The organism is Pantoea sp. MT58, from assembly GCF_014495885.1.
GTDB classification, from domain to species: Bacteria; Pseudomonadota; Gammaproteobacteria; order Enterobacterales; family Enterobacteriaceae; genus Pantoea; species Pantoea eucalypti.
This window is the reverse complement of record NZ_CP061083.1, coordinates 3952551-4010221: the sequence shown is the minus strand read 5'-3', so window position 1 is coordinate 4010221 and position 57671 is coordinate 3952551. Positions and strand designations below refer to the sequence as shown.

General features: G+C 55.2%; 45 protein-coding genes, 1 tRNA gene, 1 other RNA gene and 3 pseudogenes (2 of these 50 cut by a window edge). 35 read left to right on the top strand and 15 right to left on the bottom strand.

What is annotated here, in order from left to right:
* On the bottom strand, window positions 1–491 hold the 5' portion of the coding sequence (locus IAI47_RS18810) for an NCS2 family permease (RefSeq protein ID WP_008926398.1). Its footprint begins 823 nt before the window's first position; the window shows 491 of its 1314 coding nt (coding positions 1–491); it begins with the start codon at window positions 489–491; its stop codon lies beyond the left edge, outside the window.
* A gap of 151 nt (window positions 492–642) precedes the next feature.
* Here IAI47_RS18810 and yieH point away from each other — a divergent pair, with 151 nt between their 5' ends.
* A complete protein-coding gene (gene yieH, locus IAI47_RS18805) occupies window positions 643–1302 on the top strand; it encodes a 6-phosphogluconate phosphatase (protein ID WP_008926399.1) in 660 nt (219 codons plus the stop codon).
* A gap of 13 nt (window positions 1303–1315) precedes the next feature.
* On the top strand, window positions 1316–2248 hold the full coding sequence (locus IAI47_RS18800) for a GlxA family transcriptional regulator (RefSeq protein WP_008926400.1): 933 nt from the start codon (window positions 1316–1318) through the stop codon (window positions 2246–2248).
* Here the strand turns inward: IAI47_RS18800 and IAI47_RS18795 are convergent.
* Window positions 2233–3228, bottom strand: coding sequence for an acyltransferase (locus tag IAI47_RS18795; protein ID WP_003849679.1), 996 nt, complete (start codon window positions 3226–3228; stop codon window positions 2233–2235). The genes IAI47_RS18800 and IAI47_RS18795 overlap by 16 nt on opposite strands.
* 220 nt (window positions 3229–3448) lie before the next feature.
* On the opposite strand from IAI47_RS18795, the gene glyQ reads away from it, so the two are divergent.
* The 5 genes and pseudogenes from glyQ to IAI47_RS22215 all read left to right on the top strand — a co-directional run.
* Window positions 3449–4360, top strand: a complete 912-nt coding sequence (gene glyQ, locus IAI47_RS18790) for a glycine--tRNA ligase subunit alpha (RefSeq protein WP_003849680.1) — start codon at window positions 3449–3451, stop codon at window positions 4358–4360.
* A gap of 9 nt (window positions 4361–4369) precedes the next feature.
* Window positions 4370–6439: a glycine--tRNA ligase subunit beta gene (gene glyS / locus IAI47_RS18785; RefSeq protein ID WP_008926401.1), complete on the top strand. Its 2070-nt coding sequence runs from the start codon at window positions 4370–4372 to the stop codon at window positions 6437–6439.
* Between the two features lie 100 nt (window positions 6440–6539).
* Window positions 6540–7247, top strand: a pseudogene (locus IAI47_RS18780) (polymorphic toxin type 25 domain-containing protein); the annotation flags it as partial.
* Window positions 7234–7695 (top strand): hypothetical protein, encoded by a 462-nt coding sequence (locus tag IAI47_RS18775; RefSeq protein WP_033743348.1) that lies wholly within the window; start codon window positions 7234–7236, stop codon window positions 7693–7695. The pseudogene IAI47_RS18780 and the gene IAI47_RS18775, both read left to right, overlap by 14 nt.
* A 37-nt stretch (window positions 7696–7732) precedes the next feature.
* A pseudogene (locus tag IAI47_RS22215) lies at window positions 7733–7854 on the top strand (hemagglutinin); the annotation flags it as partial.
* 585 nt (window positions 7855–8439) lie between these two features.
* Here IAI47_RS22215 and IAI47_RS18770 read toward each other — a convergent pair.
* Window positions 8440–8709 (bottom strand): SymE family type I addiction module toxin, encoded by a 270-nt coding sequence (locus IAI47_RS18770; protein ID WP_008926403.1) that lies wholly within the window; start codon window positions 8707–8709, stop codon window positions 8440–8442.
* Window positions 8710–9093: 384 nt separating this feature from the next.
* Here IAI47_RS18770 and IAI47_RS18765 point away from each other — a divergent pair, with 384 nt between their 5' ends.
* A complete protein-coding gene (locus tag IAI47_RS18765) occupies window positions 9094–9378 on the top strand; it encodes a damage-inducible protein J (RefSeq protein WP_033743358.1) in 285 nt (94 codons plus the stop codon).
* Window positions 9375–9674, top strand: a complete 300-nt coding sequence (locus IAI47_RS18760) for a type II toxin-antitoxin system RelE/ParE family toxin (protein ID WP_008926405.1) — start codon at window positions 9375–9377, stop codon at window positions 9672–9674. The genes IAI47_RS18765 and IAI47_RS18760 overlap by 4 nt, the downstream gene beginning before the upstream one ends.
* 136 nt (window positions 9675–9810) lie before the next feature.
* On the opposite strand, the gene IAI47_RS18755 is transcribed toward IAI47_RS18760, so the two are convergent.
* From IAI47_RS18755 to IAI47_RS18745, 3 genes and pseudogenes are all read right to left on the bottom strand, one after another.
* Window positions 9811–10422, bottom strand: a complete 612-nt coding sequence (locus IAI47_RS18755; RefSeq protein WP_003849694.1) for a glutathione S-transferase — start codon at window positions 10420–10422, stop codon at window positions 9811–9813.
* Window positions 10423–10443: 21 nt separating this feature from the next.
* On the bottom strand, window positions 10444–11367 hold the full coding sequence (gene fdhE, locus IAI47_RS18750; protein ID WP_003849696.1) for a formate dehydrogenase accessory protein FdhE: 924 nt from the start codon (window positions 11365–11367) through the stop codon (window positions 10444–10446).
* Window positions 11367–11744: pseudogene (locus IAI47_RS18745) on the bottom strand (formate dehydrogenase cytochrome b556 subunit); the annotation flags it as partial. The pseudogene IAI47_RS18745 and the gene fdhE, both read right to left, overlap by 1 nt.
* 286 nt (window positions 11745–12030) lie before the next feature.
* Between IAI47_RS18745 and fdhD the strand changes: the two are divergent.
* Window positions 12031–12855, top strand: a complete 825-nt coding sequence (fdhD, locus tag IAI47_RS18740; protein ID WP_003849700.1) for a formate dehydrogenase accessory sulfurtransferase FdhD — start codon at window positions 12031–12033, stop codon at window positions 12853–12855.
* Here the strand turns inward: fdhD and IAI47_RS18735 are convergent.
* Window positions 12852–13628, bottom strand: a complete 777-nt coding sequence (locus tag IAI47_RS18735) for a DeoR/GlpR family DNA-binding transcription regulator (RefSeq protein ID WP_003849703.1) — start codon at window positions 13626–13628, stop codon at window positions 12852–12854. The genes fdhD and IAI47_RS18735 overlap by 4 nt on opposite strands.
* A 207-nt stretch (window positions 13629–13835) precedes the next feature.
* Between IAI47_RS18735 and IAI47_RS18730 the strand changes: the two genes are divergently transcribed.
* The 3 genes from IAI47_RS18730 (at window position 13836) to IAI47_RS18720 (ending at window position 17246) form a co-directional block, all read left to right on the top strand.
* On the top strand, window positions 13836–15176 hold the full coding sequence (locus IAI47_RS18730; RefSeq protein ID WP_003849706.1) for an aspartate aminotransferase family protein: 1341 nt from the start codon (window positions 13836–13838) through the stop codon (window positions 15174–15176).
* A 282-nt stretch (window positions 15177–15458) separates the two neighbouring features.
* The gene (gene sodA / locus IAI47_RS18725; RefSeq protein ID WP_008926407.1) at window positions 15459–16076 is read left to right on the top strand and encodes a superoxide dismutase [Mn]; all 618 of its coding nucleotides are present in this window, start codon (window positions 15459–15461) and stop codon (window positions 16074–16076) included.
* A gap of 201 nt (window positions 16077–16277) precedes the next feature.
* Window positions 16278–17246, top strand: a complete 969-nt coding sequence (locus IAI47_RS18720) for a VirK/YbjX family protein (RefSeq protein WP_008926408.1) — start codon at window positions 16278–16280, stop codon at window positions 17244–17246.
* A 9-nt stretch (window positions 17247–17255) separates the two neighbouring features.
* On the opposite strand, the gene IAI47_RS18715 is transcribed toward IAI47_RS18720, so the two are convergent.
* The 6 genes from IAI47_RS18715 to IAI47_RS18690 all read right to left on the bottom strand — a co-directional run bounded on the left by IAI47_RS18715 (window position 17256) and on the right by IAI47_RS18690 (window position 24484).
* Window positions 17256–17618: a YibL family ribosome-associated protein gene (locus tag IAI47_RS18715; RefSeq protein ID WP_008926409.1), complete on the bottom strand. Its 363-nt coding sequence runs from the start codon at window positions 17616–17618 to the stop codon at window positions 17256–17258.
* 103 nt (window positions 17619–17721) lie between these two features.
* Window positions 17722–18267, bottom strand: a complete 546-nt coding sequence (gene mtlR, locus IAI47_RS18710) for a mannitol operon repressor MtlR (RefSeq protein WP_181162247.1) — start codon at window positions 18265–18267, stop codon at window positions 17722–17724.
* 64 nt (window positions 18268–18331) lie between these two features.
* Complete coding sequence (gene mtlD, locus IAI47_RS18705; protein ID WP_003848038.1) at window positions 18332–19480, bottom strand: mannitol-1-phosphate 5-dehydrogenase; 1149 nt, start codon at window positions 19478–19480, stop codon at window positions 18332–18334.
* A 95-nt stretch (window positions 19481–19575) separates the two neighbouring features.
* A complete protein-coding gene (locus tag IAI47_RS18700; RefSeq protein ID WP_003848039.1) occupies window positions 19576–21510 on the bottom strand; it encodes a PTS mannitol transporter subunit IICBA in 1935 nt (644 codons plus the stop codon).
* A 432-nt stretch (window positions 21511–21942) separates the two neighbouring features.
* Window positions 21943–22659, bottom strand: a complete 717-nt coding sequence (locus IAI47_RS18695; protein WP_008926411.1) for a DUF3053 domain-containing protein — start codon at window positions 22657–22659, stop codon at window positions 21943–21945.
* A gap of 226 nt (window positions 22660–22885) precedes the next feature.
* Window positions 22886–24484, bottom strand: coding sequence for a gamma-glutamyltransferase family protein (locus IAI47_RS18690; protein ID WP_003848043.1), 1599 nt, complete (start codon window positions 24482–24484; stop codon window positions 22886–22888).
* Between the two features lie 736 nt (window positions 24485–25220).
* On the opposite strand from IAI47_RS18690, the gene IAI47_RS18685 reads away from it, so the two are divergent.
* Window positions 25221–25517, top strand: a complete 297-nt coding sequence (locus IAI47_RS18685) for an HTH-type transcriptional regulator (RefSeq protein WP_003848045.1) — start codon at window positions 25221–25223, stop codon at window positions 25515–25517.
* Window positions 25518–25555: 38 nt separating this feature from the next.
* Here the strand turns inward: IAI47_RS18685 and IAI47_RS18680 are convergent, their stop codons facing one another.
* The gene (locus IAI47_RS18680; RefSeq protein WP_008926412.1) at window positions 25556–26152 is read right to left on the bottom strand and encodes an HD domain-containing protein; all 597 of its coding nucleotides are present in this window, start codon (window positions 26150–26152) and stop codon (window positions 25556–25558) included.
* Window positions 26153–26214: 62 nt separating this feature from the next.
* On the opposite strand from IAI47_RS18680, the gene IAI47_RS18675 reads away from it, so the two are divergent.
* The 20 genes from IAI47_RS18675 to IAI47_RS18580 all read left to right on the top strand — a co-directional run bounded on the left by IAI47_RS18675 (window position 26215) and on the right by IAI47_RS18580 (window position 54651).
* Window positions 26215–26679 carry a MarR family winged helix-turn-helix transcriptional regulator gene (locus tag IAI47_RS18675; RefSeq protein ID WP_003848049.1) on the top strand — a complete coding sequence of 155 codons (465 nt, stop codon included), beginning with the start codon at window positions 26215–26217 and terminating at the stop codon, window positions 26677–26679.
* Window positions 26680–26774: 95 nt separating this feature from the next.
* Window positions 26775–27203: an organic hydroperoxide resistance protein gene (locus tag IAI47_RS18670; RefSeq protein WP_003848051.1), complete on the top strand. Its 429-nt coding sequence runs from the start codon at window positions 26775–26777 to the stop codon at window positions 27201–27203.
* 318 nt (window positions 27204–27521) lie between these two features.
* The gene (eptB, locus tag IAI47_RS18665) at window positions 27522–29213 is read left to right on the top strand and encodes a kdo(2)-lipid A phosphoethanolamine 7''-transferase (protein ID WP_008926413.1); all 1692 of its coding nucleotides are present in this window, start codon (window positions 27522–27524) and stop codon (window positions 29211–29213) included.
* A gap of 125 nt (window positions 29214–29338) precedes the next feature.
* Window positions 29339–29415: transfer RNA gene (locus tag IAI47_RS18660), tRNA-Pro, on the top strand.
* A 35-nt stretch (window positions 29416–29450) separates the two neighbouring features.
* Window positions 29451–29580, top strand: a non-coding RNA gene (locus IAI47_RS18655) — RtT sRNA.
* A gap of 1624 nt (window positions 29581–31204) precedes the next feature.
* The gene (gene dppA / locus IAI47_RS18650) at window positions 31205–32815 is read left to right on the top strand and encodes a dipeptide ABC transporter periplasmic-binding protein DppA (protein ID WP_003852001.1); all 1611 of its coding nucleotides are present in this window, start codon (window positions 31205–31207) and stop codon (window positions 32813–32815) included.
* A gap of 171 nt (window positions 32816–32986) precedes the next feature.
* Window positions 32987–34006 (top strand): dipeptide ABC transporter permease DppB, encoded by a 1020-nt coding sequence (gene dppB / locus IAI47_RS18645; protein WP_003852000.1) that lies wholly within the window; start codon window positions 32987–32989, stop codon window positions 34004–34006.
* Between the two features lie 9 nt (window positions 34007–34015).
* Window positions 34016–34918, top strand: coding sequence for a dipeptide ABC transporter permease DppC (dppC, locus tag IAI47_RS18640; protein WP_003851999.1), 903 nt, complete (start codon window positions 34016–34018; stop codon window positions 34916–34918).
* A gap of 12 nt (window positions 34919–34930) precedes the next feature.
* Window positions 34931–35917 (top strand): dipeptide ABC transporter ATP-binding protein, encoded by a 987-nt coding sequence (dppD, locus tag IAI47_RS18635; RefSeq protein WP_003851998.1) that lies wholly within the window; start codon window positions 34931–34933, stop codon window positions 35915–35917.
* A complete protein-coding gene (gene dppF / locus IAI47_RS18630; protein WP_008926414.1) occupies window positions 35907–36929 on the top strand; it encodes a dipeptide ABC transporter ATP-binding subunit DppF in 1023 nt (340 codons plus the stop codon). Before dppD ends, dppF begins: the two co-directional genes overlap by 11 nt.
* Before the next feature lie 519 nt (window positions 36930–37448).
* Window positions 37449–38030, top strand: coding sequence for a cellulose biosynthesis protein BcsO (gene bcsO, locus IAI47_RS18625; protein WP_008926416.1), 582 nt, complete (start codon window positions 37449–37451; stop codon window positions 38028–38030).
* Window positions 38021–38824 (top strand): cellulose biosynthesis protein BcsQ, encoded by an 804-nt coding sequence (gene bcsQ, locus IAI47_RS18620; RefSeq protein ID WP_008926417.1) that lies wholly within the window; start codon window positions 38021–38023, stop codon window positions 38822–38824. The genes bcsO and bcsQ overlap by 10 nt, the downstream gene beginning before the upstream one ends.
* Before the next feature lie 48 nt (window positions 38825–38872).
* A complete protein-coding gene (gene bcsA, locus IAI47_RS18615; RefSeq protein WP_003851993.1) occupies window positions 38873–40984 on the top strand; it encodes a UDP-forming cellulose synthase catalytic subunit in 2112 nt (703 codons plus the stop codon).
* Window positions 40981–43887 (top strand): cellulose biosynthesis cyclic di-GMP-binding regulatory protein BcsB, encoded by a 2907-nt coding sequence (gene bcsB, locus IAI47_RS18610; RefSeq protein WP_003851992.1) that lies wholly within the window; start codon window positions 40981–40983, stop codon window positions 43885–43887. The genes bcsA and bcsB overlap by 4 nt, the downstream gene beginning before the upstream one ends.
* An 11-nt stretch (window positions 43888–43898) precedes the next feature.
* Window positions 43899–47714 carry a cellulose biosynthesis protein BcsC gene (locus IAI47_RS18605; RefSeq protein WP_003851991.1) on the top strand — a complete coding sequence of 1272 codons (3816 nt, stop codon included), beginning with the start codon at window positions 43899–43901 and terminating at the stop codon, window positions 47712–47714.
* The gene (gene bcsD / locus IAI47_RS18600; protein WP_008926419.1) at window positions 47714–48157 is read left to right on the top strand and encodes a cellulose biosynthesis protein BcsD; all 444 of its coding nucleotides are present in this window, start codon (window positions 47714–47716) and stop codon (window positions 48155–48157) included. The genes IAI47_RS18605 and bcsD overlap by 1 nt, the downstream gene beginning before the upstream one ends.
* An 8-nt stretch (window positions 48158–48165) precedes the next feature.
* On the top strand, window positions 48166–49173 hold the full coding sequence (locus IAI47_RS18595) for a glycosyl hydrolase family 8 (RefSeq protein ID WP_003851988.1): 1008 nt from the start codon (window positions 48166–48168) through the stop codon (window positions 49171–49173).
* Between the two features lie 219 nt (window positions 49174–49392).
* On the top strand, window positions 49393–51399 hold the full coding sequence (hmsP, locus tag IAI47_RS18590) for a biofilm formation regulator HmsP (protein ID WP_003851984.1): 2007 nt from the start codon (window positions 49393–49395) through the stop codon (window positions 51397–51399).
* A gap of 225 nt (window positions 51400–51624) precedes the next feature.
* The gene (locus IAI47_RS18585; RefSeq protein ID WP_187961160.1) at window positions 51625–52914 is read left to right on the top strand and encodes a dicarboxylate/amino acid:cation symporter; all 1290 of its coding nucleotides are present in this window, start codon (window positions 51625–51627) and stop codon (window positions 52912–52914) included.
* 246 nt (window positions 52915–53160) lie between these two features.
* Window positions 53161–54651 (top strand): pitrilysin family protein, encoded by a 1491-nt coding sequence (locus IAI47_RS18580; protein ID WP_008926420.1) that lies wholly within the window; start codon window positions 53161–53163, stop codon window positions 54649–54651.
* A 2-nt stretch (window positions 54652–54653) separates the two neighbouring features.
* Here IAI47_RS18580 and IAI47_RS18575 read toward each other — a convergent pair whose 3' ends face one another.
* Window positions 54654–55526 (bottom strand): alpha/beta hydrolase, encoded by an 873-nt coding sequence (locus IAI47_RS18575; RefSeq protein WP_003851978.1) that lies wholly within the window; start codon window positions 55524–55526, stop codon window positions 54654–54656.
* 482 nt (window positions 55527–56008) lie between these two features.
* Between IAI47_RS18575 and msbA the strand changes: the two genes are divergently transcribed.
* A protein-coding gene (msbA, locus tag IAI47_RS18570; RefSeq protein ID WP_008926421.1) for a lipid A ABC transporter ATP-binding protein/permease MsbA crosses the window boundary here: on the top strand, window positions 56009–57671 show its 5' portion. It continues 95 nt past the right edge of the window; the window shows 1663 of its 1758 coding nt (coding positions 1–1663); the start codon lies at window positions 56009–56011; its stop codon lies off the right edge, out of view.

The following is a 57671-nucleotide window of genomic DNA, read 5'->3' as shown; positions in this document are numbered from 1 at the left end:
TCGGGATTTGGTACGATAATGCCGGCATTTTTCAGCCCCATCATCGCGATAAACAGGCCGATACCGGCGGTGATGCCAACGCGCAGGCTCAGCGGGATATTGGCAATCATCCAGTAGCGCACCCGCAGCAGCGTCAGGATCAGCAGGCCAACCGCGCCCCAGAAAATCGCGCCCATACCGACCTGCCACGAATAGCCCATCGCCCCGACCACCACAAAGGCGAAGAAGGCATTCAGCCCCATTGCGGGTGCCAGCGCCACCGGCAGATTAGCAAACAGTCCCATCAGAATGCTGCCGAAGGCGGCGATCAGACAGGTGGTCACAAACACCGCCTGGGTATCCATGCCGGCGACGCCGAGGATCTGCGGATTGACGAAGACGATATAGACCATCGTCAGAAAAGTGGTGATACCCGCGATCACTTCGGTGCGCACCGTGGTGCCATGTTCCTGCAGCCTGAAGATGCGCTGCAAAACGCCTTGCTTGCTCATGCCATCCATCCAGAAGAAAAAATCATCGGCGCGTATCCTGGCGATTTTACCGGGGCAATACAATGATTTTTCGCAACCGATTGCCAGTCTCGCAATCTGCGCTGAGTGCGGTAGAGTGTGGAATACACCCCGAATCGAAGGATAGAGTCTGATGTCAGTAGAATGCGTCTTTTTTGATTGCGATGGCACGCTGGTCGACAGTGAGTTGCTCTGTACCCAGGCCTACGTTAACACCTTTGCCCGTTACGGCCTGGCGCTGTCGCTGCAGCAGATGTTTGAAAAGTATAAAGGCGTCAAACTCTACGACATCATTCGTGACGTGGGCGATGCGCATCAGGTAACGCTGCCGATGGAAGAGGTGGAAACAGCTTATCGCGCGGAAGTGGCAAGACTGTTTGATCTGCAACTGCAGCCCATCCCAGGCGCGAAAGCGCTGGTTGAGCAGATAAAAGTGCCGATGTGCGTAGTCTCAAACGGAACCGTAAAAAAGATGCAGCACTCGCTGGGCTTAACCGGCATGCTGCCGCTTTTCGAGGAGCACCTCTACAGCGGCTATGACATTCTGCACTGGAAGCCCGATCCGGAACTGATGTACCACGCTGCAGAACAGATGCAGGTGCCGATTGAGCGCTGTATTCTGGTGGATGACTCCGAAGCGGGCGCCCGCGCCGGTATCGCCGCTGGCATTCCTGTCTACTACTACTGCGCTGACCCGCACAACCCTGAACTGGACCACCCGCTGGTGACCCGCTTCGACGATATGGCGCAGCTGCCTGCGTTGTGGCGCGCCCGTGGCTGGGATCTGGTGTAGCGCTGGCCAGAATATGACACGCACCGTCTGGTTTTTAACCCTGCCTGGCGTGATGGCGCTGGATCTGACCGGCCCGGCTGAGACGCTGCAGCTGGCGGGCGATCGCTTTTCGCTGCGCTATATTGGTCCGCAGCCGGAGGTGGTCTGCTCCACCGGCATGACCATTGGCGGCATTGAACCCTTACCGGAACAGTTGCCAGCAGGGAGCCTTCTGGTGGTGCCGGGCGTCTATGATTCGCAGATCTGTTATGCCACACCTCAGGCCGCAGAAGCACGCGACTGGCTGAGGCGCCAGAACGCCGCGCTGTGCGCGCAGACCTTTATGCTGGTCTGCGTCTGTTCGGGTGCGCTGCTGGCGGCGCAGGCGGGCATGCTCGATGACGTACTCTGCACCACTCATCATGATGTGATTACCCGCCTGAAAGCGGCGGCTCCGCGTGCACGGGTGCAGGAGAATCGGGTGTTTGTCGGGCATGAGAATATCTGGACCAGCGCGGGCATCACGGCCGGGATCGACCTGGCACTGCATCTGATCACTCAGCTTTGTGATACCCCCACCGCGCTGGCGGTGGCGCGGGAAATGGTGGTCTGGTTTCGCCGCGCCGGTGACGACCCACAGCTTTCACCCTGGCTGCGTTATCGCAACCACATGCATCCGGCCATTCACCGCGCGCAGGATCTGATGATTGCCCATCCAGAGCATGGCTGGACGCTGACTGAACTGGCCGGACGCACCCACGTCAGCAGCCGCCATCTGGCGCGTCTGTTTCGTCAGCATCTGGGGATCAGCGTGCGGGAATACCATGAGCAGCTGCGGGTTGGCGTGGCGCGCCAGCGTCAGCAGCAGGGTGAGTCTGCCGAAAAAGCGGCGCTGGCGGCGGGGTTTTCATCGGCGCGCCAGCTACGACGCGCCCGCCAGCGTGAAGCCGATCAGCTGACGAAATGACGGGTATCGACGCGTTTCAGTGCCATTCCCAGCAGCAGGCTGCCGCCCAGCGTCAGCCCAAACACCCAGGGCAGGTCGAGCCAGGGACGGGACATATCATCGTAGTGATGCGTGCGCAGATAGTGAATGAAGAGCGCGTGAAAGCCGTAGATTGGCAGTGAATAACGGGCAATCAGCGTTAAACCGGGAAGAGTGCGCTGGTTCAGGCTGTTTTTAAACACGATCAGCAGGCTGATGGCGGCGATAAACACCAGCGGTCCGCAGTAAAGATACCAGGTATCGTTAAACGCGCCGTTGACGATCAGCGCCTTTTTCGTCCCCAGCGTAATACCAATCACACAGGCGATAAACAGTCCGGTAGCCAGCGGCGTCAGGCCGCGCCGGGTCGTATCCATGGTGCCAATCGCCCGTCCCAGTAGTGCATAGAGCAGGTAGTAAATGCTGTCACCGCTGACATAGAGGTTAACCGGCAGGAAATGAAACGGGCCCAGCGACTGACTGACCGTATTGGGGTTGGCGAGCACCGCCAGCACCAGCACCAGTAGCGCCACATAACGCGCCTGCACATTTTTTACCTGAATCAGCGGCGACATCAGATAGATGCCAATTAGCGCAAAGAAGAACCACAGGTGATAGAACACCGGCTTCTGCAGCATCTTCAGGATCGACCGTCCTTCGCTGATCGGCGTCAGCCAGGTGATATAGGCCAGCGAGACCGCGCTGTAGAACAGCAGACAGAGCACCAGCCTGACCATGTGGCGCGGCTGGGCGCTGCGTTCGCCGAAAAACAGATAGCCGGAGATCATAAAGAACAGCGGAACGCAGACGCGTGATGCCGAGTTCAGCAGATTTGCCACATCCCAGGTGGTGCCCGTCACCGCCATCGGCCCGGTGATATACCAGGTGGTGGTGTGAATCACGATCACCATCAGGCAGGCAACCGCGCGTAAATTGTCTATCCAGTAAATCTTCTGCGGCATGGCGTCCTCTTGCGCATCGCTCCGTGCGCCAAAGGGTAGTCAAATGCGACCAGAGCAACAACTGCTGCCAACAGGATTCAGAGGCATCTGTATGCCAGCGCCCTGAATCACTGCGAAAACGTGCCGGTTGCGCCTGGGATTTACGGCTGCACATCGCGCGGTCAAAGGGTATACTGTCGGCCTCTTTTTTTAATCTAACCGAAGCGCGTGCACACTCAACATGCAAAAGTTTGATACCAAAACCTTTCAGGGGCTGATCCTGACCTTGCAGGATTACTGGGCGCGTCAGGGCTGCACCATTGTCCAACCGCTGGACATGGAAGTGGGCGCTGGCACTTCACACCCGATGACCTGCCTGCGCGCACTCGGCCCGGAGCCGATCGCCGCCGCCTACGTGCAGCCATCACGCCGTCCTACCGATGGTCGCTACGGTGAAAACCCGAACCGTCTGCAGCACTATTACCAGTTCCAGGTGATCATCAAACCGTCACCGGACAACATTCAGGAGCTCTATCTCGGCTCGCTGAAAGAGCTGGGTATGGATCCGACGGTGCATGACATTCGCTTCGTGGAAGATAACTGGGAAAACCCGACGCTGGGTGCCTGGGGACTCGGCTGGGAAGTGTGGCTCAACGGCATGGAAGTGACGCAGTTCACCTACTTCCAGCAGGTTGGCGGCCTGGAGTGTAAGCCGGTGACCGGCGAGATTACCTACGGCCTGGAGCGTCTGGCGATGTATATCCAGGGCGTCGACAGCGTTTACGATCTGGTCTGGAGCGACGGCCCGCTGGGCAAAACCACCTACGGCGATGTGTTCCATCAGAACGAAGTGGAGCAATCCACCTATAACTTCGAATACGCCGACGTCGATTTCCTCTTTACCTGCTTCGAGCAGTACGAGAAAGAGGCGCAGCATCTGCTGGCGCTGGAAAAACCGCTGCCACTGCCCGCCTACGAACGCATTCTGAAAGCGGCACACAGCTTCAACCTGCTGGATGCCCGCAAAGCGATCTCGGTAACAGAGCGTCAGCGCTATATTCTGCGCATTCGTACCCTGACCAAAGCCGTGGCTGAAGCTTACTACGCCTCTCGCGAGGCAATGGGCTTCCCGATGTGCAATAACAAAAAGTAAGAGGCAGCCATGACTGAACAAACCTTCCTGGTGGAGATCGGCACCGAAGAGCTGCCACCAAAAGCCCTGCGCAGCCTGGCAGAAGCCTTTGCCGCGCAGGTGACCGCTGAACTGGATGCCGCCAACCTGAGCCACGGCGAGGTCAGCTGGTTTGCTGCACCGCGTCGTCTGGCACTGAAAGTGGCAAACCTGAGCGCCTCACAACCCGATCGGGAAGTGGAGAAGCGCGGTCCGGCTGTTTCCGCAGCGTTTGATGCTGATGGCAACGCCACCAAAGCCGCCGAAGGCTGGGCGCGTGGTAACGGCATTACTGTCGATCAGGCTGAACGCCTTGCCACCGATAAAGGCGAATGGCTGGTTTACCGCGCTCAGGTCAAAGGCGAAGCCGCTCAGGCGCTGCTCCCTGCGATGATTGCGACCGCACTCAGCAAGCTGCCAGTGCCAAAACTGATGCGCTGGGGCGACAGCGATGTGCAATTCGTTCGTCCGGTTCACACTGTGACGATGCTGCTGGGCGATGAACTGATCCCTGGCACCATTCTGGGCATTAAGTCAGACCGGGTTATTCGTGGTCACCGCTTTATGGGTGAAAGCGAAATCACGCTCGACAACGCCGATCAGTACCCTGATGTGCTGGAAAAACGCGGTCAGGTCATTGCAGACTATCAGGTTCGCAAAGCGATGATTAAAGCCGATGCAGAAGCAGCCGCACGTCGCTTAGGCGGCAACGCCGATATCAGTGACAGCCTGCTGGAAGAGGTGACGTCGCTGGTGGAGTGGCCGGTGGTCCTGACCGCGACCTTTGAAGAGAAATTCCTCAAGGTGCCTGCGGAAGCGCTGGTCTACACCATGAAAGGCGATCAGAAATATTTCCCGGTGTATGACAATGACGGCAATCTGATGCCGAACTTCATTTTCGTCACCAACATCGAGTCCAGCGAACCACGCCAGATCATCTCCGGCAACGAAAAAGTGGTACGTCCACGCCTGGCCGATGCGGAGTTCTTCTTTAACACCGACCGCAAAAAGCGTCTGGAAGATCATCTGCCGCGTCTGGAGACCGTCCTGTTCCAGAAAGAGCTGGGCACACTGCGCGATAAAACCGACCGCATTCAGGCTCTGGCGAGCTGGATTGCCGGTGAAATTGGCGCCGATGTGAATCACGCCACCCGCGCAGGCCTGCTGTCGAAGTGTGACCTGATGACCAACATGGTCTTTGAGTTCACCGACACGCAGGGCGTGATGGGCATGCACTATGCGCGTCACGACGGCGAAGCAGAAGATGTGGCGGTCGCGCTGAACGAGCAGTACCAGCCGCGCTTTGCCGGTGATGATCTGCCGTCAAGCCCGGTTGCCTGTGCGCTGGCGATTGCTGACAAAATGGATACGCTGGCCGGTATTTTTGGCATCGGTCAGCATCCAAAAGGCGACAAGGATCCGTTCGCACTGCGTCGTGCGGCGCTGGGCGTGCTGCGTATCATCGTTGAGAAAAACCTGCCGCTCGATCTGCAAACCCTGACTGAAGAAGCCGTGCGTCTGTATGGCAGCAAGCTGAGCAACGCCCGCGTGGTCGATGATGTGATCGACTTTATGCTGGGTCGCTTCCGCACCTGGTATCAGGAAGAGGGTCACAGCATCGACACGCTGCAGGCTGTTCTGGCGCGTCGTCCGACCCGTCCGGCTGACTTTGATGCACGCATGAAAGCGGTGTCGCACTTCCGTACGCTGGAAGCAGCCTCAGCACTGGCGGCGGCGAACAAGCGCGTCTCTAACATTCTGGCGAAATCGACCGAAACGCTGAATGAGAGCGTGCAGGCGTCGCTGCTGAAAGAGAACGAAGAGATCCAGCTGGCGACCTTTGTCACCGCGCTGAGCAGCAAGCTGCAGCCTTACTTCGCGGAAGGTCGTTATCAGGATGCGCTGGTCGAACTGGCTCAGCTGCGTACTGCGGTAGATAACTTCTTCGATAAAGTGATGGTTAACGCCGACGATCAGGCGGTGCGGGTCAATCGCCTGACGCTGCTGTCAAAACTGCGTGAGCTGTTCCTGCAGGTCGCGGATATCTCGCTGCTGCAGTAATGTGATTAGCGGTGCGAAAAAGGGACGAGCAATCGTCCCTTTTTTTTATGGAATTTTTTGGGCCGGGATAGCCTGAGTATACGTATGCTTTTTCGTAAATCCGGGGGTTAAGCGTGACGACCTGAGCGAAGAGCAGCGGCAGACGATCAGCGCTCTGGGGACGCTGGCGGCGGGACTTGCGGGTGGAGTCGTGGGTGACAGTACGGCGGATGTTGTGGCGGGTGATCAGGCGGGGGAAAATGCGATTGAGAATAACTCGCTCAATGATGGCTGGAACAGCATGTTGTCATCAGGAACAAATGATTACGGACTGACCGTAGGCTCGTGGAATCAGTATGGCAAGGACAATAATCTGACACCAGAAAAAATTCAGGAAGGGATGAATCATATTGCTATTGGTGAAGGGCCTTCCTGGGGGACTGAATATAAGGTTAAACCTAATGGAAAAGTTGAAGTTTCAGGTGGCGTGGGACTTGCTTTGAAAAGAGGATATGAGATTAATAATGATTACTTCTCTATTTCTACAGGATACACTAAAGAATTTGGTATTAAGGCTGGAGCTTCAATCGGTATTGACTTTGGTCCATATTTCCCGGGATTGTTTGGAGACTTAAATCGTGATTATTCAACTAGCGTCGGTTTTGGTCCCGGTTCTGTAGGGAATGTCTGGCGGGAAAGATGGCATTGGTATTTCGTTTTCTACTGGACTGGGAATTGGTTTTACAGGTTCTGCTATTGATTCCTATGATAAAAAATAGATATGAACGGTGACTCCACTAAGGAAATATACCGCTATGATTTCGAATGATATTGTTTTCAATGTTTCATCCTTTATGTTGTTATTTTTTTTATTGTTATGCGGTGGTTGTTTTTTTATTTTTGTTTATAAAAATCTTGGTGGCGCTAAGGTAGGTAAGGACTCCATGCTTTATTTCAATTATATGTTTTTTAAACGGGATGCTTTATCAAACTGTGCATTGGTTTTTCTTGTTCTTGGATATATGTCTGCAGCGATAGCGGAGTATCGAAGGGGGGCGGATGAATTATTGTTAATGTCTAATTTTTCCGGAGGACTTGCATTTTTTCTTTTTGCATTGTACGGGAAGTATCTCCACCAAGGATTTACTGATGATAAAAGCCCCTTTTATTTCATAAAGGTTTTTTTGACAAAAACAGATCTATCCTTTGGCTCGATTTTTCTCTGGCTATCAAGACTGGCTTATACAGCATGGTTAATTGTAGTTCTTTGCAATTAAAAAGTAATCTTGCATTAGTTGCACTACACTATATTCCTGCCGGAAAAAGGTCGCAGAGCAGTTGCTGGAAATCGGGGTAAAAGCAGGGCCTGCCGGACTGGCCATTAAAGATGTAGCTGATAAAATGCCCTCCAATGACTGGAGCGTCTTGTCACCCTGTAGATAATGGATAACGATGAGATTATTGGGAAGTATCTGAGTTCGTTGCAGGATTAGTATGCCCATTTAAATACTGGTGGTGCTCAACTTGCAGGCACAGAAAACATTGGCAAACTGGTAAATCCAGTTCAGGATGAAAATAAAGGGACGTCGTTAGTTACGCCAGCTAGATCTGGTGAGCAAGTAGCAAGCCATACGGAGAATATTGAAGGCGCGCTGAATACGGATGGAAGTATTACGGAAACACCGATTGCGGAGCAGAATACGGCTGATCTGGCTTATTTATTTGAAGACAGTAAATATGTTCCTGGCCCTAAAGATGCTATAGGCGGCTTGAGAACACCAATGGATTTAAGTGATTCTAAAGCTCAATATTTCTTTAATAAATCAATTCAATTAGGTGAGCAGCGTTAAGTTGGAATGATTTTTTTGCATCTTTCTTTAAATCTGGATAGGTCGGTGGCCTTATCCTGGGTATCAGAATCTGTATAAAAATGTGGTTAAAGAAAAGAAAAAAGCAGAAATTCCCACCTGAATAAACACTCAATCCCGGCCTTTAAATGCCGGGATTTTTTTACCTGCCGATCACTCCTTAGCCAGCCGGATAATCAGTTGGCCCTGTTCGGCGATAATGCTGACTGGCTGACTGGCTGACTGGCTGACTGGCTGACTGGCTGACTGGCTGACTGGCTGACTGGCTGGCTGGCCTTTGACGAATCCCCACTGCTCCAGCCATCGTCCTTTGATGGTCAGTTGAGGTAATGGATTCGGTCTGCCGCCGTTGGGGCGGTAACCGACGACGCTTTTACGTGCTTGGGGTACAGCGGGTTCTGACGTAGAATCTCTTCCAGCCATAATTAACTCCGATTCAGTTAGTTGTGGTCAGCGGGCTGTTGGTGTTCCACCACCTTCAGTCCGCGCTAAAAGTCTCTCGTTACGTTCTTCCTTTACTGTTTTCTTCTGTTCACATATATATCGTCTGCTTCGTAAGTCTGCTGAACGCTAAGTAATAGATTGCGAGGCGTCTCTGGCAAACGAATTATTTTTCACTTTGCCATTTCGTTTACATCTTCTTCTCAATATTCTTTTCAGCAACTGCAATCAGCCGCTTATTCATAATAGCGTGGTGATTTTCGGCATCACTATTGTCGGCATCACTATAAGAGTGGAATGGGGATGACAGAGAAAGGGATGACAGGCATGATGACAACACAAATGACACCACACGAGAGTCCGGCCATGAGCACTATCCACTTCAGAATCGATGACGACGTTAAACGACTCGCCATGCGGGCAGCCGAGCGCCAGAAGAAGACGCTGACTGAGGTTATGCGTCAGCGAGCGGAAGAGCTGGCTGCTGAAGAGCGGCAATATCAGGAGGGTAAACATGATGCATGGCTGGAAGAGCAAATAACGGCGGCGTTCAGTCGTTATGATGCCGGTGAAAGTGAGTTCATCAGTAACGATGAAATGAATGCCCGCATGGAAGAGCTGAAAGCGCAGGCCGCGCGGGGAACATTGTGATATCAGCCGTTCAATGGGAAAAACAGGCGCAGGCGGACAGGGAGACGATATTTCGTTATCTGTATCGTGAGGCTGGCGTACGGGTAGCCAGTGCAACAGACGTTAAGTTTATCCGTATGGCCAGTCTGCTTAGCGAAAACCCCCTGGCGGGCACGAAAGTCAGCACAGAAAAACAGCGTAAGCTGGCAGTCCCACGCTTTCCCTTTATCATTCTCTATGTGGCTGAAACAGATGGGGTTCGTATTCTGCGTATACTGCATACATCCCAAAAAATAACAGGCCGCTATCAAAGATAGTCAGCCAGTTACTTGTGTCTCAGAAAGTCAGATATAAGGACGTCCTCAGAAAGAACGGCGCGCTTCAGAGCTGGATTAGACAATTAGCCCCAAAACCGCATCTTTGAATCCAGCCACCTGCCAGCTACAGCACCCATCACGCCGCAGGCGGCGTTGTCCGCGCAAAGCTCTCGCGCTGAAACAGCGTTTCCGCCAGCTTCACCAGCGCCGGTCGTTCGACACACCAGTTTGGCACCACGCGGCGGAAATTGAGATAGCCGATCATGCAGCCGGTGGCGATATCCGCCAGACTGAGCTGGCCGTTGTTCAGCCATTTTCCTTCAGCGGCCACGGCTTCCAGCATGTCGAGGCTGCGCTTAATCTTTTCACGGTTACGCAGCAGGACCTCTTCGGACTGCAAATTACCCGGACGCATCTGCTCGCGAACAATCACCAGCGCAGCATCGCTGACGCCATCTGCCAGCTTCTCCAGCTGACGGATGTTGAGCGACTTAAGCGGATCGGCAGGCAACAGGGCCGGCTCCTCACCGCGCAGTTCCAGAAATTCCGCGATGATGCTGGAGTCGAACCAGATTTGCTTATCGTCAGCGACCAGCGCCGGAACTTTGCCCAGCGGATTGTAGTGCGGCACGTGACTGTCATCGCTGTAAGGCGATGCATTAACGAATTCAAACGTGATGCCTTTTTCCAACAGGATAATCGAAATCTTACGCACAAACGGGCTGGTATAGCTGCCAATCAGTTTCATCAGGTTCTCCGGATTCAGTGACTATTCGCCAGGAAACATAAAAGGATTGAGACTGCTGCGCGCGAAGCCTTCCTGCTCCATTTTTGCATCCAGTATCAGCGACGCCAGGTCATCGGCCACCGGTTCAATGGCCGGATCGTTCTCCTGATAGAGCATCTTCAGATAGGTGCCGCAGTCGCCACAGCTTTCCGCCTTCACGGCTGCTTTCTCGCTGCTGAGCGACCAGTAGTGCAGGTCACGGGACTGTTCGCACTGGGTACATTTGCTGCCCACGACATGCCATTCACTTTCGCACAGATTGCAGTGCAGATAACGCGCGCTTTCATGACTGCCCATATGAACGATGCTGGCGACCGGCATACTGGCGCAGACCGGACAGAACTGACGCTGATTCCCCATTTCAGCGTGTGCCTTACCGGGTATCAGGGCTGCCATCTGCGCCCAGTAGAGCGAGAGTGCTGCCCAGATAAAGGGCGCTTTATCGTTGCTCACCTGTGCATACTCGCCGGTAAACAGCGCACCGGCCAGTGTCTCCAGCTCTGTGGCTGAGGCCTTCTCCAGATTCTCCAGCACCGCCAGCGCCTGACCGCTCATCTCCGGCTTCAGCTCAGCAATCAGCGAGTGCAGCAGCCGTTGCCAGTGTGGATCGCGCGGCAGAGTATGGATGTTCAGCGGTGGCTTGCCCTCGCTGGCGCTCTGCGTCAGTCGGGCATGCAGATCGAGATGCAGAGGATGGTCATACAGCACAATTTCCTGCGCTTCAGCGATCACCGCCGCAAAGCGCAGATAATCGCCGAGTGGATTTTTCGCCGCAAGATCGCGCAGTCGCGCGGCACGACGGCTGTATAAATTTTTCAACCGTGGAAAAAGTAACGGCGGAATCATCTCCTCCGTTGTTTTTTCGCCTTTCTCCAGCGGATCCTGCGGGATTATACGAATACTCATCAGGGGCGTTTTTCCTGTTTTATTGGCGAATTACGCCGCTCACGATATCCACAAGGATAATGCTGTCTGGCTCATTAAGAGCATATTCAGCTTTCTACCCTCGCGGCCAGTGTGCCTCTGACCCATAATGCGGCATAAGCGGGCACCATAATCACGATGATCAGCGTCACTGCCGAAACAGAATGCACAATCAGTGCCAGCCGACTCAGCGGAATGACAAAGGCATCTGAAAAGTACGGTCCCCGGATCACAATGCCGCTGGCAGGCGGCAGTACTAAGCTGATGATAGCAGTCCAGAACAGACTCTTCTGACCAAAGTTCTTTTTACGGGTGTCTCCTGCCTCTTTATTCACTGTAATCTGATGAATCTCTCTGGCCCGTTAAAGGGTAAGGCGACGGATTGGCATGTGTTTCGGGTTCCCCAAAACATCCGCATTAACACCCCAGTGATTTGCAGATTTTCCCGGCGTTAACACATGAAAAAGACCTTTTCTCATGGGGCCGCCAGCAGGCAGGGCGACAGTTATTTTCACTGAAGAAACCGCATCAATTGCCTCGCTGTTTATTTGCGCTCTCGGGGGCTAAAAGGCAGAATCAGGGCGCGTCTATGCTCTGCATTACCGGGCACCGAATGAGATCATCTCTTAACAACAGGTTATATTTTTGAAAGCTATCCAGCCTGATTCAGGCGAAGATTTAACAATTCAAACCGGCGTTAGCAGGACGCAGGTGTGGCAGCGCGCCAGTCTGACCGATGCACAGGATGACTGGCTGGCAGACGAAGTTCCGGTGGCGCTGGTCTATAACGATATATCACACGTGGTGATGATGACCACGCCCAAAGACCTGGAGGCTTTTGCGCTGGGCTTTTCGCTATCAGAGGGCATTATCGACGCACCTGGCGACATTTTCGGCATGGATATTGTGCCGGGCTGTCACGGTATTGAGGTGCAGATTGAGCTGTCCAGCCGCCGCTTTATGGCGCTGAAAGAACAGCGTCGCGCGCTGGCAGGCCGGACCGGCTGCGGCGTGTGCGGTGTTGAACAGCTGGACCAGATTGGCAAGCCGCTCTCTCCGCTGCCGTTTACCCAGACCTTCGCGCTGGACCACCTGGATCGGGCGCTGGGCCAGCTGAAAGATTATCAGCCGGTCGGACAGAAAACGGGCTGCACCCATGCTGCTGCGTGGATCCAGCCTGATGGTCAACTGGCGGGTGGCTGTGAAGATGTGGGGCGCCATGTGGCACTGGATAAGTTGCTGGGTTATCGCAGTCAGGCTGCGTGGGGACCGGGCGCGGTGCTGGTCTCCAGCCGCGCCAGCTATGAAATGGTGCAGAAGTCTGCCATGTGCGGCGTGGAGATCCTGTTTGCGGTCTCGGCGGCGACCCGCCTGGCGGTTGAGGTGGCTGAGCGCTGCAACCTGACGCTGGTCGGATTCAGTAAACCTGGCCGCGCCACAGTCTACAGCCATCCTCAGCGTCTGCGTTAAACCACCATTACCGCTGGCAATGTCTGCTGCAACGCCTCAAGTGCGGCACCGTTGTCGCCGCCACTGTCAGTAATCAGCAGGGAGATCGCCTGCGGCGGCGCGTAAACCGTGCGGCTGACCACGCCGAGTTTGGTGTGATCGGCCAGCAGATAGCAGGCAGCGGATTGCTGCACCATTGCTCTGGCGATAGCCGCTTCGTGCGGGTGAAAACTGCTGCCACCGCACTCTGCGTCAATCCCCACTGGCGACAGCAGCGCGACATCGGCTCGGTAGCGGATAATCTCGCCAACGGTGATTTCGCCGCGCGTCTGTTGCGCACCCGCCGACATCGTCCCACCCAGCAAAATAATCTGATTATTCAACGGCTGGTTTTCTTCTCCAGCGCTCAGTGCCAGCGCGGCCTGCAGGCTGTTGGTCACTATCGTCAGGCCGGAAAGGGCGTGTAACTCCTCTGCCAGCAGCGTGGTGGTGCTGCCCGCATCAAGAAACAGCGTCTGTCCGGGCTGCAGCAATTGCGCAGCGGCGCGGGCGATTGCGCGTTTCTCCCGGGTCTGGGTGCTGCGACGTTCCGTCAGCGGCGGTTCAGCCTGGGTTTCAATGGCCACCAGGCCACCGTGGACGCGGCGTGCCAGACCCAGCGCTTCCATCTCAATGATGTCGCGGCGCGCGGTTTCGCGTGACACCCCCAGCTCCCTGATAATGCGCTCGGTACTGACCTGGTTTAGTCGGGTCAGTAAGGCACGGATGCGATGAAGGCGCGTTTCCTGCAGCATAGAGAAATCCTTATAAAGCGCGAAGAGCATGGATGATACGCCAGTGACGCGAAAGATTCTGTCTGGATCAGAGAGCAAGCTTAGCGCGGCGGCTTGACGGCGTCATGTGTATTTTATTGCTTTTGTGTATTTTGTTGCATTTTAGATTCAGGCAGGCATGATACAGGAGTTCGCTCTTCTTCCTTCATCCTTGTAACGGGAGTCAATATGGCCACGCGTTCCACCATTATGGATACCAACAGTTTTCGTGCTGAACATGCCGATGCGCTCGACAGTGACACACGCAAACTGACCGATAAACGCAGCAAAGTCCTTGGCGAATCCTATCGCCTGTTCTATCGCAAACCGGTTCATCTGGTGCGGGGTGAAGGGCAATATCTGTGGGACGCAGCGGGCGATAAATATCTCGACGTTTACAACAACGTGGCGAGCATCGGTCATTGCCATCCAGCCGTGATTGAGGCGGTGACGCAGCAGATGAAAATGCTGAACACCCACACGCGTTACCTGCATGAAAAGATTCTGGATTACAGTGAAGCGCTGCTGGCAACGACACCTGCGGCGATCGATCGCGCGATGTACATGTGCACCGGATCGGAAGCCAACGATCTGGCGATTCGCGTGGCGCGCGCGTTCAGCGGCGGTACCGGAATTATCGTCAGTAAAGAGGCCTATCACGGCACCAGTGAGCTGACCTCCGGCGCGTCTCCGGCACTGGGCAGTGGACAGCCACTGGCACCGACCACGCGGCTGGTGATGCCGCCAGATGCCTACCGTGTGGATGCGCCCGACCTGGGTGACTGGTTCGCAGACCAGATTCAGCAGCAGATTGATGACATGGCGGCGCACGGCATTAAATTTGCCGGTTTCCTGGCGGACTCGATTTTCTCCTCGGACGGCGTTCTGCCCAATCCTCGCGGCTTCCTGAAAAAAGCGATTGAGGTGGTGCATGCCAACGGCGGCATTTTTATTGCCGACGAAGTTCAGCCTGGCTTTGGCCGAACTGGCGACGCGTTCTGGGGCTTTGGTCGCCACGATGTGGTGCCTGATGTGATTACCACTGGCAAGCCGATGGGCAATGGCATTCCGGTTTCCGGACTGCTGGCAAAAAGTGATGTGCTGGCAGCCTTCAGCGATTCGATTCCCTACTTCAATACCTTTGGGGGGAATCCGGTCGCGATGGCGGCGGCGCAGGCGGTGCTGAACGTGATTACCGAAGAGGGATTACAGGAACACAGCCGCGTGGTCGGCGCGAAGCTTCTGGCTGAGCTGCGAACCCTGATGGATCGCTATGAGTGTGTGGGGGATGTGCGCGGTGCCGGACTGTTTATCGGCTTTGAACTGGTCACCGATCGTCACAGCAAAACGCCGGACAAAACGCTGGCGCTGGATTTGATTGAGAAGCTTCGTGAACATCGTGTGCTCACCTCGGTCGCCGGTCCGTATGGGAATGTGCTGAAACTGCGTCCACCACTGGCTTTCCAGGAGAGCGATATCGACTGGCTGGTTGGCGCACTCGACAGCGCCCTGCGCGAGCTGGGTCAGTAACGCGCAGAGCAGGGCCGACGCGGCGTTCAGGCGGGAGGCGTGCTGGCTGATAGCCTGGCATCAGCGTGCTGCTCTCCCTGCCTGGCACGTCTGAAAAGGCAGAGCCAGCATCAGCACACTGTAAAAACAACGGGTTGCTAATGCCGGCTTTCGCAAATCCTTATGGTTAATAGGGCATTGATTACCCTTTTACGCTACATGAATTTAACTATAATGATTCGACTGCTTACGCGGCACGTCCCGAATTCGTCGTGCTGCTCAAACTAAATGGAGAGGAAGAACATGAGTTATTCACTGCCATCCCTGCCTTACGCATACGACGCACTGGAACCGCATTTCGACAAGCAGACGATGGAGATCCATCACACCAAACACCACCAGACCTATGTGAACAACGCTAACGCCGCGCTGGAAGGTACTGAATTTGCTAATCTGCCGGTAGAAGAGCTGATCACCAAACTGGATCAGCTGCCAGCAGACAAAAAAGGCCCACTGCGTAACAACGCAGGCGGTCACGCTAACCACAGCCTGTTCTGGAAAGGCCTGAAAACCGGTACCACGCTGCAGGGTGACCTGAAAGCGGCTATCGAGAAAGATTTCGGTAGCGTGGAAAAATTCCAGGAAGAGTTCGAGAAAGCCGCTGCGACCCGTTTCGGTTCTGGCTGGGCATGGCTGGTTAAGAAAGGCGACAAACTGGCTGTGGTTTCTACCGCAAACCAGGATAACCCGCTGATGGGTGAAGCGGTTGCCGGCGTTTCTGGCTTCCCGATCATCGGTCTGGATGTGTGGGAACACGCTTACTATCTGAAGTATCAGAACAAGCGTCCTGACTACATCAAAGCGTTCTGGAACGTGGTTAACTGGGACGAAGCGGCAGCCCGCTTCGCTGCTGCTCAGTAAGTTAACAAAGCGTAAACGCAATGAAGATAAACCGGTGAAATTTATTTCGCCGGTTTTTTTTATCTCTATTTTGTGTATTCCAGATTCGGACCCGAAGTCATCAGATATGAGTTTTAATGTTATTCCGCATTAACCTGCCGTTGATATTGACTATGTTATTTTCAGTGACATTCTTGTTTAACTCATTGTGTGTCGCTGACTATGTCAATTATAACTACTCAGGAAAATACGACCGAATCCTCTGCTTCTCTTTTTTTTCAGTTAATTAGCGGGAAATATGTTCCGGATAAACTCTGGAAAAGTAAACGTTTCCGCCTGAAATTTGTGTTAAGAACCTTAATATCGCCACTGACGACGCTGCATTATCTGGACGCGTTGTCGCATTTACCGCAACTCCCGCTGCTGATGAGCACGCAGGGATTGTTGCCCGCTAAGCTGCACCGGCCCTATCTGCGTTCAGGACTGAGCATTGCAGCACGTGCGCAGGCGATACTTGATCATTACAGCCTGATGAATAATCTGGAAAATCCTATGCTGCGCCAGCTGTTGCAAAGCGCTACGGATAATCCACTGGCCACACTGACCGGTAAAAATGGCGAAAACTTTATCCTCTCGTGCAGCTCTGGTTATTTCGACCGGGAAGGGGAAGTGACACTGGTATTGCGTTATAACGACGAAATTATTGCGTCGCTCTCATTTTCTATTCTCAACGAAAATAGCCAGCGCACCCTGTTAATTGGTGGACTACAGGGGCCGCGGAAACATATCAATAATGAGATGATCCGCGAGGCGACCAAAGCGGCTCACGGTCTCTTTCCAAAGCGTCTGTTAATGGAAGCGGTATTTATTGTTGCGAAGCAGTGCGGTGTGGAAAATATTCTGGCGGTAGGTGATGAGACACATGTCTTCCGCAGTCTGCGTTATCGCCATAGCAAAGGGGATAAGTTCTTTGCCAGCTACAGTGAATTCTGGCTGTCGCTGAGCGGTGAAGCGCGCAAAGATGGGATGTTTACTCTGCCGCTGAGCCTGCCGCGCAAGACACTGGAGGAGATCGCCAGTAAGAAGCGGGCAGAGTATCGCCGTCGCTATGAACTGCTGGATGCGCTGGCGGAGCAGGTGTACGCCGCCGCTGGCGAACGCAAAGCCGATGTCGATCAGGCAGCTGCCTGATCGACTCCGTCAGAATGCGCTTTTAGCGAAGCCGGTCATCGCTGTCAGACCCATCTCACGTCCCAGCGCGGTCATTGGATGCACCACCACCAGGCCGCGCACGCTTTTTTTCAGCGCGCCCAGATTTGCCTGCTCTTTCTTGGTAATTTCGCGGCTGAAGCCCATTTTCTGCAGCTTCTGCGCTTCGGCACTGAGTTTTTCAACCCGCTGACCGCGCAGGCGCTCAATCTCAATGACCAGCGCTTCTTTCTCTTTCAGCAACGCGCCCAGTTTCTCGACATCACCCGATTCAAGTAGCTGCGGTTCTTTGCGGTTCAATGCGTCCAGCTTATCGCTGAGAAGTTTGATTTCGTTCTTTTCTTGCTCTTTCATGACAACAACTCGTTGAGGAAAACAGGGCAAGGATACACCAAATCTGGCGCATATTCCCGTTCAGGTTAAGACGAAAAAGGCGCCGTGATGGCGCCTGACAGGATCAGCTACCGGACTTTTTAAACGCCTGCTTCATACTGATGCGCGCGATCAGCTCGGTGAGTGACAGGACCATGGTGGAGCGCACCATCTGCAGATAGCGCTGCTGCTGCATACTGCGCAGCTCGGGATCTTCAGTATTAAACACCGGCGCGGGTGGCCAGGCCGTGACACAGTGCAGTTCCCCAAACGGGCCGAGAATCTCGTCGTCAGTAAAACGATAATCGCCGTGGTCGTGATTCAGCTCTTCGCGCAGTGCCAGCAGCAGTTCACCATCTTCATATTCGTGCCGGCTGATGACGCCAAGTCCGTAAATCAGCTTCAGGCGAACCGAGAGTTCGCCCAAAGGGCCATTACCCAGCAGCAGCGGTTCTACGGCATATTTAACCGCATAGTCATCTTTGCGGAACACCTGCAGCACCAGCAGATTGACGGCTTCAGCCAATAGCTCAACGGCGGCGATCAGAAAGCTTCTCACCGAACGACCGGCGTTCAGGCGCTCAAGCACCCGGTTCTCAAAAGCCTGCTTCTCTTCCATTATTGCCTGCATGGGTTCAATACCGCCGTTGGGCGCAGGCGAACTGCGCCCGGCTTGCGTCACTAACACGTGCGCATTATGCCATAGCGTGCCAGGCGCTCACCACAGAAGCCACCACTTCGCTGTCGGCATCCAGTCCTGAAATCTCAGCCAGCGTAGCCTGCGGGCCTTTTTCTGCCAGCAGCGCGGCCAGTTCCTGTGCCTGCGGGTCCTGATCGCTGTGATAGTGCATGGCAGCAGCAATACCCTGCACCAGGCTGGCGTGCGGTAAACCATACTCCAGTGTGCCCAGCGTGGGCTTAATCAGGCGATCGCCCGCGCTGAGTTTACGCAGCGGCTGACGGCCTACGCGCTCAACATCATCTTTCAGATAAGGATTTTCAAAACGACCCAGAATTTTCTGGATATAGGCCGCATGTTTTTCCGCGTCAAAACCGTAACGTTTAATCAGTACCGCGCCACTCTCTTCCATTGCGCCTTTCACTACGGCCCGGATTTTTTCATCAAGGATGGCGTCACGAATGGTCTGGTGACCCGCCAGCTGGCCGAGGTAGGCGGTAATGGCGTGACCGGTGTTCAGGGTGAAGAGTTTACGCTCAACAAAGGCCATCAGATTGTCGGTCAGTTCCATGCCAGGAATGGCTGGCAGGTCACCTTTAAACTGGGTTTGATCGACGATCCATTCGCTGAAGGTTTCAACGGTCACTTCCAGTGGATCGGTGCTGCCTGCTTCAGAAGGGGGCACGATGCGATCGACAGCGGAATCCACAAAGCCGACATGCTCTTCCAGCCAGGCGTGATACTGCGCCGGCAGCGCCTTCAGCACATGCTGTTTTAGCTGGCTGGTGCCGCGCACCATATTCTCACAGGCGATGATATTTAATGGACGGGTGTTACCGTTGTCGCTGCGTTTTGCCAGACCTTTTGCCACACTGGCGGCAATACGCTCCAGAATCTGCGGACCCACGGCGGTGGTAACAAGATCGACGTCAGAGACCAGGGTGATGATCTCATCGCTGGTGCTGTTTACGGCACTGACGCCTTTAACGGTTTCCACTTTGGCCTGTTCGCCAACCACATGAACGGGATACTCATGACGCGCGTTCAGTGCATCCAGCACCGTCTGATTCACATCAGCAAAAACCAGTTCGATACCTGCATCAGCCAGTAATTTGCCGATAAAGCCGCGACCAATGTTTCCTGCTCCGAAATGTAACGCTTTCATAATTTTTGACCCATATCAAATGACGATGGGGCGGGCAAACCCGCCCCAGGAAATCGGGACGGGCATGACCGCCCCAGGGAAAGAATTGCTCTGAATTACGCGACGGCAGGCTTGCCTGACAGCAGATCCAGCACTTCCTGCACGCGGGTGGTGTTCGCCAGCTTCTCAATCACGCTGTCATCATCCAGCGCATTGGTCAGGCTGGTAATCACCTGAATGTGCTCGTTATTACGGGCAGCAATACCAATCACCAGGCGCGCGACGTCATCTGGCTCTTCGCCAAACAGGACGCCTGCCGGATACTGACAGAACACCACGCCAGTTTTCAGCACGCGATCTTTCGCTTCAACGGTCCCGTGCGGCACCGCAATCGACTCACCGAGGTAGGTCGGCGTCAGTTTTTCACGCGCCAGCATCGCGTCAACATATTCTGGCTCTACATAACCGCCTTTCACCAGCTGTTCACCAGCAAAACGAATCGCCTGTTCTTTGTTGCTGGCGGTCAGGCCGAGGAAGACGTTATCTGCACCCAGTTTAAACAGGTGTGCGTTGCCTTCATCGTAACTGTCAGAGAGCGCAGTGGTGACCGTTTGACGATGCACGTCGCTGCGATTAGCGGCAACCAGACGTTCGGTCAGCGTGCTGTAGAGCGCACTGTCGAGGAAGTTATTCAGCGAGATGTGCTGCGCATGCGGAGCCTGGCGAATAGCACGCTCGGTCAGATCACGATGGGTAATCACCAGATCGACATCGCCTGGCAGGGCATTGATCGCGGTATTCGTCACCGACACATTGCTCAGACCTGCATCCTGCACTTTCTTACGCAGAACACCTGCACCCATGGCGCTTGAGCCCATACCGGCATCACAGGCGACGATAATTTTGCGCACGTGATGCAGCTCGACGCTCATCGCATCGCTGGCGACGGGTGCACCCGCCACGCTCTGGCCTTTCGACTGCGCTTTCATCTCATGCATGCGCTGAGTCGCGGCTTCGATATCGTCATCTTCTTTAACCTTGCTGGTTTTCAGCAGGATAGCGGAAACGACGAAGGAGACGGCGAAAGCGGCAGCAATGGCGGCGATGTTCGCAAAGTAGGCACCCTTTGGTGTCATCGCCAGCACCGCCAGGATTGAACCCGGTGAAGCAGGCGAGACCAGGCCACCGTTCAGCACGGTCAGTGTGAAGACACCCGTCATGCCTCCCAGGATGACCGCCAGCAGCAGGCGAGGCGCCATCAGCACATACGGGAAGTAGATCTCATGGATGCCGCCAAGGAAGTGGATAATTGCCGCACCGCCTGCAGACTGTTTAGCACTACCACGACCAAAGAACATGTAGGCCATCAGCACGCCCATACCCGGACCCGGGTTGGCTTCGATCAGGAAGAAGATCGACTTGCCCGCCTCACTGGCTTGCTGGATACCCAGCGGTGAGAAGATCCCGTGGTTGATGGCGTTGTTCAGGAACAGGATTTTTGCCGGTTCCACGAAGATTGAGGTCAGCGGCAGCAGGTTGTTCTGCACCATCAGATTCACGCCTGCGGCGAGAATGTGTGACAGACCTTCTACCAGCGGACCAATCGCCAGGAACGCCAGCAGTGCCAGAATCATCCCGATAATACCGGCCGAGAAGTTGTTAACCAGCATCTCGAAGCCGCTTTTGATTTTGCCGTCAATCGCCCGGTCAAACGACTTAATTGCCCAGCCGCCCAGTGGACCGGCAATCATTGCACCGAGGAACATCGGCATATCCGCACCGACAATCACACCCATTGTCGTAATTGCACCGACCACACCGCCACGATCGCCGCCCACCAGACGCCCACCGGTAAAACCGATCAGCAGTGGCAGCAGGTAGGTGATCATTGGGCCAACCAGTTTGGCCAGCGTTTCGTTCGGGATCCAGCCAGTTGGAATAAACAGCGCGGTGATGATACCCCAGGCGATGAACGCCCCGATGTTTGGCATCACCATATTACTCAGAAAGCGACCAAAGCTCTGTACTTTGACCTTCACTGATGAGGACATAAACCCACCCCTTATTGAGACGCGCTGCAATAGGAGAGCGCGTTTGTTTTTGTTTAGCCACCCCGACTCGCAGCCGGTGGTATTACTGTATGCACGCGGACTCTATCACGCGAATTTGGCACTGCGTAGCACGCGGAAAAAGTGTGATCTACATCACTGATTAAGGGTGGTGGCAGGGGTGATTAGCGTGACATTGATCACATTTTTATAACGGTTACGTGTTGTTTTGCCTGGTTTTTACGCGTGATAGCTGATTATCTGTGAGTTTGATCACACTAAAAGGGCGGGGGTTTGTTATATAAATGTGACTCAGATCACAAATTATTTTTGGTCGAAAATGCGCCAGATCACACTTCATTCGACAGGCTATCGGATGAGATTAGAAAAGGCGTGGAGACGGGCAGGCGACCTACGCCTACCCATAAAGCAGATTTACTGCAGGCCACCCTGAACGGCCGCTTGTGCCTGAGGAAGCGCCTGTGCATTCGCGGATAACGTGCTCATTATCGCGTTGTATTGTGAAGCCTGATCCTGCGTCGGGAACTGCACGCCGCCATCATTGAAGCTGACGCGGGTACCCTGAGTTTGCAGGAATTCGCCGGTCTGCACGGCAGCCTGGCTCAGCGCCTGAAGTTTAGGCAGCAGCGGAATCAGCTGATTGGCGGGTACCGTCACCACTTTGTTATAGGCGGTGTCGTAGACTTTTTTCAGATCATCCGTCTGCTTTAGGGCCGCTTTGCTGCTGTCCGCCTGCATTTTTGCGCTCTCAATCTGCTGGGTAACAATGACCAGTGCGCTCGTGGCCTGACGCAGGGAATCACGACGGCTGAGATAATCCTGCGGAACGCGAATGGCAGACAGTTCATCCACCACCGGACGCATCCCCTGTTCAACGGCTTTGTTCGCCTGCTGCGAAAAGCCGTACATGATGGCGTAATCGCTGGCGAAGTTGCCAAAGCTTTGCTTCTGGTTTTCGCTGAGGCTAGGGAGATGCTCGCCACTGCGCATCACGGTATTCTGGAGGAAATCAATAAATGCTTTACGCTGCTCGCCTTCTTTGTCACCGCATGCGGTGAGTTGCAGCACGATGAGCGCGCCAGCGAGCATAATGCCGCCGCGTGCCATAAGGCGTGTAAGTCCTGAAGCCATTGGGTCAACTCCTGTCGGTAGTACTGTCTGATGTCCAGGTAGGAATGGCCTAAAGAATAGAACAAACCGCCGTCACGGCACAATGTGAAACCGCCTGTGAAGCAGAGGCTTTCTTAAACGCCGGTGATACAACGGGATCGCCCGCACGTCAGAGCGCGATACGTTTCCTGCCATCATGCGTTAACCTGAACGTCAGTTTAGCGGTATGGCGATCACGGCTGCAGCCTTAAAACACCACCGCCTGACCATCTTTGCGACTCTCGCTGGCTGCAATATAGAAACCCTGCGGATCGCGCACTATCGCCTGCGCGCCACCAAAGTTGTAATTGCTCAGGGGATCTTCCAGTACCACATTGTGCCCCATGCGGCGCAGCGTGCTCAGGGTATTGCGATCGAGTGTCGATTCAAACACCACCTCGCGTCCCTGTACCACCCGCCAGCGCGGCGCATCAATCGCAGCCTGCGGATTCTGGCGGTGCAGCATAATTCGCAGCGCCAGCTGGACATGACCCTGCGCCTGCATCGGGCCACCCATCACACCAAACGCCATCAGCGGCTGACCCTGCTCATCCAGCGCAAAGGCCGGGATGATGGTGTGAAAAGGGCGCTTACCGCCTGCCACCACGTTAGGATGGTCTGGATCGAGTGAAAAGCCCGCCCCACGGTTCTGCAGGCTGATGCCGGTGTCGGGCACCACCACGCCGGAGCCAAAGCCCATGTAGTTAGACTGAATGAATGAGACCATCATACCGCTGGCATCAGCCGTCGCAACATACACCGTGCCGCTCTGCTGCGGTGATCCAAAGCGGAAATCTCCCGCTTTGTCAGGATCAATCAACGCTGCCCGCTGGCGGATATACTCTTTACTCAGCAGTAACGCTGCCGGGAACTCGAGATGATCTTCATCGGTGACATAACGCTCCAGATCAACCAGTGCCAGTTTCATCGCCTCAATGGAGAGATGCAGCCACTGTGGCGAGTCAGGTGCATAACGGTTGATCTCCCACGCTTCCAGAATGCCGAGCGCAATCAATGTCGCAATGCCCTGACCGTTAGGCGGCAACTCCTGCACCGATCCCCCGGCAAACGGATGTGACAGCAGGGTAACCCAGTCGGCGCGATGGTTTTTCAAATCGTCCAGCGTCAGCGCCGCGCCATGTTCACGGGCAAAGGCCGTCATCTTCTGCGCCAGTGCGCCGCGATAAAAACTTTCACCCTGTGTCTCAGCGATCGTCTGCAGGGTCCGGGCCTGAGCCGGATTGCGGAATAACTCGCCCGCACGGGGTGGACGGCCCTGCGGCGCAAAGCAGTCGATGAAGCCAGGCTGATCCCGCAGCTTGTCATAGCCTCGCTGCCACAGCTGACCAATCAGCGGTGATACCGGAAAACCGTTGCGCGCATAGTCAATTGCGGGTTGCGCCAGTGTGGTCAGCGGTAGGGTCCCGAAGCGCTGCGCCAGCGTGACCCACGCCGAGACGGCACCCGGGACGGTAACGGACTCCCAGCCGGTTTCTGGCATTGCACTCAAACCGGCGAAGCGCTCAGGATGCCACGCGGCGGGCGAACGGCCTGAGGCGTTTAATCCATGCAGCTCGCTGCCGTCCCAGACAATGGCAAACGCATCGCTGCCGATGCCGTTTCCGGTTGGCTCCAGCACAGTTAAGGCGATGGCGGTAGCGACAGCGGCATCTACAGCATTTCCGCCCTGCTGCAGCATCCGTAAGCCCGCCTGCGCCGCCAGCGGTTGTGAGGTCGCCACGGCATTGCGTCCCATCATCGGTACGCGATGAGAAGGGTATCCGACGTCAAAATCTGTTTCTCGCATCGCTCTTCATCCTTTCAGGTGGCAGGTCTCTTTTTACCCGTCATGAGTGCGCAATCACAAGGCTGCACTTTTAGCGCGCATCAGCGCGATTAAGGACGGCTGACTGCACCGGCATGAGGCATCTGCCGTTTCGTTAGAGTGACTGTTGATTTCGCTGACGATATGGCGGCGTTCAGAATAAAATATTTCTCCGCACGTCGCTGTGAGCCGCCGCGCGCCAGGGCTCAGCGGCAAACCAGGACTATTCTTAAATTAATCAGAACTGTGAATATAAGTGTTCATGAAGTAAACCATTGGCGTATATTTTGCAATCACTACCTGAAGAGGTGTAATGCCTCACAGAAATGAGAATGTGCCCGCCAAAAGCTTGATGGCATCCACATAAATAGCAAACACCATTTGATTTTTTTGCCCGCTGTGCAGGCGCAAAAATCAACCGCCTCAGTAGGTTAGAAGCGCTGGAGCGTTTTCGGCACACGTTAGTTAAAAAAATAATTATAAATTGCGCGGCAAATAGTCAGGTCTCTATCCATACTTAGTCTCCCGGCATTTGTTGCATTGTTCTGACACCTTTATAAGCAGTGCACCGCAGGCTGTGTCCCGTAATGGTTTTTCTCATAACAAAAACAAACCCTTGCGGGATCCAGCCTGAACAGGCCCGGTTTCAGAGTCCTGACTTCAGGCTCGTACCTCTCTACTTTCACGTGCTTCATAGTGAGTTTTTAAGGAGTTCTCTATGGAATTAAAAGACCCGATGTTTGAATTGCTCAGCAGCCTTGAGCAGATTGTTTTGACACGTGATGATCGCGCCGCCGAGTTACTTATTCAGCGTCAGCAACCCGCCCAGCCAGAGCCACAGCGTCTGCGCGAAATGACCGGCATGCAGGTTGATGAGTTTGCTAAAGTGATGGGCGTGAGCGTATCTTCCGTGAAAAGCTGGGAAGCCCGGCGTACCCGTCCATCCGCGACGGCGCAGAAACTGATGAAGTTATTACAGGCCAATCCCTATCTGGGACGCCAGTTGCTTGAATAATCAGGCATCATGAAAACACCCGCCGCTGGCGGGTTTTTTTATGCGTGTTTTATGCTGTATTTAGCGGCCTGTTTGACAAACCAGCTCTCCGGCACGCTGTAGGGCGGCTCCCGCAACCGGGCAAGCCCGCTTTCTATGATCGTCGAAGCCTGCTGCCACAACTGTGCATCGCCCTGCTTCAGCAACGCAATCTGTATCTGCTTTTCCACCAGGTAGACCCGCGCAAAGTCAGGATCAAAACGTACAATCGCGCGGGTATTGTCGATGATGTCCGCCAGCTTGATAGTCTGGGCCTCAGGACTGGCGCTGGCCGTATGGCGAAAGTGCGCAAGCTTCCGGGCCGCCCGATTTTTCGCCGTAGCCGGTGCGCTATCGGTCAGCATCTCCACCAGGCTGGCCACGCGCGCGCCAAAGTGGGCTTCGATATCGCTCTGGGTCGTGGAGGTATCTTCTACGGTATCGTGCAGCCAGGCTGCCGCTAACAATGCCTCGTCATGGCTGACGCTGCGCACCAGTTCCACCACCGCGGCCGGATGAACAATATAAGGCTCATCGGTATATTTGCGGCGCTGACCGGCACTGGCATGTGCCTCGGTGGCGAATCGACGCGCCTGTTCTTCCAGTGAATCCAGCATGCTTTTACCCCTGACTAAAAGTTTGCTTGCAATTATCTAGCGCGCTATATATATTGAACACCATGAACTGTGATCAAGATGACAAAAAAGTGAAAACGATGCCACTGTTGGTCGATCAGCAACTCTGCTTTGCGCTTTATTCTGCCAATCTGGCAATGAATAAAGTGTATCGCCAGTTGCTGAGCCAGCTCGACATTACCTATCCACAATATCTGGTGATGCTGGTGTTGTGGCAGAAAGATGATGTTACGGTGTCAGAGATTGGCGAGCAGCTTTTTTTAGACTCGGCAACATTAACGCCACTGCTGAAGCGACTGGAAAGCGCGGGTCTGATTAACCGGCAGCGTACCCGTCAGGATGAACGGCAGGTTGCAGTAACACTGACCGAGGCTGGCCGTGCGCTGCGCGTTAAGGCTGAAGCCATTCCTGAAGCGGTTAAATGTGCCACTGCCTGTGACGATGATGCCCTGCTGGCGCTGAAATTACAGCTTGATGGATTGCGTGATAACCTGATTCAGTCACGATAAATATTGCCGACGGGTGCATTGCACCCGTTGAACCTCACCGCCTGATTACGGTTAAATAAGTAGCAGGCGATTAAATAGTGTAACGGAGAAATGTCATGTCTTTAGAACAAGTGGTTTACCGCGCCAAAGCCAAAGCTACCGGTGGTCGTGATGGTCGTGCAACCTCTTCTGACGGTGTACTGGACGTTAAACTGGGCGTGCCAAAAGAGATGGGCGGTGCAGGCGGCGAAGTGACCAACCCTGAGCAGCTGTTTGCGGCGGGCTATTCTGCCTGCTTCATCGGTGCGATGAAGTTTGTTGCGGGTCGCGACAAAATCGCGATGCCAAAAGATGCGTGGATTGAAGGTGAAGTAGGTATCGGCCCGATCCCCAACGGCTTTGGCATCGAAGCGACGCTGAATATTCACCTGCCGGGAATGGATGAAGCAGAAGCGCAGAAGCTGGTGGATGCGGCACACATCGTGTGTCCTTACTCAAACGCCACTCGCAACAACATCGACGTGACGCTGAACATCATTCGCTAAGCATGCTGCGGGCCTGAATTATCAGGCCCGCACTTTTGCCTGTTATTCAATCCCACACTTCCGTCTCACTGCGTCAGCATGTCCGGTTAATCCTCCGCGCTGTGTACAAAAAATGTGCTAATCAGGTCGACAGCGATTATTATCTGGTCTATAAAACGCCCTCATGCTTTACTGAGCCACCTCGCGTTATAGCCTATAAATCCGTTCAGAATTTTCCTTCATCTTGTCCGGTCCGCTTATTCAGCGAACTCTGCCGCGTTTCGGCAGTCACATAAAAGATTTGGTTAAGCGCTTCACACCGGAGAAACACCTTTTTTCATGAATTATATTAAAACCCTGACTCAGCAGAAGTTATCGCTACTGCTGGCGCTCTACCTCGGTATCTTACTGAATTTACCAATTTTCTATCGTCGTTTTGATGGTTTTCTTTCGCACTCTACGATAACGAACTGGCTGACTGCCGTCACTGAAGTGGTGGCCATTGTGCTGCTGACTTTCTTCCTGATGCGGCTGCTGTCGCTGGGTGGAAAGTGGTTTTATCGCGTGCTGGCCACGCTGATAGTGCTGATTTCCGTTGCCGCTGCTTATTACATGGCATTTTTTAACGTCGTAATTGGCTACGGCATTGTGGCTTCGGTGATGACCACTGATACCGATCTTTCTAAAGAGGTGGTTGGCTACCATTTCATTCTGTGGATGGTGCTGGTCAGCGCGCTGCCGCTGCTGATGATCTGGCGTAATAAGCTGAGCATGACGTTGAATGAGCAGCTGCGCACGCCGGGACAGCGTCTTAAACCCTCCGTGATCATGCTGCTTTGCGTGGCGCTGGTCTGGTTGCCGATTCGCTTTCTGGACAAACTGCAGAAGCAAAACGAAGAGATTACCAACGTCGATCTACCGAGCTACGGCGGTGTCGTGGCACACTCTTATCTTCCTTCAAACTGGCTTGCAGCTGTAGGACTCTTTGCCTGGACCCGCGTGGATGAGACGCTGAATAGCGAGGAATTGCTGGATCCGGCGAAGAAGTTTACCTACGTCGCGCCTGCCGGACTGGACGACACCTATGTGGTGTTTGTGATTGGTGAGACCACCCGCTGGGATCACATGGGGATGCTGGGCTACGAGCGTGACACCACGCCAAAGTTGTCGAAAGAGAAGAATCTTGTGGCGTTCCGGGGCGAATCCTGTGATACCGCGACCAAGCTGTCATTGCGCTGCATGTTCGTACGCGAAGGCGGCACCATGGATAACCCAGGTCGTACGCTGAAAGAGCAGAACGTGTTTGCGGTGATGAAAGAGCTGGGCTTCACGTCTGAGTTGTTTGCGATGCAGAGCGAAGTCTGGTTCTACGACAACATCAATGCCAACAACTTTGCTTTCCGTGAGCAGATTGGTTCAGAGAAGCGTAATCAGGGCAAAGCGGTGGATGACATGCTGCTGGTGCCGGAGATGAAAGCGTCACTGGATCGTTTCCCGAAAGGTAAGCATCTGATCGTGTTGCACACTAAAGGGTCGCACTACCTCTATTCACAGCGTTATCCGCGCAGTTTCGCGAAATATCAGCCGGAATGTATGGGCGTGGATGAGACCTGCAGCAAAGCGCAGTTGATTAACGCTTATGACAACTCGGTGCTGTATGTCGATAGTATGCTGGATAGCGTGCTGGATCAGCTGCGTGATAAGAAGGCGATCGTTTTCTATGCCTCTGATCACGGTGAGTCGATTAGCGAGAATATGCATTTGCACGGCACGCCGCGCGAGATGGCGCCACCTGAGCAGTTCCGCGTACCGATGATGGTCTGGGCCTCCGATAAGTATCTGGAAGACAGCCAGAACCGCAGCAATTTTGAGCGTTTGCAGGCGCAGCAGCGCGTAGGCCGCACTCATCGCCATGTTGAGTTGTTCGACACCATTCTGGGCTGTCTGGGTTATACCTCGCCAGATGGCGGTATTAACCCCGCCAACAACTGGTGTCAGGCACCGGCAAAAGGTCAGGCTAAAGCGCTGTAATAGTGAGCGAAAAGGGCAGGGCAGGTGGTTAATTACGGGTAACCGCGTGCTTTCCAGGCGATTGGCGGCAAAAGCATAAAAAGCGGTTGACGCTGATCGGGGGTAGCAGTAACATGCGCCCCCATCGGCGAGTAGCGCAGCTTGGTAGCGCAACTGGTTTGGGACCAGTGGGTCGGAGGTTCGAATCCTCTCTCGCCGACCATATTTAAGAAAACCTGTCTGAAAAGACAGGTTTTTTTTCGTCTGTAACAAATGAGGATGAGGACCTCCGAAGGAGGTTTGAGCCGAGCGTAGCGAGACAACGTTGCTTCAGCAGCGGCCCGAAGGGCGCTGCTCGAAGAGCAGAGTAATCCTCTCTCGCCGACCATATTTAAGAAAACCTGTCTGAAAAGACAGGTTTTTTTTCGTCTGTAGAAAAGTGATTTGCAGGCAAAGAATTAGCGCTGTGCGGGGTTCAGACGGCTGAAAGATCTAAACCCGAGTGAATCTGACAGCAGCGCATAAATTCAAGGCGGAGGGAACACGGGCAGAGGAGGAAAGCGTCCCACGCCATGGACGGCGTGGGCCGAGCGTCCATGGATGGTTTAAGCGACTTTCCGATCTGCCCGTGTTCCTGAGGCAGATCTCAATCTGACCGCTAAGCATTCACACTCTTATCAGCTGAGCGGGCTTCAGGGAGCATACGCCTTCCGCAAAGACGCAAAAGACGCCATCCCTGGCATGCTCAGCGCGGCCGATTACGCACCTCATCCCTGAGGTGCGCCCGTGGCCGGGCCAACGCATTGCGTTGCTCAAAAACGCTCCCGGCGTTTTTGTCCCTGGCCCGCGATGCTTTGCTACAGGCGTATGCTCCCTTCGCTTCACGTCTGGCAAACGCATCAGGTACTTACATGGGCGCTTCAGACGACTGACAGGTTAAAAGCCAGGTGCATCTGACCGCAGCGCATAAATTCAAGGCGGAGGGAACACGGGCAGAGGAGGAAAGCGTCCCACGGCATGGACGGCGTGGGCCGAGCGTCCATGGATGGTTTAAGCGACTTTCCGATCTGCCCGTGTTCCTGAGGCAGATCTCAATCTGACCGCTAAGCATTCACACTCTTATCAGCTGAGCGGGCTTCAGGGAGCATACGCCTTTCGCAAAGACGCAAAAGACGCCATCCATGGCATGCTCAGCGCGGCCGATTACGCACCTCATCCCTGAGGTGCGCCCGTGGCCGGGCCAACGCATTGCGTTGCTCAAAAACGCTCCCGGCGTTTTTGTCCCTGGCCCGCGATGCTTTGCTACAGGCGTATGCTCCCTTCGCTTCACGTCTGGCAAACGCATCAGGTACTTACATGGGCGTTTCAGAACGCCTGAGAAATCCAAATCATTTTTGTTACCTTCCAGAAAGTTCCAGTAAACCCCATCTTCCGCGCGTTCCACTTACTGACAATAATTATCCCTGCTTTCCCGCTGACAGGCCTTATCCCATAAGCGATGCGATCATAATTCGCGACACATTCTTCTTATGACCGAAAGCGGCAACATGCTGATTCCTTATGCTTCTTTACCAGCATATTCCGCTGGATGAACGTCATAACGCACGGTGAATCGTTCAGTTATTCAACATTTGCCGGTAAAAGTTTTAAGTTTTTTAGCGGTGAGAATCACTAGCGATAGAGCAGGCTTCCAGCACAATGCACGGAATTCAGGTCAGCTCTGCTGTGCATTGTATGGCATTTGGACAGAAACGGTTTTTATTACCGTTGCATGCGATTCCTCACACTCTGTGTAAATAAGTAACCGTTGTATTGACGTTCTTTGCAACTGTTGACAAATTGATGCGTCAATAAATGCGCAGTTACGGAATTTTCTGAATGCATAACCTGCATCTGAAAAAACAAAAAATCGTAGCGCGCGTTAACCACCTGTTCGGTGGTACGCCTGAACCGCATAAAAAAATCAGAGGTCAGGCAATACACACAACATCACATCACAATGGAGCAAACGCATGATCAACTCCCTGGCTAAATCCGGGATGCTGAAGGTCGGTCTGAGCCTGATTGCTATGACTGTCGCCGCCGGTGTTCAGGCAAAAACCCTCGTTTACTGTTCTGAAGGTTCTCCGGAAGGCTTTAACCCGCAGTTGTTCACTTCGGGCACCACCTACGATGCCAGCTCACGTCAGATCTACAACCGACTGGTCGAGTTCACCATCGGCACCACCGAACTGCACGCTGCACTGGCAGAGAAGTGGGATGTCAGCGAAGACGGTAAAACTTACACCTTCCACCTGCGCAAAGGCGTGAAGTGGCAGACCACTAAAGATTTCAAACCGACGCGTGACTTCAACGCGGATGATGTGGTGTTCACCTTTGAGCGTCAGCTGGATAAAAACAACGCCTATCACGGCGTCTCCGGCGGCAGCTACGAATATTTCGAAGGCATGGATATGCCTAAGCTGATCAGCAAAATTGAGAAAGTGGACGACAACACCGTTCGCTTCGTGCTGACCCGTCCTGAATCGCCGTTCCTCGCCGACCTCGGCATGGATTTCGCCTCGATTCTGTCGAAAGAGTACGCAGACAACATGCTGAAAGCGGGTACCCCGCAAAACGTCGACCTGAACCCGGTCGGTACCGGTCCGTTCCAGCTGCTGCAGTACCAGAAAGATTCGCGCATCCTTTACAAAGCTAACCCGAATTACTGGGGCACCAAGCCAAAAATCGATCGCTTAGTCTTCTCCATTACCCCGGATGCTTCAGTGCGTTACGCCAAACTGCAGAAGGGCGAATGCCAGGTCATGCCTTATCCAAATCCGGCTGACATTGCGCGTATGAAGCAGGACAAGAACATCAACCTGTATGAGCAGGCGGGCCTGAACGTCGGCTATCTGTCATACAACGTTGAGAAAAAACCGCTGGATAACCTGAAAGTACGTCAGGCACTGACCATGGCGGTCAACAAAAAGGCGATTATCGACGCCGTTTATCAGGGTGCAGGTCAGCCTGCTAAAAACCTGATCCCACCAACAATGTGGGGCTATAACGACGCGGTGAAAGACTACGCATACGATCCTGAGAAAGCCAAAGCGCTGCTGAAAGAAGCGGGCATGGCAGACGGTTTCTCAATCGACCTGTGGGCAATGCCGGTTCAGCGTCCTTACAACCCGAACGCACGCCGCATGGCTGAAATGATTCAGAGTGACTGGGCGAAGATTGGCGTCAAAGCCAAAATCGTCACCTACGAGTGGGGCGAATATCTGAAGCGCGCCAAAGCGGGCGAGCACCAGACCGTCATGATGGGCTGGACCGGTGACAATGGGGATCCGGATAACTTCCTGGCTACCCTGTTCAGCTGTTCAGCGGCTAAAGATGGCTCTAACTACTCGCGCTGGTGTGATAAGTCCTTCGAGGACCAGATCCAGCCCGCTCGTGCGACTGCCGATCAGGCGAAGCGCATCGAGTACTACAAACAGGCTCAGGTTGTGATGCATGACCAGGTACCGGCGCTGATGATCGCGCACTCAACGGTATACGAACCGGTCAGCAAGAAAGTCTCCGGGTACAAAGTCGATCCGCTGGGCGGACACTACTTTGCTCAGGTAGACATTAAAGAATAATTGTCGCCTTTTCCGGGGCGGCTGCGCGTCGCCCCGGTTTTATCTCCCTGTTTTACTGGAAACGGTAGAGGCGCAGCCAGTCTGCGTCGCGGTCGGGCCTACCCGATCGTCAGATGTAAGCAATAACAACCCTCGCGGCGACGGTCGCGCGGACAAGAGAGAACCCGGATTATGCTGCAGTTCATACTCCGACGTCTGGGCCTTGTTATCCCAACGTTTATCGGCATTACATTACTCACCTTCGCGTTTGTTCACATGATCCCCGGCGATCCGGTGCTGATCATGGCGGGCGAGCGCGGTATTTCACCTGAACGTCATGCACAGTTAATGGCCCTGTTAGGGCTGGATCAGCCGCTGTGGAAACAGTACCTGCACTACATTAACGGCGTATTACATGGCGACCTGGGCATTTCACTTAAAAGCCGCATCCCGGTCTGGGATGAGTTTGTTCCGCGCTTCAAAGCGACGCTGGAACTCGGTATCTGCGCCATGATATTTGCCGTGGCCATTGGCATCCCGGTAGGGGTTCTGGCGGCGGTGAAGCGCGGTTCGATTTTCGATCACACCGCTGTGGGAATCTCACTGACCGGCTACTCCATGCCGATCTTCTGGTGGGGCATCATGTTGATCATGCTGGTTTCGGTTCAGTTCAACCTGACACCCGTTTCCGGTCGAGTCGGCGATACCGTCTTCCTGGATGACAGCATGCCATTAACCGGCTTTATGCTCATCGACACCTTCTTCTGGGGTGAGCCGGGCGACTTCCACGATGCGGTCATGCACATGATTCTGCCAGCCATCGTGCTCGGCACCATTCCGCTGGCGGTGATAGTGCGTATGACGCGGTCGGCGATGCTTGAAGTACTGGGTGAAGATTACATCCGTACGGCGCGCGCTAAAGGCCTGACGCGGATGCGTGTGATCGTGGTGCATGCGCTGCGAAACGCCATGCTGCCGGTGGTCACGGTAATTGGTCTGCAGGTCGGCACGCTGCTGGCCGGGGCGATTCTTACCGAAACCATCTTTTCATGGCCGGGTCTGGGTCGCTGGCTGATTGAAGCGTTGCAGCGCCGTGACTATCCGGTGGTGCAGGGCGGCGTGCTGCTGACCGCAGTACTGATCATCGTTGTCAACCTGCTGGTTGATCTGCTGTATGGCGTGGTTAACCCGCGCATACGTCACAAGAAATAAGGGGGCATCATGTCTGTTGTTGATCCCGGCAGCGTTACCGTTGCACCCACGCCGATGACCCCGTTCCAGGAATTCTGGCACTACTTTAAACGTAACAAAGGCGCCGTTGTGGGCCTGGTCTACATCATCATTGTATTGCTGTGCGCTATCTTTGCCGATGTACTGGCCCCGCATGCACCTGCTGAGCAGTTCCGCGATGCGCTGCTGCATCCGCCGGTCTGGCAGGAAGGCGGTAACTGGAGCTACATCCTGGGCACCGACGACGTGGGCCGCGATGTGCTGTCGCGTCTGATGTATGGTGCGCGCCTGTCACTGCTGGTGGGCTGTCTGGTCGTGGTGCTGTCACTGATTTTCGGCGTGATATTTGGCCTGCTGGCCGGTTATCTCGGCGGCGTGGTCGATGCCATCATCATGCGTGTAGTCGATATCATGCTGGCGCTGCCAAGTCTGCTGCTGGCGCTGGTGCTGGTCGCCATCTTTGGCCCCTCAATCGTCAACGCCTCCATCGCGCTGACCTTTGTGGCACTGCCGCACTATATCCGTCTGACCCGCGCGGCGGTGCTGGTCGAAGTGAACCGCGACTATGTCACCGCTTCCGGCGTGGCCGGTGCGGGTATGCTGCGCCAGATGTTCGTGAATATTCTGCCTAACTGCCTTGCACCGCTTATCGTGCAGGCGTCATTAGGTTTCTCCAACGCCATTCTCGATATGGCGGCGTTGGGCTTTCTCGGTATGGGTGCGCAACCGCCAACGCCGGAGTGGGGCACCATGCTCTCCGACGTTCTGCAGTATGCGCAAAGTGCCTGGTGGGTAGTGACCTTCCCTGGATTGGTCATTCTGCTTACCGTGCTGGCATTTAACCTGATGGGCGATGGTTTGCGTGATGCCCTCGACCCGAAACTCAAGCAGTAAAGAGGCACCGAGATGGCGTTATTAAATGTAGACAAACTATCGGTGCATTTCGGCGACGATAAAGCACCGTTCCGTGCGGTTGACCGCATCAGTTATCAGGTAGAGCAGGGCCAGGTTGTGGGTATCGTGGGCGAGTCTGGCTCCGGTAAATCAGTCAGTTCGCTGGCGATCATGGGGCTGATCGATTTCCCCGGCAAAGTGATGGCTGAGAAGCTGGAGTTCAACCAGCGCGACCTGCAACACATCTCCGAACGCGAGCGCCGCCAGCTGGTGGGTGCAGAAGTGGCGATGATTTTTCAGGACCCGATGACCAGCCTGAATCCCTGCTACACCGTGGGTTTCCAGATTATGGAAGCGATCAAGGTGCATCAGGGCGGCAATAAACGCACGCGGCGTCAGCGGGCAATCGACCTGCTGAATCAGGTCGGTATTCCCGATCCTGCGTCACGTCTCGATGTCTATCCGCACCAGCTGTCGGGCGGCATGAGCCAGCGTGTGATGATTGCGATGGCGATCGCCTGCCGGCCAAAGCTGCTCATCGCCGATGAGCCGACCACAGCGCTCGACGTGACTATCCAGGCACAGATCATCGAACTGCTGCTGGAGTTACAGCGGCAGGAGAACATGGCGCTGATTCTGATTACGCACGATCTGGCGTTAGTGGCAGAAGCGGCTCACCACATTATCGTGATGTATGCCGGTCAGGTGGTGGAGAGCGGGAAAGCGACCGATATTTTCAAAGCGCCGCGCCATCCCTATACGCAGGCGCTGCTGCGCGCGTTGCCAGAGTTTGCGGCGGATAAAGCGCGTCTGGCCTCGCTGCCGGGCGTCGTGCCGGGCAAGTATGATCGCCCGGTTGGCTGTCTGCTGAATCCACGCTGCCCTTATGCGACTGACCTTTGTCGTCAGGAAGAACCTGAACTGCGCACTATTCCAGGACGCCAGTCCAAGTGTCACTATCCGCTGGACGATGCCGGGAGACCCACTTATGAGTCATGAAATTAAGAAAGATCAGTTTCTGTTACAGGCGATTGATCTGAAGAAGCACTACCCGGTGAAGAAGGGACTGTTTGGTCAGGAGCGTCTGGTCAAGGCACTTGATGGCGTCTCTTTTAATCTGGAACGCGGTAAAACGCTGGCAGTGGTTGGCGAGTCAGGCTGTGGTAAATCCACGCTGGGCCGACTGCTGACCATGATTGAAACCCCGACCGAAGGGCAGCTCTACTGGCACGGTCAGGATCTGCTGAAACATGATCCTCAGGCGCAGAAGCTGCGTCGTCAGAAGATCCAGATCGTGTTCCAGAATCCGTATGGCTCACTCAATCCGCGTAAAAAAGTGAGCCAGATTCTGGAAGAGCCATTGGTGATCAATACCACGCTTACCAAAGCGGAACGTCGCGAGAAGACGCTGGAGATGATGGCGAAAGTCGGCCTGAAAACTGAACATTATGACCGCTATCCACACATGTTCTCCGGTGGACAGCGCCAGCGTATCGCGATTGCGCGCGGGCTGATGCTCGATCCGGACGTGCTGATTGCTGATGAGCCGGTTTCGGCGCTCGACGTGTCGGTGCGTGCTCAGGTGCTGAACCTGATGATGGATCTGCAGCAGGATATGGGCCTCTCATACGTCTTTATCTCGCACGATTTATCCGTGGTAGAACACATAGCCGATGAGGTGATGGTGATGTACCTCGGCCGTTGCGTAGAAAAGGGCAGCAAAGAGGCGATTTTCGCCAATCCGCGCCATCCTTATACTCAGGCTTTGCTGTCAGCGACGCCGCGTCTTAATCCTGACGACCGTCGTGAGCGTATTAAGCTGACCGGCGAGCTGCCAAGCCCGCTGAATCCGCCACCAGGCTGCGCCTTTAATGCACGCTGCCATCGGCGTTTCAGCACCTGTGTACAGCTGCAGCCAAAGTTGAAAAACTATGGCGGGCAGGAAATTGCCTGCTTCGCGGTTGATCAGGATGAGAATCAGCCGGTTGGGGTGGCAGAAAACGTCAGCTGAGCAATCACCTTGCCTCCAGCCGAAGGCTCCTTTCTGGAGCCTTTTTTTATCTCAATTCAGTGGCAAGCCGCACCGCTGGCGGTTCCACACTCATATTCTGATTATTTCCCTCCTGTTTTCTTTACCACTTTTAACCTGTTTTTTTCTGGTGATATTTTCAGCGGAAAAAGATAAATGCCATCAATCCCTCATGGTGGCGAGCGGCTTTTTGCTGCACCTGAAATGGCCTTGTCGCTGTTAAATACGCTGTGTGGTATGAGTCCTTCTGGCTGGGCCATTCGTTGCCACAGCGGCTATTTCCGAAAAATTTTAAAAAAAAGCCAGACAATTTAACTTAAATTTAGCTTATTAATAATCAGGGGTTGTGCGCTGAGAATGGCTTTTAGTCGGCAGGGTTTAATCTTTATGATTAAACTATTTTATTGAATTTGCTCTTTTTGTAATCAGTTTTTTCTGACTGACATTCGAGGGATGTGTTATATTCCAGGAAAATTCTCACCTTGTTGCAGGCCACGGTCAATGAAGAATAATTACGATGATTTGCAGCGTTTTAAAGAGAAAACGCAAACGCTCGACATCGACTTTAAAGATATGTCTGGCCAGACGCAGGAAGCGGCGGAACACAGTAAATGGGCATTGATTCGTCAGCTGGCGAAAGAAGAACAGCAGGCGCCATTGGGTAGCGGTCAGCGTATCGACCTGCCTCAGCCTCAGCCGCTGCGCGGTGATGAGTTCACGGCTCCTCCGCCTGAGGCACCGGCACGACCAGCCACGCTAAGTGCCCAACCGACAATGGCCGTTCACAGTTCGATTCTCGATAGTCTGACAGGCAGCAACCTGCCAGCAGCCAGTATGGCTGAACGTGGCTCTTCGTCACTGTTTCCGCCACCGCCGCCACTAAAAGTGGCTGAGCCTGCGGCTGTATTGCGTGCTGAGCCAGCCCGTCATGCTACGGCGGCGGAGCGTCAGCCTGTTGTTACGCCCGCTGCACCCCATGCTGAGCCGGGACGGTTTGGCCCGCTGTTCCGCTCACGCGATGTGACTCTGCCGAAAGAAACCTTGCTCAAACCGTTACTGGAGAAGATTGCGTTATGCCGTTAGTTTGTGTGTGCTCGCCGAAGGGAGGCGTGGGAAAAACGACGCTGGCGGCGAATCTGGCCTGGAGTCTGGCACGTTCCGGTAGCAAAGTTCTGGCGATTGATTTTGATGTGCAGAATGCATTGCGTCTGCACTTTGGTGTGCCACTTCATGATGGCCGTGGATTTGTGGCGCGCTCAGAAGAGCAGGCGGACTGGAGCCAGTCAATCCTCACCACCGGCGGCAATATCTTTGTCCTGCCTTATGGCGACGTGACGGAGACACAGCGCGAGCGGTTCGAAGAGAACCTGATGAAAGATCCTCACTTTATTAAGCGCGGTCTGGATACGGTGCTGAACTATCCCGGTCTGGTTATTGTGGCTGATTTTCCGCCTGGTCCCGGTCCTGCCCTTAAAGCAATGACGGCGCTGGCCGATATGCATTTAGTGGTGATGTTAGCAGATACCGCGTCAGTGTCGTTATTACCGCAGATTGAAGAAAACCGGATGACCGGTAAACCGCTGAATAATAAGCAGGGTCACTATTTTATCCTGAACCAGTGCGACAACCGCCGGAATATTAATCGCGATGTCACCGCATTTATGCAGCAGCGTCTGGGCGATAACTTACTGGGCGTGGTTCACCGTGATGAAAGCGTGGGTGAAGCCAATGCTTCCCAACAGTCTGTTTATGATTTCAGCCCGGCTTCGGCAGCGGCATTTGATATTGAACTGATCGCGAAACGTGTCAGCAGTATTTTAAATATCACCGTGGGTAATGGCGAAGTTCAGGCTCCCATCCGCACAAACCACTATTAGCCGGCTGCTGCAGGCGACTAACTAACACAGCTCTTCTCAGGGTGAATCATGAGTAAAATCGGGTTTTACCTGCTGCTGCTGGTGCTTGCACCCGTTGCCGCGGTGATCATTATTACGCCAATGGACAGCCAGAAACAGTATATTTTTGGTCTGATCAGCATTGGCATGATGTTTTTATTGGGTTTCAGCAAGAGCCGCAAAATAACTGTGGTGATGGTGATTCTCTCTGCCTTGATGTCCAGCCGCTATATCTGGTGGCGCACTACTGAGACGCTGCACTTTAATTCCGAAGTTGAGGCTATTTTAGGGATTGGCTTATATCTGGCGGAGCTTTACGTCTGGCTGATCTTAATTCTCGGCTTCCTGCAAACCACGTGGCCCTTAAAACGCACGATTGAACCTTTGCCAGACGATACCAGTCTGTGGCCGACGGTTGATATTTATGTGCCTTCCTATAATGAAAGTCTGGATGTGGTGCGCGACACTGTACTGGCCGCGCAATGTATCGACTACCCGCGTGACAAACTTAAAGTTTATCTGCTGGATGATGGTAAGCGCAGCGAATTTGCCCGCTTTGCGGCAGATGTCGGGGTAGGGTACATCACCCGCGACGACAACAAACATGCTAAAGCGGGTAACCTCAACCATGCGATGAAGATCACCAAAGGTGAGCTGATTTGCATCTTTGACTGCGACCACGTGGCGACCCGTACCTTTCTGCAGGCAACGGTGGGACCGTTTCTGAAAGATCCGAAGCTGGCGCTGCTGCAGACACCACACTATTTCTATTCTCCCGATCCCTTTGAGCGTAACCTGCGCGCCGCGCGCAGCATTCCAAACGAAGGCTCACTCTTTTATGGCCCGGTTCAGCAGGGTAACGACAACTGGAACGCCACCTTCTTCTGTGGCTCCTGTGCGGTGATCCGTCGTTCAGCGCTGGAAGAGATTGGCGGCTTTGCTGTTGAAACTGTCACCGAAGATGCGCATACCGCTCTGAAAATGCAGCGCCTGGGCTGGGGCTCCGCCTTTCTGGCCATTCCGCTGGCTGCCGGTCTGGCAACCGAGCGTCTGGGCCTGCATATCATTCAGCGTACCCGCTGGGCGCGCGGCATGACGCAGATTTTCCGCGTTGATAACCCGCTGTTTGGTCGTGGCCTGAAATGGCAGCAGCGTCTTTGCTACCTTAATGCCATGCTGCACTTCCAGTTTGGTCTGCCACGCGTTGCCTTCCTGACTGCGCCGCTGGCCTATCTGCTGTTTAACCTGAATATTATTCATTCCTCGGCGTCGCTGATCTTCGCCTACGTGCTGCCGCACCTGGTCATGTCGCTCTATGTTAACTCCCGCATGAATGGCCGTTTCCGTTACACCTTCTGGGGTGAGATTTATGAAACGGTGATGTGCTTCCATCTGGTGATCCCGACCCTCCTGACCCTGCTGTCGCCAAAACATGGGAAGTTTAACGTCACCGATAAAGGCGGCGTGCTGGATCAGGGGTTCTTCGATTTCCATATCGTGCGTCCGCACGTGATTGTGGCGCTGCTGCTGGGCATCGGAATTGTGGCGGGTGTAGTGCGTGCCGTGATGCATGACTACTTTGGCGTCGATCCTTATGTCATCGCACTCAACGTTGGCTGGGCGATCTTCAGCCTGATCATTCTGATGGCGGCGATTGCCGTGGCGCGCGAAACCAAACAGGTGCGTAAAACTATCCGCGTAGATGTGCAAATCCCGGCGATTATTCATTACGCCAGCGGCATTTCATCACGCACCCAGACCAGCAACCTTTCGATGGGCGGTGCGCAACTCGACGCGCCAGATGGACGCCATGAAACGGATGAGATTGAAGAGATTGATCTGATGCTGAAATCCGGCGCCATCACCATTCCGGTCAGTAAGATTTCCGGTGATGAGGAGAGTATCCGGCTGCGCTTTGAGGCGATGCCGCTGGCGCGTCGCCGCGAACTGGTCCGTGTGGTACTGGCGCGTGCGGATGCCTGGATTCAGCCGGAGTATAAGCAGGACAACCCACTGATTTCGCTGGGCACCATTATCCGTACCGTATTTGAGCTGTTCTGGCTGACCTGGAAGGGCCGCCACGATAAACGTAAAAATGTCGATCCGGTGGCTGCGGCGGCGAAAGAGGATGGCGTGGCATGAAGATCCTGACGCAAACTTTGCTGGCCAGTTTACTGACCGCAGCGTTATGGCTGACGCCCGCTGGCGCGGAAACGCCGGCAGTTGTTGATAACAGCAGCAGTGCCCCGTTAAACAGTCCTGCGCCGACGCCGTATGGTGCCGTTTCTGCTATGCAGCCAGCCGATGCAGCAGCCAGTGCGCCGGTAAACAGTTCAGCGCCGACACCGCCTGATGCCGTTTCTGCTTCGCAGCCAGCTAATGCAGCGGGCAGTGCGCCAGTGACAAATCAGGCGCCGGTCAGTGATGCCGCGCCTGCGGCACCGATGAATAATAGTGCCACGCCGACAGCCGGTTCAGCCCAGGTGACGGCCCCGGTCAGCGGTGGCGAGTCTGCCACGCAGTCAGTGCCATCAGCGGCCCCGGCTACCCAGGCCACAGAATCGGCTTCGGCTTCTGCGCCACAGAGTGCCGCACCGGATGCGACACCAGCAGCCACGACCCCATCCTATGCACCCGCTGGTGATACAACATCAGCATCTCAGGCGTCAGCGACCGGTGAGGCTTCTGCGCCGGCCGCCGCACCCGTGACGAGCACCGGTGCCGTGACCCAGGACAGCAGCGCGCTGTCCGCGGTGCCACTGCCACAGGGACTGAGCAACGCCGATCCGGCGCTGGAAGCGGCTGCCAGTGCGCTGCCCTACGCGCCAGGCCAGGCGACGATGCCGGTTGCAGAACCGCAGCTGCCGATTACCGCAGCCATCAATCAGCCCATCAGCAGCACGATCTCAGTGGCTCAGATGGGCCAGTCACGTGGCATTACGTTGACCGGCGGCCAGTTACAGTCGGGCATCACCTTTACCCTGCCCAGCGATGAAGTCATTACCAATGCACGACTGAATCTGACGCTGCGCGTCTCTGCCGCCCTGGCCGCACGCAATACGTCGCTGCAGTTGATGCTGAATGGTCAGCCACTCGGCACACTGCCGCTGGGAGCCACTGACAGCGACGTCAGTGACTATGAGCTGGATGTTCCCGCGGCGATGGTGGTGTCGAGCAACAACCTGAGTTTTAAAATTAACGATGCGGACAAATTGCTGTGTGAGAAAGAGAGCGCGCAGCAGTACCAGGTCACCATTCTGCCGAAGACCTCGCTGCACCTTGAGGGGCAGCAGCTTAATATCGGTACCAGTCTGCGCAATTTTCCGCGTCCCTTCCTGGATCCTCAGCGGATGACGGCGTCCACTATCACGATGGGCTTTGCCAGTAACCTCTCACCCGATGCGGTCAGCGCGGCGGCACTGGTCGCTTCCTGGCTCGGTATTCAGAGTGATTATCGTGGCATCCGCTTCCCGGTAGTACGCGGCGAACTGCCGGAAAACAACGGTATCCTGTTTGGTCATCCTGGCGATCGGATCGGTACCCTGACGTTCCCGGCCAGTAATGGCCCGATGTTGCAGGTGGTGGATAATCCCAACAACCCGGTTTACAAATTGCTGCTGGTGAGTGGCAACAATGAAGAGCAGTTGCGTCAGGCAGCGAACCGGCTGACGACGCAGCCATTCGCGACCGATGAGAGCCAGCTGCAGGTTCCTGTACAGACCATTGGCAACCGCAAACCTTACGATGCACCACGCTGGATTAACACCGACCGACCGGTACGTCTGAGCGAACTGCTGCGTAAGGATCAGAGTCTGACCAGCAGTGGCATCTGGCATGATGCGCTACGCGTTAACTTCCGCGCTGCACCTGACCTGTTCCTGTGGGATGGAAAAACGGTGCCGGTCAACCTGCACTATCGTTTCCCGTCGGAAAGCTGGATTGATGAGGACAACTCGTTTCTCAACGTCATGCTTAACGGTACGTTCCTGCGCAACCTGACGGTGAATAAAGTCGGGCTGCTGGAAAACGTCTGGCATCGTTTAGGCGGTGACGCGCGTCAGGAGCAGTATCAGCTGAATCTCGAACCCTATCTGATTTATGGCGACAACCAGCTTGCACTCTACTTCAATATTAAACCGCGAGCCGATGCGCCCTGCGGTGTACTCCTGAACAACAACATTAAGAGCCGGATTGAAGAGGACTCATGGATCGATCTGAGCCATACCCGTCACTTCAGCATGCTGCCAAACCTCTCTTACTTTGTGGGTGCCTCGTTCCCGTTCTCGCGTCTGGCCGATTTCGGCCAGACCACGCTCCTGCTGCCGGAAACGCCCAGCAATGCCGAGCTATCGACGTTGCTGGATCTGGCGGCGCGTGCCGGTAACGCTACGGGGGTGGCACTGACGCAGAATCAGGTGCTGTTTGGTCTGCCCAACGGCGGCACCAACATGGCGCGCTTACAACAGAGCGATCTGCTGGCGGTCAGTACGACCGGCAACAGCGCCTTTAATCAGGCGATGCTGGCAGCATCACCGTATGACGCCACGAGCAGCACTTTTGGTGTGAAAGAGCCCGATACGCTGGAAAAATTACGCGGCTGGCTGACGGGCGACTGGAGTCTCCAGCAGCTGGATGCCGACCGTTATTTCTCCTCCAACGAGGCGTGGCGAGGCTTCCTCAGCTACCGATCGCCGTGGAATCGCGATCGGCTGGTGGTGATGACGGTGGCAACCAGCGACGATCAGCTGCTGCGACTGCATAACGACTTGAGTTCGGCGCAGATTAACGCCGGAATTCGGGGCGATACCGCGATTATTACCGATGAAAACGGTATTCGCAGTTTCCGCGTCGGGGCGCAATTCCCCAGCGGCGAAATGCCCTGGTACATGATGGTGGTGTGGTATGCCAACCAGCATTCGGTGCTGCTGGCGCTGGCGGCGATGCTGCTCTCTGCGCTGGTGGGCAGTGCGGCCTGGGTGATGCTGAAGCGTCATGCGTGGCGGCGTCTGAACCCAAAGCAAGATCGTGATTCCGGCAGGAAGTAAGGATAATAATAATGAAAAATAATCTGTTGAGTGCCGGTATTCGTAAGGCGTTGCTGCTGGGCAGCGCGCTGGCTCTGTCACCGCCGCTTCTGGCGGCGGAAAGCACCAATCCGGCGCTGCAGGCGCTGTTCGATCAGGCCTCTTACTGGCATCAGAAAGCGCATGATGATCTGGCGAAAGCCTCGCTGCAAAAGGTGCTGATGGTTGAACCCGGCAATACCCAGGCACTTTATCTGCTGGCACTTTATTCACAGCAGGGCGGCGATAATGCCGCCGCGGCGCAGTATCGCGCCCGGCTTAGTCAGGTCTCTCCCAACGATCCGCACCTCGGCGAACTGGACAGTGCACGCCAGCTGCAGACCATTCCACAGGCGCAGCTTTCGTTGGCGCGTCAGCAAGCGCGCAGCGGCAATATTCCGGCGGCGTTACAGACCTGGCGCAATACCTTTAGCGGCAATGAGCCACCACCCAGCGTCGCGGCAGAATATTATCTCACTATGGCGGGTGACCGGACGCTGCTGCCGCAGGCGGTTGAGGCGCTGCGCCAGTTTGCGGCTCAGCACCCGCAGGATACGGGGGCGAAGCTGGCGCTGGGTAAGGCGCTGACTTATCAGGAACAGACCCGTCGCGAAGGCATTGAGATGCTGAGCGCGCTGGCGAGTGGTAATCAGGATGCCGATCGCTCACTGCGTCAGGCACTGCTGTGGCTTGGCCCTCAGCCGTCAGATGCGGCACTCTATCAGACCTGGCAGCAGCGTCACCCGCAGGACTCAGCGGTAATCGACTACTACCGTAAAAATGTCGGTGGCGCAGAAAAAGGGGCCGGATTCAGCGCGCTGAACAGCGGTGACGTTGGTGGAGCGCAGGCCAGTTTTGAAAAAGTGCTGGGCGCCAATCCGCAGGATGCTGATGCGTTAGCGGGTATGGGCTATGTGGCCGAGCGTGCCGGACATTATCAGGAAGCGGCAGATTATCTGCAGCGCGCTGCACAGCTCGGCGGCGATCAGGGTGCTTCACGTCAGCAACAGGCGGACGATGCGCGCTTTTATGCACAACTGGCCAGCGCCCAGCAGGCGCTAAAAAGCGGGGACACTGCGCAGGCGCTGACCTTAAGTGAACCGCTGGTGCAGGCTGACGGTGAGAAAGGGCTGGCCGCCAGGCTGTTCCGCGCCGACGTGCTGCGCCGCACCAATCAACCGCAGCAGGCAGAGCAAATTTACCGCAGCATTCTGCAAAGCGATGCGAATAACCGCAGCGCCAAAGAAGGACTCTTCTACGTTCTGCGTCAGCAGAATCGGAATGCCGAAGCCAGTACGCTGCTGGGCGCGCTGCCGGACAGCGTGCGTCAGAGCGTTACGCCACGGGCCAATGAAGCCGATGCGTTGCGTCAGCAGGCGAAGCGTCAGCTTGCCGCTGGCAACAACGCCGCGGCCATCGCGACGTTGCAGCAGGGCGTTCAGCGCTATCCCTCGGATGGCTGGCTGCGGCTCGATTTAGCGCGGCTTTATCGTCAGCAGGGCGATACGCTGCTGGCGGCCAACGTAATGCAACCGGTGATGCGCAACGGGGCCAGCACCAGCGAGCTGTATGCTGGTGCGCTCAATGCCAGCGAAAGCGGCGGCTGGCAGCAGGCCAGCGCCTTGCTGGCGCGCATTCCCGCTAATGCTAAAACGGCGGCGATGCGTGAACTGGCGCAGCGGGTGAATTTTAATCTGCAGATGAGCACCGCCGATCAATACCTGGCACAGGGCGCGACGGCAGCAGCAGCCAATACCCTGAAAGCGCTCGCGGTCACGCCACCGACCAATCCGGTTGATGCCGGAAACCTGGCGCAGAAGCTGGCGCAGGCGGGCGATCTCACCAGCGCCGTTTCGGTGGTGCAGGCTAACCTGCAGCGCGGCGTGCAGGGCAATGCTGGCGATTATGCTGCACAGATGGCAGTGCTGAATCAGGCGGGTCTCGGCAGTGAGGCGCAGCGCTTCCTCAGTAACCCGGAACTGCAGGCGCGCAGTACGCCGACGCAGCTGGCGGGTATTCGCAACGGCTATCTCATTAACGAAGTGGATCGCCTGCGGCAGCAGCGCCAGTACGCGGTGGCGTATGACAAGCTGATTGGCGCACTACAGCAGGATCCGCAGAACCGTGATCTGATGTTTGCGATGGCCCGTCTTTACCAGGACGGCAAGATGAACCGGGATGCGGGTGTGGTCTATGACTACCTGATGACCCAGGATACACCGACGCAGGATGCGCGCGTCGGGGCCATCAACGTCGCGCTGGCGCAGAACAATCTACAACGCGCTAACGAGCTGAGTCGCGGCCTCAACACCACCACGCAGACGCCGGATCGACTGCTGCTGCTGGCGCGAGTCGCGGAAGCCAATGGCGACCATTCGCAGGCGATGGCATATCTGCGTTCAGCACGCGGGCAGCTGATTGGCCTGCAGGGTGCACAGCCTGGCAGCGTGCCGAGCGTGGGCGGCCTGGCGCTGGCGGATAATCCGTTTATCAACCGTAATACCTCACCAGTGGGACGTTCGCCGTCCAGCTACGGCACTGTGCTGCCCTGGCAGGCGGCACCTGTGGGCATTGCAACGGGCGTCACAGCGCAGGGCGATCTGGCCGCGGGCAGCGAAACCGTCTCTCATCAGTCACAGGTTCTGCACGACGTCGATACCATGATGGATTCGCTTCAGGAGAAAACCGGCACCTGGAGTCAGGGCATGGTGCAGGTGCGGGGGCGTGATGGCGAGTCAGGCCTCAGTAAGCTGACAGAAGCCAAAGCGCCGCTGACCTTCTCAACCGTGCCGTTTGAAACGGCGCGTCTCGACTTTACCGCCACGCCGGTCTCACTCACGGCGGGTAGTGGCGCAGCCGATGCCTGGCGTCGTTTCGGCACCAATGCACTGAGTCAGGGCCGGGTTGTCGCCGCAGGCGGTGCGACGGTGAATGATCTGCCGAACGGCGTTACCGATTCGCAAACCGCCTCTGGCGTGGAGCTGAATCTGGCACTGAAGGGCGACAGTTATAAAGTGGACATTGGCAGCACGCCACTGGGCCAGGATCTCAGTACACTGGTCGGTGGCGTGCAGTGGTCACCGAAACTCACTGACTTCCTGACGCTGATCCTCACCGGTGAGCGTCGTGCGATTACTGATAGCCTGCTCTCCTACGTCGGCGCAGAAGATAAAACCAGCGGCAAACGCTGGGGACGCGTCACGAAGAACGGCGCGAACGCCCTGTTAAGCTATGACAATGGCGATGCAGGCTTCTATGCTGGCGCGGGCGCGTACAGCTACCTTGGCGAGAATGTCGCCAGCAATAACAGTCTGCAGGCAACCGCTGGCGCTTATGTCCGTCCGTTCCACAGTGACGATCGCGAGCTGAAAGTAGGCATGAGCCTGTCGTGGATGGATTTCTCGAAAAACCTCAGCTACTTCAGTTACGGTCAGGGCGGCTACTTCAGCCCGCAGAACTACGCGTCGGTCTCATTCCCGATAGAGTTCTCACGTAAATTTGATGATCTCAACGTGAATATTGGCGGTGCGGCTGGTTATCAGACCTACAGTCAGGATAAGAGCGCGTACTTCCCTGCAAATGCCAGCCTGCAATCTGAGCTGGAAGCCCTTGCCGCCAGAGGCAGTGTAAAAGACGCTTACTATTCTGGTAGCAGCAAAAACGGCATTGGCTACAACCTGCACGCCGGGGCGGACTACAAACTCAACAAAGATGTGACGATTGGCGGCCAGCTGGGCTATGACACCTTTGGTGACTACAACGAAAGCAGCGCGCAGCTCTATGTCCGTTATCTGTTTGGAGAGAAGTAATGAGTGAACATTCTGGCGTATCACATCCTCATCAGCCGGGCTGGTTTGACCTGGTCAGCGTGATGATTGACGGGATGGTGGCCAACGCGGGTGAGCAGGAGGCGGAGGCCTTTCTTTATAAAATGGGTGAATCACTGGCGACCCGCTATCCTTTGCCAGCGTCACGCACCGTGCAGGATCTGGAGCGCGAGGCCAACTTACAGCTGGCGCGATTTAACTGGGGCTTTGTGCAGCTTCAGCCGGAAGAGACGGCGCTGCTGATGACGTATCACGCCTTACCGGCTGGCGACAATACCCATTCTCTGGCTGACTGGCAGGCAGTATTTGGCGCAGTCATAGCCGGACTGTTTTCAGGCTGGTTACAGGGCCAGGGCGGCAGCAGGATTGTGCCGGTTACGCTTGAACTCAACGATGGCAGCACGCTGCACTATCGATATCAATAGGATCGGAAATGAAACGTAAGCCATTCTGGATGGGCTGGATCTGCTCTGTTTTACTGCTGACCTGCAGCGCGCAGGCGAGTGCCAGCGGCTGGGACACGTTTAAAGGTCGTTTTCTGACGGCGGAAGGGCGGATCACGGACACCGCCAATAACAATGTCAGTCACACCGAAGGTCAGGGTTATGGCATGTTGCTGGCGGTAGCCAACAATGATCGCGCCACGTTTGACAGGTTGTGGCAGTGGACACGCACCCAGTTAGGTAATCCGCAGACCGATCTCTTCTACTGGCGCTATGTGCCAGGCAGTGACAATCCGGTTGCTGATAAGAACAACGCCTCGGATGGTGATGTGCTGCTGGCCTGGGCGCTGCAGCGCGCTGCTCAGAAATGGCAGGTGGAGAGCTACCAGCAGGCATCTGACCGTATTCAGCGCGCCATCATCAAGCTGGATGTCACGAACTTTGGCGGCTATACCGTCCTGCTGCCGGGCGCGCAGGGTTTCAATAAAACCAGCTATGTGGTGCTTAACCCCTCTTATTTCCTGTTTCAGGCGTGGCGTGAGTTTGGCGAGCGCAGTCATCTGCAGGTCTGGGATAAGCTGATTAATGATGGTTTTACGCTGCTGGGTAAGCTGAGGTTTGGCAAAACCGGTCTGCCGCTGGACTGGGTTGCGCTGAATGCCGACGGTTCGGTTGCCCCGGCTGTCGGTTACTCAAACCGCTTCAGTTACGACGCGATTCGCGTACCGCTGAACATCTGGTGGTATGACCCGCACAGTCTGGCGCTGGTGCCGTTTCAGCGCGTCTGGCAGGGTTATAGCCGTATGCTGACTCCCGCCTGGTTCGATGTGCTGGCGAATGCACCTGCACCTTATCATCTGGAGGGCGGTCTGCTGGCGGTGCGCGACCTCACGCTGAATGAGACCGGCCATCTGAGCGATAAGCTGGCTGCGGATCAGAACTACTTTTCTGCCAGCCTGCAACTGTTGACCTGGCAGGCGTTTCAGGAGAAGCGCTGATAACGGGCAGAATGGCGACGCTGGCCGCTGTTCTGCCGGAAGCCGGAGAGGGGATCCAGCCAGGCCGCCACAGCCGCTGGTTCCCTACGCAGATTTTAAATAATCCCGATCGGGAAAAAGCCGGACTTTTCAGACGGTAAAAAAGTCAGTTTATGGGATATACTGGCGGGCATTGTACTGTCTGCTATCTGGGCTTTTTTCATCGTCAGGAGAGAATTTTTGCGCGTAAGCCGGTCACTTACGATAAAGCAGATGGCGACAGTTTCGCTGGTTGCGATTATCACCATCAGTATCTTTATCGTCATCCAACTGTTTCATTTTGTGCAGCAGCGCAGGATTGACTACGCCCAGCAGATGGAGAATATCGCGCACACCGTCCGTCAGCCGCTGTCGGAAGCGGTGCTGCGCGCCGATATTCCTCAGGCCGAACGTATTCTTCACTCCCTGAAACCGGCCGGTATTTTATCGCGCGCCGATGTGGTGCTGCCGAATGCGTTCCAGGCTCTGCATGCAGATTTCGAGGTGGAAAAACCGGTGCCGCGTCTGGTCGCCCGCCTGTTTGAGCTGCCGGTGCAGATTACCCTGCCGCTCTATTCAGTCGAAAATACCGGGATGCCGAAGCCGCTGGCCTATCTGGTGTTGCAGGCTAACTCGACGCGCGTCTACCAGTTTATCCTCAGCACGCTCTCGACCATGATTATCACCTATCTGTTGCTGGCGCTGATTCTTTCCGTGGCGATCAGCTGGTGCATTAACCGGCTGGTGGTGCATCCGCTGCGCAATCTCTCTCGCGAACTGCAGGAGCTGCCGCCCCAGTCGATTCTGACGCACAAGCTGTCGCTACCGCAGAGCCACCGCGATGATGAAATCGGTATGCTGGTCCGTAGCTACAACCGCAATCAGCAGGTGCTGGAGTCAATCCATGATGAGATGAGCCGGCTGACGACCCATTTTCCCGTCACCGATCTGCCCAACCGCACTCTGTTTCTGGCGCTGGTCGATCAGTGCATGCGCATGCCTGAACAGTCACTGGGTCTGATGGTCATCCGCATTGAAACCCTCCAGGAAGCTAACGGCGTACTCAGCGATGAGCAGCGCGATACACTGATGCTGACGCTGGTGGAGAAGATCCGTAATACCCTGGACGACCATACTTTGCTGGCGCAGACCGGGACCAGCGATTTTGTCCTGCTAATGAAGCGTGCAAGCAATCCGTTCCGCGCGCTGCGTCTGGCGCGTAATCTGATGATTCGCCTGAATCAGCCGGTTAACCTACATCAGCTCCAGCTGCGCCCTAATCTCAGCATCGGTCTGGCGCTGCATGAGGATCAGCCGCTGAGTGCGAATGAGCTGCTTGACCGCGCGACGTCGGCGATGATGTCGGCCCGTCATCAGGGCAAAAATCAGATCCTGTTCTTTGATGCCGCACTGACCGAGCGCGCGCAGAAGCGTCTGACTCAGGAGCATGACATCCTGCAGGGTCTGCATGATGATCAGTTCGCGCTTTACCTGCAACCGCAGGTCGATATGCGGACCGGCGCGTTAACCGGCGCCGAAGCCCTGTTGCGCATGCGCCAGCCAGACGGCAGTTATGGTCTTACCGAAGAATTTATTGCCAGCGCCGAAGAGATTGGCGTGATTAGCGCGATAGGTCGCTGGGTGTTTGAAGAGGCGTGCCGCATTCTGGCTGGCTGGCAGCGGCAGGGCATTATGCTGCCGCTGAGTGTGAATATTTCCGCTGTGCAACTGCGGGACACCGGCGTGGTCTCTCATCTGCAAGCCCTGCTGACGCGCCACCGCATCGCACCCGACACGCTGGTGCTGGAAGTGACAGAGACCGCTCAGCTTGATGATGCAGAACAGGCGATGTCGATGCTGCGCCTGTTGCAGCAGACTGGCGTCGCCGTGGCCCTGGATGATTTTGGCATGGGCTACTCCAACCTGAACTATCTGCATCAGCTGAAAGCGTTGCCGGTAAACAAGCTGAAGATGGATCGCAGCTTCGTGGCGGCGCTACCGCATGACGACACAATGGTCCGTATCGTCGCGGCTATCGCCGAGATTATCCACCTTGAAGTGATTGCCGAAGGCGTGGAAACAGCCGAGCAGCGCGACTGGCTTCTGGCGCGCGGTATCGCTATCGGGCAGGGCTATCTCTACGCTGAAGCCCTGCCTCTGACCCGATTTAATCAGGCGTGGATTGAAAACTCCTCACTGCCGCAATAATTGCCTGATTCATTGATTTTGCGAGAATTTTAGTTACAAAACCCCTTGCTGAAGCGTTTCAGTTCAGAATTACGATCCCAGGGTTTCCTGGGCGTTTGTCACCCTGTATTAATCACGTAAACAGAGTGTTATTTTCGGGTTACTGTCAGGCGCTACCTCTGTTGCCTGACAGTCACAATAACGAATCCGACAACATCACCTCACGGCGTTAGTGGACACCTGTTTATGAAAACCTCACTTTTTAAAAGCCTTTATTTCCAGGTGCTGATGGCGATTGGCATCGGCGTTTTGTTAGGCCATTTTCACCCGGAGTTAGGGACCCAGATGAAGCCGCTGGGAGATGCCTTTGTTAAGTTAATCAAGATGATTATCGCCCCGGTCATTTTCTGTACCGTGGTGACCGGCATCGCTGGCATGGAAAGCATGAAAGCGGTAGGACGGACCGGTGCGGTTGCGCTGCTCTATTTTGAAATTGTCAGCACCATCGCGCTGCTTATCGGCCTGATCGTGGTGAACGTGGTGCAGCCAGGTGCCGGGATGAACGTTGATCCTGCCACGCTGGATGCCAAAGCTGTGGCGATGTACGCGCAGCAGGCAGAGCAACAGGGTGTCGTCGCTTTCCTGCTGGATATTATCCCCAACAGCGTGATTGGCGCCTTTGCCAGCGGCAACATTCTGCAGGTACTGCTGTTTGCCATTCTGTTTGGTTTTGCCCTGCATCGTCTGGGTAACACCGGCACGCTGATTTTCAACGTGATTGAAAATTTCTCAAAAGTGATTTTCGGCATTATCAACATGATCATGCGTCTGGCACCGATAGGGGCATTTGGCGCAATGGCGTTCACCATCGGTAAATACGGCGTGGGTTCACTGGTGCAACTCGGCCAGCTGATTATCTGTTTCTATATCACCTGTATTCTGTTTGTGGTGATTGTGCTGGGGCTGATTGCGCGTCTGTTTGCCGGGTTCAGCATCTTCAAGTTTATCGCCTACATAAAAGAAGAGCTGCTGATTGTGCTGGGGACTTCCTCTTCCGAATCTGCGCTGCCGCGCATGCTGGATAAGATGGAGAAGCTGGGCTGCAAGAAATCGGTGGTCGGGCTGGTGATTCCCACCGGCTATTCCTTTAACCTGGACGGCACCTCGATTTACCTGACCATGGCGGCGGTATTTATTGCTCAGGCGACCAATGCGCACATGGATATCTTCCATCAGATTACGCTGCTGGTGGTGCTGCTGCTCTCTTCCAAAGGTGCGGCGGGGGTAACCGGTAGTGGATTCATCGTGCTGGCGGCGACGCTCTCTGCGGTGGGCCATCTGCCGGTGGCGGGTCTGGCGTTGATTCTCGGTATTGACCGCTTTATGTCCGAAGCCCGTGCGCTGACTAACCTGATTGGTAACGGTGTAGCGACCGTGGTGGTGGCGAAATGGGTCGACCAGCTGGATCATAAACAGCTGACCGATACGCTGGCAGGCCGAAATAAAGAGAATAAAGCGACTGAATCTTCAATTTAATCATTGAATTTAACTTAAATCCCCACAAATGCCCGCTGTCGCTTGCCCTGACAGCGGGCATTTGCATAATAAACCCCACTTGTTTTTTTTGACGTTTTTCACTTCGTTACGCGACATCCTGAGCTTCCTGTGGTCAAACACTTTGTTGTTGGATAACAGCGCGATTCGGCGCCAGCCGATTCGTTAATAACAGCGGCAATATGCGCCAGTGATAACAATATTTGAATTATTTGAGTAGGGGTTCACATGCAGGGCACCAGAATTCGGCTTTTGGTTGGTGGATTAGTGCTGGCAAGCAGCTTTGGTCTCCAGGCAGAAACGCTGCAACCGGATCCGGCCTGGCAGGAAGGCAAGCTGGATAATGGATTTAACTGGCAGTTACTGGCCACACCGCAACGCCCCAGCGACCGCATTGAACTGCGGCTGGTGGTGAATACCGGTTCGCTGGTAGAGAGTGCGCAACAGACGGGCTTCAGTCATCTGCTGTCGCGCCTGGCGATGGTGCATAACACCGCGCTTGATAACAACCAGCAACGCGCGCTATGGCAACAGGCGATGGATCCACAGCGTCCGCTGCCGCCTGTCATTACCTCCTATGACTCCACCCAATATAATCTGAGTCTGCCGAATAACCGTCCCGAACTGCTGAAAGAAGCACTGAACTGGCTGGCGGCCACGGCGGGCAATATGGCTATCACCGAACAGGTGGTCAACACTGCGCTGGCCGCCTCCGATCCGGTGGCGACCTGGCCGAAAGATTCGCAGGATGTCTGGTGGCGCTACCGCCTGAAAGGCTCTGCGCTGCTGGCGCACGATCCCGCCGCGCAACCGCGCGCACCTGTCGATTTAACCCAGCTCAACGATTTTTATCATCAGTGGTACACCCCGGATGCGATGACGCTCTACGTTGTTGGCAATGTTGATAGCCGGAACCTTTCTGAGCAGATCAACAAAACCTTCTCGGCGCTAACCGGGAAACGTGAAACGCCTGCACCTCTGCCCACCCTGTCGCCGCTGCCGCACGAGCCGGTGAATCTGGTGAGCAGCAACATGACGCAGGATCGTCTCTCACTGGTGTGGGATACGCCGTGGCAACCGATTCGGGACTCCCAGAATCTGCAACGTTACTGGCAGGGCGACCTGGCCCGTGAAGCGCTGTTCTGGCATGTCCAGCGTGCGCTCAGCGACAGCAAGGCGCAGGGCATCCAGGTGGGATTTGATTGCCGCGTGCTCTATCAGCGTGCGCAGTGCTCGATCAACATGGACGGGCGCAACGACAACCTGGCGCAGAATATGAATCTGGTGGCGCGCGAGCTGGCGAACGTGCGTGATAAAGGCATTCCGCAGGAGGAGTTTGATGCGCTGATGGCGCAGAAGCTGCTGGAGCTGAATAAGCTCTTTACCACCTATGCCCGCACCGATACTGATGTGCTGATGAGCCAGCGCCTGCGATCTCAGCAGAACGCCGTGGTCGATATTGCGCCTGAGCAGTATCAGAAGCTGCGTCAGACTTTCCTGGCCGGCCTGACCCGTGAACAGTTGAACCAGGAGCTGCGCCAGCAGCTGACGCAGGAACTGATGATGGTTCTGATTCAGCCGGAAGGCGAAGCGGAAACTAACGTGAAGAGCCTGCAGGAGAGCTGGGACAAAGTAATGTCACCGGCAACGGCACCGGCGACCAGCAATGAAGCCAGCCCGCCGGATAGCAACGTCAAAGACGTTCCGCCCGCCGCTTAACGTCAGGTTTTTGCCCTGAGCCACTCGGTCACTAACATCGGCCAGCTGGCGAGGGGCAAATCTGCCACGCCACGGATACCAAATCCGTGCCCGCCTTTCTGATAGAAATGCACCTCTGCCGGCACCTTATGCTCACGCAGCGCGCCAAAAAACGCCATGCTGTGATTCACCGAGACATCATCATCGTCGGCGGCGTGGATCAACAGTGTCGGTGGCACCAGCGGATGAACACGGGTTTCCATTGAATAGGCTTCAATGGTTTTCTGATCCGGCCACGCACCCAGCAGGCGGGTTCTGGCACCCTCATGGGCAATGCCATCACGCATGCTGATCAGCGGATAAACCAGCACCATCGCATCCGGACGCGGCGAGAAGTTTTCTGCGCCATCCTGCACCGGATAGAGTTTCTCTGCGAAACGCGTTCCCAGACTGGCTGCCACGTGGCCGCCCGCCGAAAAGCCCATCATCACAATGTATTTACCGTTCAGGCCACGCTGTGCCCGTTCACGCAGGACGCGAACCGCACGCTGCGCATCGGCCAATGGCGCGTCGGGACCTTCATGATGTCCATCATAGGGCAGGCGATAGGTCATGACCGCCAGGGTGTAACCCATCGATGTAAAGAAGGTGGCCAGGGCGCTGCCTTCACGATCGATCATCACGCGCTGATAGCCACCGCCCGGTGCAACCAGCAGGGTAATCCCGTTTGATTCGACCGGATGCCAGATCGCCATCTCCGGGCAACGTACGCCGGTCGCTGCGCGATCGTAAGGCTCATACTCTTTTGCCATATCGACGATCTGCGGCTCTGCGCGCGAATCGCTGGCGCCTGGCGCATCACCGTGTGGCCAGATATTAATAATTTCTGTGTGCATAAATAGATCCTGATGCGGGGAATATTTTAATTGTTTTGTTCGCGGCCGGAGAGAACAGCGTCCTGCTGTCTTTTGATTAAAAGATGGTCTTTTTTCAGGCAGTCGTCCATCCGAAAAGGGCAAATCTGACCAGATTCGGACTATGCCTGGTGGTGGATCTATTTATATAAATGATTAATTTTAATCAATAAATTATAAGGCGGATTGAAGAGGGATGCCGCTGGAAGTCCGCTATTAACCACGAATTTGCAGCTTAAGGTAAATGGCTGGCATGGCTCGCTTTGTTAGCCAAAATTTACCGGATATCACGCTGTGTGCTGTTCAGACAGCATAATGATTTTACCGCCAGAATCACGTTCACTTCGCTGCAGGGGCTTAAGTGCCAGTCTCATTTGGGAATGTTCAGCGTCGGGCAGTTTCCTGTTGGTTGATGAGGTTTAACATAACATCAGCCGTTCATTCACAACGGTAAGATGAATTCCATGTTTGATAACGATCTCTCTACCCGGCAAACCTTCTCTCGTTTGTGGCCGACGATTTCTCCCTTCAGACTGGGGCTGGTGGTTGCGGGTGTCGCCCTGATCGTCAACGCAGCAATCGATCCATTGATGCTGACGTTGCTGAAGACGCTGCTTGACGATGTGATTGGCAGGAATAACCACGGCATTCTGATCTGGATGCCGCTGGTGATTATCGGGCTGATCCTGGTCCGCGGTGTGAGCGGCTATATCTCCAGTTACTGTATCTCCTGGGTGTCAGGCAAAGTGGTCATGGCCCTGCGTTGTCGACTGTTCAGCCATATGATGGGCATGCCGGTGGCTTTTTTTGATCAGCAATCAACCGGCACGTTGCTCTCCCGTATCAGCTACGACTGCGAACAGGTCGCCTCCTCTTCGTCCGGTTCGCTGGTGACGGTGGTCCGTGAGGGAGCCTCTATTCTTGGCCTGTTTGTGATGATGTTCTACTACAGCTGGCAGCTTTCCCTGATCCTGCTGGTGCTGGCACCCATTGTGTCGCTGGCGATTCGCATCGTCTCCAGGCGCTTTCGCGGTATCAGCAAGAACATGCAGAACACAATGGGGCAGGTAACGTCTCATGCAGAGCAGATGCTGAAAGGTCATAAAGAGGTACTGATGTTCGGCGGCCAGCAGGTCGAGACGACCCGCTTCGAACAGGTCAGCAACAACATGCGTCGTCAGGGGATGAAAATGGTCTCAGCGACCTCGCTCTCCGATCCCATTATTCAGCTGCTCGCCTCCTCTGCGCTCGCCTTTGTGCTCTATGCGGCGAGTTTTCCCTCTGTGATGGCCACACTGACGGCGGGTTCTATCAGTGCGGTGTTTTCCGCCATGCTGATGCTGATGCGTCCGTTAAAGTCACTGACTAACGTTAACGCCCAGTTCCAGCGCGGTATGGCTGCCTGTCAGACACTGTTTGCCATCCTGGATACTGAACAGGAAAAAGATGAAGGAACATACGTGGTTGAACGCGCGACCGGCAATATAGAATTTCGCGATGTCACCTTTACCTATCCGGGATCGGAAACGCCCGCGCTGGAGCATATTAACCTGACCATTCCCGCCGGTAAAACTGTGGCGCTGGTGGGCCGTTCCGGTTCGGGTAAATCGACTCTCGCCAGCCTGCTGACACGCTTTTACGACATCGACAGCGGAGAGATTTTGCTGGATGGTCATGCGCTGCGTGACTACACCCTGGCCTCGCTGCGTGAGCAGGTGGCACTGGTCTCTCAGCACGTTCACCTCTTCAACGACACGGTCGCCAACAACATCGCTTATGCCCGTACCGACGTCTTCAGCCGTGAAGCAATCGAAAAGGCGGCACAGATGGCCCATGCTATGGAATTCATTAATAAAATGGATAACGGACTGGATACAGTGATTGGGGAGAACGGGGTGCTGTTGTCGGGTGGGCAGCGCCAGCGCATCGCGATTGCCCGCGCCCTGCTGCGCGACAGTCCAATTCTGATCCTCGACGAGGCGACCTCGGCGCTGGATACCGAATCTGAACGCGCCATTCAGTCTGCGCTGGAGACGCTGCAGCAGAACCGGACCACGCTGATCATCGCTCACCGGCTTTCGACCATTGAAAAGGCCGATGAAATTCTGCTGGTAGAGGAGGGGAGGA

Excerpts from the sequence above, each read along its gene's own strand:
- bcsD (WP_008926419.1), top strand. The coding sequence starts at position 47,714 with ATGAGTGAACATTCTGGCGTATCACATCCTCATCAGCCGGGCTGGTTT.
- IAI47_RS18575 (WP_003851978.1), bottom strand. The coding sequence starts at position 55,526 with ATGCACACAGAAATTATTAATATCTGGCCACACGGTGATGCGCCAGGC.
- glyS (WP_008926401.1), top strand. The coding sequence starts at position 4,370 with ATGACTGAACAAACCTTCCTGGTGGAGATCGGCACCGAAGAGCTGCCA.
- IAI47_RS18670 (WP_003848051.1), top strand. The coding sequence starts at position 26,775 with ATGTCTTTAGAACAAGTGGTTTACCGCGCCAAAGCCAAAGCTACCGGT.
- sodA (WP_008926407.1), top strand. The coding sequence starts at position 15,459 with ATGAGTTATTCACTGCCATCCCTGCCTTACGCATACGACGCACTGGAA.
- IAI47_RS18690 (WP_003848043.1), bottom strand. The coding sequence starts at position 24,484 with ATGCGAGAAACAGATTTTGACGTCGGATACCCTTCTCATCGCGTACCG.
- IAI47_RS18795 (WP_003849679.1), bottom strand. The coding sequence starts at position 3,228 with ATGCCGCAGAAGATTTACTGGATAGACAATTTACGCGCGGTTGCCTGC.
- IAI47_RS18765 (WP_033743358.1), top strand. The coding sequence starts at position 9,094 with ATGAGCACTATCCACTTCAGAATCGATGACGACGTTAAACGACTCGCC.
- eptB (WP_008926413.1), top strand. The coding sequence starts at position 27,522 with ATGAATTATATTAAAACCCTGACTCAGCAGAAGTTATCGCTACTGCTG.
- bcsO (WP_008926416.1), top strand. The coding sequence starts at position 37,449 with ATGAAGAATAATTACGATGATTTGCAGCGTTTTAAAGAGAAAACGCAA.
- IAI47_RS18715 (WP_008926409.1), bottom strand. The coding sequence starts at position 17,618 with ATGAAAGAGCAAGAAAAGAACGAAATCAAACTTCTCAGCGATAAGCTG.
- IAI47_RS18755 (WP_003849694.1), bottom strand. The coding sequence starts at position 10,422 with ATGAAACTGATTGGCAGCTATACCAGCCCGTTTGTGCGTAAGATTTCG.
- IAI47_RS18675 (WP_003848049.1), top strand. The coding sequence starts at position 26,215 with ATGAACTGTGATCAAGATGACAAAAAAGTGAAAACGATGCCACTGTTG.
- IAI47_RS18730 (WP_003849706.1), top strand. The coding sequence starts at position 13,836 with ATGGCCACGCGTTCCACCATTATGGATACCAACAGTTTTCGTGCTGAA.
- bcsQ (WP_008926417.1), top strand. The coding sequence starts at position 38,021 with ATGCCGTTAGTTTGTGTGTGCTCGCCGAAGGGAGGCGTGGGAAAAACG.
- IAI47_RS18580 (WP_008926420.1), top strand. The coding sequence starts at position 53,161 with ATGCAGGGCACCAGAATTCGGCTTTTGGTTGGTGGATTAGTGCTGGCA.
- IAI47_RS18685 (WP_003848045.1), top strand. The coding sequence starts at position 25,221 with ATGGAATTAAAAGACCCGATGTTTGAATTGCTCAGCAGCCTTGAGCAG.
- yieH (WP_008926399.1), top strand. The coding sequence starts at position 643 with ATGTCAGTAGAATGCGTCTTTTTTGATTGCGATGGCACGCTGGTCGAC.
- dppB (WP_003852000.1), top strand. The coding sequence starts at position 32,987 with ATGCTGCAGTTCATACTCCGACGTCTGGGCCTTGTTATCCCAACGTTT.
- glyQ (WP_003849680.1), top strand. The coding sequence starts at position 3,449 with ATGCAAAAGTTTGATACCAAAACCTTTCAGGGGCTGATCCTGACCTTG.
- IAI47_RS18720 (WP_008926408.1), top strand. The coding sequence starts at position 16,278 with ATGTCAATTATAACTACTCAGGAAAATACGACCGAATCCTCTGCTTCT.
- IAI47_RS18585 (WP_187961160.1), top strand. The coding sequence starts at position 51,625 with ATGAAAACCTCACTTTTTAAAAGCCTTTATTTCCAGGTGCTGATGGCG.
- IAI47_RS18695 (WP_008926411.1), bottom strand. The coding sequence starts at position 22,659 with ATGGCTTCAGGACTTACACGCCTTATGGCACGCGGCGGCATTATGCTC.
- dppD (WP_003851998.1), top strand. The coding sequence starts at position 34,931 with ATGGCGTTATTAAATGTAGACAAACTATCGGTGCATTTCGGCGACGAT.
- bcsB (WP_003851992.1), top strand. The coding sequence starts at position 40,981 with ATGAAGATCCTGACGCAAACTTTGCTGGCCAGTTTACTGACCGCAGCG.
- IAI47_RS18595 (WP_003851988.1), top strand. The coding sequence starts at position 48,166 with ATGAAACGTAAGCCATTCTGGATGGGCTGGATCTGCTCTGTTTTACTG.
- mtlR (WP_181162247.1), bottom strand. The coding sequence starts at position 18,267 with ATGCAGGCAATAATGGAAGAGAAGCAGGCTTTTGAGAACCGGGTGCTT.
- dppF (WP_008926414.1), top strand. The coding sequence starts at position 35,907 with ATGAGTCATGAAATTAAGAAAGATCAGTTTCTGTTACAGGCGATTGAT.
- fdhE (WP_003849696.1), bottom strand. The coding sequence starts at position 11,367 with ATGAGTATTCGTATAATCCCGCAGGATCCGCTGGAGAAAGGCGAAAAA.
- IAI47_RS18800 (WP_008926400.1), top strand. The coding sequence starts at position 1,316 with ATGACACGCACCGTCTGGTTTTTAACCCTGCCTGGCGTGATGGCGCTG.
- IAI47_RS18770 (WP_008926403.1), bottom strand. The coding sequence starts at position 8,709 with ATGGCTGGAAGAGATTCTACGTCAGAACCCGCTGTACCCCAAGCACGT.
- IAI47_RS18700 (WP_003848039.1), bottom strand. The coding sequence starts at position 21,510 with ATGTCCTCATCAGTGAAGGTCAAAGTACAGAGCTTTGGTCGCTTTCTG.
- dppC (WP_003851999.1), top strand. The coding sequence starts at position 34,016 with ATGTCTGTTGTTGATCCCGGCAGCGTTACCGTTGCACCCACGCCGATG.
- IAI47_RS18775 (WP_033743348.1), top strand. The coding sequence starts at position 7,234 with ATGATTTCGAATGATATTGTTTTCAATGTTTCATCCTTTATGTTGTTA.
- mtlD (WP_003848038.1), bottom strand. The coding sequence starts at position 19,480 with ATGAAAGCGTTACATTTCGGAGCAGGAAACATTGGTCGCGGCTTTATC.
- IAI47_RS18680 (WP_008926412.1), bottom strand. The coding sequence starts at position 26,152 with ATGCTGGATTCACTGGAAGAACAGGCGCGTCGATTCGCCACCGAGGCA.
- dppA (WP_003852001.1), top strand. The coding sequence starts at position 31,205 with ATGATCAACTCCCTGGCTAAATCCGGGATGCTGAAGGTCGGTCTGAGC.
- IAI47_RS18605 (WP_003851991.1), top strand. The coding sequence starts at position 43,899 with ATGAAAAATAATCTGTTGAGTGCCGGTATTCGTAAGGCGTTGCTGCTG.
- bcsA (WP_003851993.1), top strand. The coding sequence starts at position 38,873 with ATGAGTAAAATCGGGTTTTACCTGCTGCTGCTGGTGCTTGCACCCGTT.
- IAI47_RS18735 (WP_003849703.1), bottom strand. The coding sequence starts at position 13,628 with ATGCTGCAGGAAACGCGCCTTCATCGCATCCGTGCCTTACTGACCCGA.